The sequence below is a fragment of the Amycolatopsis sp. genome (assembly GCF_025464955.1).
Taxonomy (GTDB): Bacteria; Actinomycetota; Actinomycetes; order Mycobacteriales; family Pseudonocardiaceae; genus Amycolatopsis.
Genome location: NZ_JAODNM010000042.1, coordinates 1 through 43,416, shown reverse-complemented (window position 1 = coordinate 43,416; position 43,416 = coordinate 1). Strand labels below are relative to the sequence as shown.

The 43,416-nt window shown below is 67.6% G+C and carries 39 protein-coding genes; 14 read left to right on the top strand and 25 right to left on the bottom strand.

Translation table 11 applies throughout. The annotated features are described in order from the left end of the window. The first annotated feature begins 914 nt into the window (after positions 1–914). The gene (locus JWQ81_RS09540) at positions 915–1,256 is read left to right on the top strand and encodes a hypothetical protein (RefSeq protein WP_297539726.1); all 342 of its coding nucleotides are present in this window, start codon (positions 915–917) and stop codon (positions 1,254–1,256) included. 7 nt (positions 1,257–1,263) lie between these two features. On the opposite strand, the gene JWQ81_RS09535 is transcribed toward JWQ81_RS09540, so the two are convergent. Continuing rightward, the gene (locus JWQ81_RS09535; protein WP_297539725.1) at positions 1,264–1,911 is read right to left on the bottom strand and encodes a TetR/AcrR family transcriptional regulator; all 648 of its coding nucleotides are present in this window, start codon (positions 1,909–1,911) and stop codon (positions 1,264–1,266) included. Positions 1,912–2,202: 291 nt separating this feature from the next. Between JWQ81_RS09535 and JWQ81_RS09530 the strand changes: the two genes are divergently transcribed. Genes JWQ81_RS09530 through JWQ81_RS09520 form a run of 3 tightly spaced genes read left to right on the top strand, consistent with a single transcriptional unit; the run spans position 2,203 to position 4,831 of the window. Beyond that, positions 2,203–3,411 (top strand): cytochrome P450, encoded by a 1,209-nt coding sequence (locus JWQ81_RS09530; RefSeq protein ID WP_297539723.1) that lies wholly within the window; start codon positions 2,203–2,205, stop codon positions 3,409–3,411. Then, entirely contained in the window at positions 3,408–4,616 is a 1,209-nt protein-coding gene (locus JWQ81_RS09525; protein WP_297539722.1) for a cytochrome P450, read from the top strand. Before JWQ81_RS09530 ends, JWQ81_RS09525 begins: the two co-directional genes overlap by 4 nt. 8 nt (positions 4,617–4,624) lie before the next feature. Then, positions 4,625–4,831, top strand: a complete 207-nt coding sequence (locus JWQ81_RS09520) for a ferredoxin (RefSeq protein WP_297539721.1) — start codon at positions 4,625–4,627, stop codon at positions 4,829–4,831. Between the two features lie 53 nt (positions 4,832–4,884). Here the strand turns inward: JWQ81_RS09520 and JWQ81_RS09515 are convergent, their stop codons facing one another. From JWQ81_RS09515 to JWQ81_RS09500, 4 genes are read right to left on the bottom strand one after another with little or no spacing between them, the layout of a single operon-like run. Continuing rightward, complete coding sequence (locus JWQ81_RS09515) at positions 4,885–5,718, bottom strand: carbohydrate ABC transporter permease (protein WP_297539720.1); 834 nt, start codon at positions 5,716–5,718, stop codon at positions 4,885–4,887. Then, positions 5,715–6,647 carry a carbohydrate ABC transporter permease gene (locus tag JWQ81_RS09510; RefSeq protein WP_297539718.1) on the bottom strand — a complete coding sequence of 311 codons (933 nt, stop codon included), beginning with the start codon at positions 6,645–6,647 and terminating at the stop codon, positions 5,715–5,717. Before JWQ81_RS09510 ends, JWQ81_RS09515 begins: the two co-directional genes overlap by 4 nt. Further along, complete coding sequence (locus tag JWQ81_RS09505; RefSeq protein ID WP_297539716.1) at positions 6,644–8,008, bottom strand: sugar ABC transporter substrate-binding protein; 1,365 nt, start codon at positions 8,006–8,008, stop codon at positions 6,644–6,646. Before JWQ81_RS09505 ends, JWQ81_RS09510 begins: the two co-directional genes overlap by 4 nt. After that, positions 8,001–9,005, bottom strand: coding sequence for a zinc-dependent alcohol dehydrogenase family protein (locus JWQ81_RS09500; RefSeq protein ID WP_297539714.1), 1,005 nt, complete (start codon positions 9,003–9,005; stop codon positions 8,001–8,003). Before JWQ81_RS09500 ends, JWQ81_RS09505 begins: the two co-directional genes overlap by 8 nt. A 151-nt stretch (positions 9,006–9,156) precedes the next feature. Between JWQ81_RS09500 and JWQ81_RS09495 the strand changes: the two genes are divergently transcribed. Next, positions 9,157–10,143, top strand: a complete 987-nt coding sequence (locus JWQ81_RS09495; protein ID WP_297539712.1) for a sugar-binding transcriptional regulator — start codon at positions 9,157–9,159, stop codon at positions 10,141–10,143. A gap of 306 nt (positions 10,144–10,449) precedes the next feature. On the opposite strand, the gene JWQ81_RS09490 is transcribed toward JWQ81_RS09495, so the two are convergent. Both JWQ81_RS09490 and JWQ81_RS09485 read right to left on the bottom strand, forming a co-directional pair. Beyond that, positions 10,450–11,724 (bottom strand): cytochrome P450, encoded by a 1,275-nt coding sequence (locus JWQ81_RS09490; RefSeq protein WP_297539710.1) that lies wholly within the window; start codon positions 11,722–11,724, stop codon positions 10,450–10,452. A gap of 38 nt (positions 11,725–11,762) precedes the next feature. Then, the gene (locus JWQ81_RS09485; protein ID WP_297539708.1) at positions 11,763–14,282 is read right to left on the bottom strand and encodes an RNA helicase; all 2,520 of its coding nucleotides are present in this window, start codon (positions 14,280–14,282) and stop codon (positions 11,763–11,765) included. Positions 14,283–14,455: 173 nt separating this feature from the next. On the opposite strand from JWQ81_RS09485, the gene JWQ81_RS09480 reads away from it, so the two are divergent. Continuing rightward, on the top strand, positions 14,456–15,739 hold the full coding sequence (locus JWQ81_RS09480) for a primosomal protein (protein ID WP_297539707.1): 1,284 nt from the start codon (positions 14,456–14,458) through the stop codon (positions 15,737–15,739). Positions 15,740–15,818: 79 nt separating this feature from the next. On the opposite strand, the gene JWQ81_RS09475 is transcribed toward JWQ81_RS09480, so the two are convergent. Both JWQ81_RS09475 and JWQ81_RS09470 read right to left on the bottom strand, forming a co-directional pair. After that, positions 15,819–17,021 carry an MFS transporter gene (locus JWQ81_RS09475; RefSeq protein ID WP_297539705.1) on the bottom strand — a complete coding sequence of 401 codons (1,203 nt, stop codon included), beginning with the start codon at positions 17,019–17,021 and terminating at the stop codon, positions 15,819–15,821. 139 nt (positions 17,022–17,160) lie between these two features. Continuing rightward, the gene (locus JWQ81_RS09470) at positions 17,161–18,264 is read right to left on the bottom strand and encodes an adenosine deaminase (RefSeq protein WP_297539704.1); all 1,104 of its coding nucleotides are present in this window, start codon (positions 18,262–18,264) and stop codon (positions 17,161–17,163) included. Between the two features lie 211 nt (positions 18,265–18,475). On the opposite strand from JWQ81_RS09470, the gene JWQ81_RS09465 reads away from it, so the two are divergent. Beyond that, positions 18,476–19,603 carry a PA containing protein gene (locus tag JWQ81_RS09465; RefSeq protein WP_297539702.1) on the top strand — a complete coding sequence of 376 codons (1,128 nt, stop codon included), beginning with the start codon at positions 18,476–18,478 and terminating at the stop codon, positions 19,601–19,603. A 432-nt stretch (positions 19,604–20,035) separates the two neighbouring features. On the opposite strand, the gene JWQ81_RS09460 is transcribed toward JWQ81_RS09465, so the two are convergent. The 6 genes from JWQ81_RS09460 to JWQ81_RS09435 form a co-directional block, all read right to left on the bottom strand. Then, positions 20,036–21,328, bottom strand: a complete 1,293-nt coding sequence (locus tag JWQ81_RS09460; protein WP_297539700.1) for a thymidine phosphorylase — start codon at positions 21,326–21,328, stop codon at positions 20,036–20,038. Beyond that, a complete protein-coding gene (locus JWQ81_RS09455; RefSeq protein ID WP_297539698.1) occupies positions 21,328–21,720 on the bottom strand; it encodes a cytidine deaminase in 393 nt (130 codons plus the stop codon). The genes JWQ81_RS09460 and JWQ81_RS09455 overlap by 1 nt, the downstream gene beginning before the upstream one ends. After that, entirely contained in the window at positions 21,717–22,961 is a 1,245-nt protein-coding gene (locus JWQ81_RS09450; RefSeq protein ID WP_297539696.1) for an ABC transporter permease, read from the bottom strand. The genes JWQ81_RS09455 and JWQ81_RS09450 overlap by 4 nt, the downstream gene beginning before the upstream one ends. Beyond that, positions 22,958–24,076 carry an ABC transporter permease gene (locus JWQ81_RS09445; protein ID WP_297539694.1) on the bottom strand — a complete coding sequence of 373 codons (1,119 nt, stop codon included), beginning with the start codon at positions 24,074–24,076 and terminating at the stop codon, positions 22,958–22,960. The genes JWQ81_RS09450 and JWQ81_RS09445 overlap by 4 nt, the downstream gene beginning before the upstream one ends. Continuing rightward, the gene (locus JWQ81_RS09440) at positions 24,076–25,623 is read right to left on the bottom strand and encodes an ABC transporter ATP-binding protein (RefSeq protein ID WP_297539729.1); all 1,548 of its coding nucleotides are present in this window, start codon (positions 25,621–25,623) and stop codon (positions 24,076–24,078) included. Before JWQ81_RS09440 ends, JWQ81_RS09445 begins: the two co-directional genes overlap by 1 nt. A gap of 98 nt (positions 25,624–25,721) precedes the next feature. Continuing rightward, entirely contained in the window at positions 25,722–26,780 is a 1,059-nt protein-coding gene (locus JWQ81_RS09435) for a BMP family ABC transporter substrate-binding protein (protein ID WP_297539692.1), read from the bottom strand. Positions 26,781–27,317: 537 nt separating this feature from the next. Between JWQ81_RS09435 and sdhC the strand changes: the two genes are divergently transcribed. Genes sdhC through JWQ81_RS09415 form a run of 4 tightly spaced genes read left to right on the top strand, consistent with a single transcriptional unit; the run spans position 27,318 to position 30,745 of the window. Further along, positions 27,318–27,761: a succinate dehydrogenase, cytochrome b556 subunit gene (gene sdhC, locus JWQ81_RS09430; RefSeq protein ID WP_297539690.1), complete on the top strand. Its 444-nt coding sequence runs from the start codon at positions 27,318–27,320 to the stop codon at positions 27,759–27,761. A gap of 1 nt (position 27,762) precedes the next feature. Further along, positions 27,763–28,179, top strand: coding sequence for a succinate dehydrogenase hydrophobic membrane anchor subunit (locus JWQ81_RS09425; RefSeq protein ID WP_297539688.1), 417 nt, complete (start codon positions 27,763–27,765; stop codon positions 28,177–28,179). A 32-nt stretch (positions 28,180–28,211) separates the two neighbouring features. Beyond that, the gene (sdhA, locus tag JWQ81_RS09420; protein ID WP_297539686.1) at positions 28,212–29,966 is read left to right on the top strand and encodes a succinate dehydrogenase flavoprotein subunit; all 1,755 of its coding nucleotides are present in this window, start codon (positions 28,212–28,214) and stop codon (positions 29,964–29,966) included. Next, positions 29,966–30,745 (top strand): succinate dehydrogenase iron-sulfur subunit, encoded by a 780-nt coding sequence (locus JWQ81_RS09415; RefSeq protein WP_297539684.1) that lies wholly within the window; start codon positions 29,966–29,968, stop codon positions 30,743–30,745. The genes sdhA and JWQ81_RS09415 overlap by 1 nt, the downstream gene beginning before the upstream one ends. Positions 30,746–30,816: 71 nt before the next feature. On the opposite strand, the gene JWQ81_RS09410 is transcribed toward JWQ81_RS09415, so the two are convergent. Next, a complete protein-coding gene (locus JWQ81_RS09410) occupies positions 30,817–32,211 on the bottom strand; it encodes a S8 family serine peptidase (RefSeq protein ID WP_297539682.1) in 1,395 nt (464 codons plus the stop codon). 100 nt (positions 32,212–32,311) lie between these two features. After that, positions 32,312–32,572, bottom strand: a complete 261-nt coding sequence (locus JWQ81_RS09405; RefSeq protein ID WP_297539680.1) for an SCO4848 family membrane protein — start codon at positions 32,570–32,572, stop codon at positions 32,312–32,314. 144 nt (positions 32,573–32,716) lie between these two features. Here JWQ81_RS09405 and JWQ81_RS09400 point away from each other — a divergent pair, with 144 nt between their 5' ends. Beyond that, complete coding sequence (locus JWQ81_RS09400; protein WP_297539728.1) at positions 32,717–33,934, top strand: D-alanyl-D-alanine carboxypeptidase family protein; 1,218 nt, start codon at positions 32,717–32,719, stop codon at positions 33,932–33,934. Positions 33,935–33,957: 23 nt separating this feature from the next. Here the strand turns inward: JWQ81_RS09400 and JWQ81_RS09395 are convergent, their stop codons facing one another. Genes JWQ81_RS09395 through JWQ81_RS09380 form a run of 4 tightly spaced genes read right to left on the bottom strand, consistent with a single transcriptional unit; the run spans position 33,958 to position 37,366 of the window. Beyond that, complete coding sequence (locus JWQ81_RS09395) at positions 33,958–34,980, bottom strand: YhjD/YihY/BrkB family envelope integrity protein (protein WP_297539678.1); 1,023 nt, start codon at positions 34,978–34,980, stop codon at positions 33,958–33,960. A 47-nt stretch (positions 34,981–35,027) separates the two neighbouring features. Beyond that, positions 35,028–35,408, bottom strand: coding sequence for a hypothetical protein (locus tag JWQ81_RS09390; RefSeq protein ID WP_297539675.1), 381 nt, complete (start codon positions 35,406–35,408; stop codon positions 35,028–35,030). A 1-nt stretch (position 35,409) separates the two neighbouring features. Further along, the gene (gene trpS / locus JWQ81_RS09385) at positions 35,410–36,417 is read right to left on the bottom strand and encodes a tryptophan--tRNA ligase (protein ID WP_297539673.1); all 1,008 of its coding nucleotides are present in this window, start codon (positions 36,415–36,417) and stop codon (positions 35,410–35,412) included. 46 nt (positions 36,418–36,463) lie between these two features. Further along, positions 36,464–37,366: a LysR family transcriptional regulator gene (locus tag JWQ81_RS09380; protein WP_366942276.1), complete on the bottom strand. Its 903-nt coding sequence runs from the start codon at positions 37,364–37,366 to the stop codon at positions 36,464–36,466. Between the two features lie 70 nt (positions 37,367–37,436). Here JWQ81_RS09380 and JWQ81_RS09375 point away from each other — a divergent pair, with 70 nt between their 5' ends. Continuing rightward, a complete protein-coding gene (locus JWQ81_RS09375) occupies positions 37,437–38,486 on the top strand; it encodes a TDT family transporter (RefSeq protein WP_297539671.1) in 1,050 nt (349 codons plus the stop codon). Here the strand turns inward: JWQ81_RS09375 and JWQ81_RS09370 are convergent. The 4 genes from JWQ81_RS09370 to JWQ81_RS09355 form a co-directional block, all read right to left on the bottom strand. Continuing rightward, a complete protein-coding gene (locus JWQ81_RS09370; protein WP_297539669.1) occupies positions 38,449–39,024 on the bottom strand; it encodes a hypothetical protein in 576 nt (191 codons plus the stop codon). The two genes, JWQ81_RS09375 and JWQ81_RS09370, sit on opposite strands and share 38 nt — an antisense overlap. 183 nt (positions 39,025–39,207) lie before the next feature. Next, on the bottom strand, positions 39,208–41,748 hold the full coding sequence (locus tag JWQ81_RS09365) for a bifunctional FO biosynthesis protein CofGH (protein WP_297539667.1): 2,541 nt from the start codon (positions 41,746–41,748) through the stop codon (positions 39,208–39,210). A gap of 135 nt (positions 41,749–41,883) precedes the next feature. Further along, positions 41,884–42,222: a hypothetical protein gene (locus JWQ81_RS09360; protein WP_297539665.1), complete on the bottom strand. Its 339-nt coding sequence runs from the start codon at positions 42,220–42,222 to the stop codon at positions 41,884–41,886. Between the two features lie 251 nt (positions 42,223–42,473). Continuing rightward, positions 42,474–42,767, bottom strand: a complete 294-nt coding sequence (locus JWQ81_RS09355; RefSeq protein ID WP_297539663.1) for a DUF1330 domain-containing protein — start codon at positions 42,765–42,767, stop codon at positions 42,474–42,476. A 50-nt stretch (positions 42,768–42,817) separates the two neighbouring features. Here JWQ81_RS09355 and JWQ81_RS09350 point away from each other — a divergent pair, with 50 nt between their 5' ends. Then, entirely contained in the window at positions 42,818–43,303 is a 486-nt protein-coding gene (locus JWQ81_RS09350; RefSeq protein ID WP_297539661.1) for a MaoC family dehydratase, read from the top strand. Positions 43,304–43,416: the final 113 nt, after the last annotated feature.

The window sequence follows — 43,416 nt, the reverse complement described above, 5'->3', positions numbered from 1 at the left end:
ATCCGCTTCGAAGACCCAGGCGCAACACCGTTCACCTGTAACAGAATACCGACCCACTCCAGGGCTCGTGAGTGCCGCGACCGGATCACCCGGCCGCGACACTGACGAGCCCTGACTGCATTCCCCGACACAACAGCAACTCGCCGTCGACTTGCGAACGCCGACAGCGGTACTGAATCGGGGGACGGCGGGTACGAATCATTCCTACCAGGGGTCGGCGGGACGAACGGGACCGGGCGTAGCGAGCCTCGGCAGCCACCGCGTCACGGATGCGGCGCTCGGATCCGTACCGCGCGCCCGTCGTCGCCCCGGTCCTCGCGTCAGTCGACGGGACCGCACGCACGACGGTGACGGCGCTTCCCGAATCGCAACTCACCGCCGACTTGCGAACGCCCGACTGCCACAGTCCTGCTGCAGCAAGACCAACGAATCCGACCAAGATCACCAATCTCCACCATCGGTGGATCCAGGCCTTACGCCATGAAGGTGGCCTTCACGACACGTCACAACGCCACACCAGCCGCATCCAACTCGCCCCGGTCCTTGCTGCAGTAAAGCCGAACCCACCACCTCAACCGACCAACCACCCGCCACACCCTAAAGTTCCACGCAGTGGCGTTCAACGCACTGCGAGGATCGCCATGTCGTGGCCTTGCGGGGTCCTGGGCGCGCAGCAAAAACTAACTCGCGTGCACAGACACGATTCTCCGTTCATGATGGGCTCTCCGAGAAAGAGCCCAGAAAGGACGGAGAACCGTGCAGGCCGTAGTGACCGTGACGCCGACGCAGCTGCCGGAGGTGCTGCTGAACGTCGCCGTCGTACGGCCGGTGTTCCTTTGGGGTGCGCCCGGGATCGGGAAGTCCTCACTGGTCCGCGATTTCGCGGCTTCGCTCGGCCTGGACTGCGTGTCCTTGTGCTCGGCAGGGCGTTGGGGGCGATCGCGTCCTACGCCGCAGCCCGGGACGTCCCAGCCGCGCGAGTGGTGTTCTGCGACGCCGTCGCGTACGACGCCGGCTACCTGTCCGTCGACGACATCGCCGGTCGCGTGAAGGTCCGCGGCCGCGGCGGAACCGTTCTACAGCCCGGGATCCGGCTACTGGAGGGCGCGGACGACTTCCCCGCCGACGGCCCGATCCTGATCATCACCGACGGCTACTGCGACGTCCTGCACGTCCGCCGCGAACACGCCTACCTCGTCCCGGTCGGCAACCGCCTCCCGTTCACCGCGCGAGGGCCGGTGTTCCGGGTCCGCTGAAAACGCGCTAGTGCTCCGGGTGCCAGTCGAGGTCTCGGCTGGTCAGAGGGCGGCCTGGCAGCGGGGTGCCGGGCTGGGCGCGGAGGCCGTCGAGCATGAGCGCCATGCAGCGGTCCGCCGTGAGCCGAGCGGCGTCCTCGCTGGGACTGATGACCTGGCGCAGGAGCAGGGCGAACAGCATCGCGACGTCACCGGTGTCGATGTCCTTGCGGAGCGCTCCCTCGGCCTGTGCCGCGTGGACGACGACGTCGAGCTCGGCGAGCAGCGCGCCGCGGAACTCGTCGATCGTCCCGTCCCCGGTCAGCACCGACGCGGCCACCTGGGACACCATCGCCAGCTGGACGCTCAGTTTGAGCTCCTGCGTCTGCCGCAGGAACCGGACCAGCGCTTCCCACGCCGTCGGCTCCTCGGCCGTGGACGCCCGCGCTTCGTTCAGGACCCGGGTGTAGTTATCCCTGGCGACGGCACCGATCAGGGCGTCACGATCGGGGAACCGCCGGTAGAGGGTGCCGACCCCGACGCCGGCGGCGCGCGCGATCTCCTCCATCGGGACGTCCGGGCCCTGCCGAGTGAAGATCTCCCGCGCGGCGGCGATGATCTGGTCCCGGTTCCGGCGCGCGTCTGCCCGCAACGGGGTCTCGGGGTCCGCTGTCATGCCACTCGCCTCTCCGGATTCGCCAAGCGGGCCGATTCTCGCACGCCGGGGCAAGTCGCGATACGTGATCACCGCAGCTGGGGCAGCCCGAAAGTGCCCGGTGACCACCCAGGAAGACACAACGTAGCGTGACGATCACCCTGGCGCGACGTCAGCAGGTCACCGGGTCCCGGCATTTATCGGGAATAGTCACCCTTTCGCTAGTGGACGATCTTCTTCCGCTTCGGTACGTTGGGCTCTAGAACCGGAATGTAATCATCCACATACACTTTGTCCGGATTGGGGCCAGCGATGACCGAAGTCCTCGACCAGGAAGCCACCAGCTTCCCGATGCCGCGCACGTGCCCGTTCGACCCGCCGCCCGAATACCGGGAAATCCGGGAAGAGGCACCGATCTCCAAGGTCAGCCTGCCCAGCGGCCGCGAGGCATGGGTCATCGCCCGGCACGAAGACGTCCGCGCGGTCCTCACCAACCCGGCCTTCAGCTCCGACCGCAACCACCCGGGCTTCCCGCTGCTGATCCCGAACGTGAACCGCGACCGGCCGTTCCTCCCGATGCTGATCTCGATGGACGCCCCCGAGCACGGGCCCGCCCGGCGCGCCGTCGTCGGCGAGTTCACGGTCCGCCGGATGGAGGCATTGCGCCCCCGCATCCAGGAGATCGTCGACGAGCGCATCGACGCCGTCCTTGCCGCGTCTCAGCCGGCAAACCTCGTCGAACTGTTCTCCCTGCCCATTCCTTCGCTGGTCATCTGCGAGTTGCTGGGCGTGCCGTACGCCGACCACGATTATTTCCAGGCCCGGTCTTCGAAGCTCCTCAACCGCACCACGACCGTGGAAGAGCGCATCGCGGCGGTCGACGAACTGCGGGACTACCTCGACGAACTGGTGACCGCGAAGGAGGAGGAGCCCACCGACGACCTGCTCGGCCGGCAGGTCCTCAAGCAGCGCGAGACCGGCGAGGTCGAGCACGACGAGCTGGTCGGGATGGCGTTCCTGCTGCTGATCGCCGGGCACGAGACCACCGCGAACATGATCTCCCTGAGCACCGTCGGGCTGCTCGAAAACCCGGAGCAGCTCGAAGCGATCAAGAACGACCCGTCGAAGACGTTGCTTGCCGTCGAGGAGCTCCTGCGGTACTTCACCATCGCGGACACCGCGACCGCGCGGGTCGCGACGGCCGACGTCGAGATCGGCGGCCAGCTGATCCGCGCCGGCGAAGGCGTCCTCGGCCTGGGCTACTCGGCAAACCGCGATCCTGAAGCGTTCGACAACGCCGACGACCTGGACATCGAGCGCGGCGCGCGGCACCACGTCGCCTTCGGGTTCGGCGCCCACCAGTGCCTCGGCCAGAACCTCGCCCGGATGGAGCTGCAGATCGTGTTCGACACTCTGTTCCGCCGGATCCCGACGTTGAAGGTCGCCGCGCCGATCGATGACCTGCCGTTCAAGAACGACGCGTCGATCTTCGGCCTGCACGCCCTGCCGGTGACCTGGTGACAGAAACTGCCGAAGCGCCCGTAGTCACGTTCCCGATCGCCCGTGGCTGCCCGTTCGCGCCGCCCGAGGAGTACCGGGCGATTCGCGAGGAGCCATCGCTGAGCAAGGCGAAGCTGCCCAGCGGCGACGACGTGTGGGTCGTCTCGCGGCTGGACGACGCGCGCGCCGCGCTGCTCGAAACGAAGCTGAGTTCGGGCCGTGGCTTGCCGGGCTTCCCGACCCTGCAGAACGGCGCGCGCATCACTCCGGAAGATCTCCCGCCGTCGCTGATCGAGATGGACCCGCCGCAGCACGGCGCCGCACGTCAAACCGTGATCGGGGAGTTCACGATCCGGCGGATGGAAGCCCTGCGTCCCAAGATCCAGGCGATCGTCGACGAGCGGATCGACGAGATGCTCACCGGGCCGCGGCCGGTCGACCTGATGGCGGCGCTCGCTCTGCCGGTGCCGTCGCTCGTCATCTGCGAGATGCTGGGTGTGCCGTACGAGGACCACGAGTTCTTCCAGAGCCGATCGGCCAACCTGCTCAGCGCGACAAAGACGCCGCAGGAGCGGTACGCGAGCTTCCTCGAGTTCAACTCCTATTTGGACGAACTGGTCACGGGAAAGGAAGCCGACCCTGGCGACGACTTCATCGGACGGCAGATCGTCAAGGGCCGCGAGGCCGGGACGTACCACCACGCCGCGTTGGTCCGGATGGCGTTCCTGCTGCTGATCGCCGGGCACGAGACCACCGCGAACATGATCTCGCTGGGCACCGTCGCGCTGCTCGAAAACCCGGAGCAGCTCGCGATGATCCGAGCAGACTCGGGTAAAACCCTCAGCGCCGTCGAGGAGCTGCTGCGGTTCATCAGCATCACCGATACCATCACGGTGCGCCTTGCCACCGAGGACGTCACCATCGGTGCGCAGACCATCCGGGCGGGGGAAGGGGTTCTGGTGCTGGGCTACGCGGCGAACAGCGACCCTGCCGCGTTCGAACGGCCCGAGGAGCTCGACATCGAGCGCGGCGCCCGGCACCACGTGGCCTTCGGTTTCGGGCCGCACCAGTGCCTCGGCCAGAACCTCGCGCGGCTCGAGCTGCAGATCGTGTTCGACACGCTGTTCCGTCGGATCCCGGAGCTTCGGCTCACCCAGCCGGTGTCGGGTTTGAAAACCAAGGAGGCCATTATCTACGGCCTCCGCGAACTGCCGGTCACCTGGTAGGAGGACTCATGAAAATCATCGCCGACACGTCGCGCTGCGTGGGCGCCGGACAGTGCGTGCTCACCGAGCCGGGCATCTTCGACCAGAGCGAGGACGACGGCACCGTGATCGTGCTGATCTCCGAGCCGCCGGCCGATCTGGAGGCCGCGGTCCGCGAGGCCGTCCACATCTGCCCCAGCCAAGCGCTCTCCCTGCTGGACGACTCCGGCGCGTAGGACTCGCGAGTGTTCCGGGCGCGTTCTACCCGGCCGGAACACTCACGAGCCACCTACTTGACCGCGCCCATGGACAGGCCCCGGACGAGGTGGTTCTGCGCGAACCAGCCGACCAGCATCACTGGGAGCGACGCCAGCAGCGCGGCGGCTGAAAGCTGTGCCCAGTAAAGACCCTCGCTCGTGATGAACCCGACGAGGAACACCGGCACGGTCCCGGCCCTGGCCGCGGTCAGGTTGACCGAGTAGAAGAACTCCGTCCACGAGAAGATCACGCAGATCAACGCCGTCGCGGCGATCCCGGGCGCGACCACCGGCGCGATGATCTTGCGCAGCAGGGTCGGCAGGTTCGCGCCGTCGATGCGGCCGGCTTCGATCATCTCGTGCGGTACTTCGAGGAAGAACGACCGCATCATCCAGATCGCCAGCGGCAGGTTCATCGCGGTGTACAGGATGATCAGCGCCCACACGTTGTCGAGCAGCGCAGTGTCCTGCGAAATGATGTACAGCGGGATGATCGCGGCGACCACCGGCAACATCTTGGTGGACAGGAAGAACCCGAGCGCCCGGCTCGTCCCCTTCACCGGCGCCAACGAAAGCGCGTACGCCGCGGGCACGGCGAGCAGCACCACGACGAGGGTGGAAATCACCGTCACGAACGCCGAATTCGCCAGGTACGGCAGGAAACCACGGTCGATCACACCCCGGAACTGGTCGAGAGTCGGGGTGAAGAACAGCTTCGGCGGGTCGGTATAGGCGTCGGATTCCTGTTTGAACGCCGTGATCACCATCCACAGCAACGGGAACACGAACAGGATCGCGAGGACCCAGGTCGCCGCGGTCAGCGAAATCGGGCCGAACTTCTTGCTGCCGATCGGTTTCGCACTCATTTCACGCCCCCGTTCACACCGAAGGTGCGGAACATCAACCGGAGCGCGAAAGAAGCGACGATCATCGTCAACACCACGACGATCACCCCCATCGCGGACGACTGGCCGACGTCGAAGCCCTGGAAGGCGCGCTGGTAAATGTAGTACGGCAGGTTGGTGCTCGCGGTGCCCGGCCCGCCCTGCGTCATCAGGAACACCGAGTCGAAGCTGTTGACGATGTAGATCGCGCCCAGCAGCGTCGCGAGCTGCAGGAACCGGCTCAGATGCGGCAACGTGATGGAGACGAACGTCCGCCAGCGGCCCGCGCCGTCGACCGACGCCGCCTCCAGGACGTCCTTCGGCTGGCTCTGCAGCCCGGCGAGGATCAGCAGCATCATGAACGGCGTCCACTGCCAGACGACTTGCGCCATCACCGAAGCCAGCGGAAACTTCGAAAGCCAGTCAGTATTCGTCTGGAACACGAAATGCAACAGCCCATACGTCGGGTCGAACATCGTCGTCTTCCACAGCAGCGCCCCGGCGGCGGGCAGGATCAAGAACGGCGTGATGAGCAGCGTGCGCACCACCCCGCGGCCGAGGAACTTGCGGTCGAGCAGGATCGCGAGCCCCAGCCCGGACAGCAGCGAGAACAGCACGCAGACCACGGTCATCACGATGGTGTTCAGCAGCGCGGTCAAGAACGTCTTGTCGGCGAACACGTCGAGGTAGTTCTGCAGGCCGACGAAGTGCCGCGAGCCGGGCCGCACCAGGTTCCATGACTGGAACGAGTAGACCACGGTGAGGATGAACGGCAGCTGGGTCACCGCGATGACGAAGAACAACGCGGGCAGCAGCGGGAGCCGTCGTTTCATCCCGGACGGCTTGGCCTTCTTCACCGGCGCGACGTGGCGGGGCGCGGTGATCGCGGGCGCGGAGACCGCGGTGCTCATGGTGCCTCCTGGTAGGATTTTCCGACCGTCTGCGCGTATTCCTGGGATTGCTGAAGGGCCTCGTCAACGGAGATCTGCCCCGCGATCGCGGCCGAAAGCTGTTGGCTCACCCGGGTTCCGAGGTCCTGGAACTCCGGGATCCCGACGAACTGGATGCCCGGATACGGCACCGGGTTCACCATTTCCTTCTGCTGGTTGGCGTCCGCGATACCGTCCAGTGTCGGCTGCGCGTATGCCTTGGCCGCTGCCAGATAGGCGGGGATCTGGTAGGTCGAGTTCCGCACGCCCGGCGGAACCCGGTTCCAGCCGTAGGCTTTGGCGACTTTCTGCACGTACTCCTTGTTCGTCATCCACTGCAGGAACGCCCACGCGTCATCAGTGTTCTTTCCCCTGCGTCCCTCGGGCCCTTGGGGAATCGCGAGCGACCAGGTATAGAGCCAACCGCTGCTTTGCGTCTTCTCGACGGGAGCAGGCGCATAGCCGGACTTCCCGACGATCTTGCTACTGGTCGGGTCCTCATTGGTCCCCGCCATCACCGTCGCGTCGTACCACATCGCGGCCTGGCCCTGTGTGTACCGCGTGCCGCACTCGGAGAAGCCCGCACTCGACGCGCCGACCTCACCGTGCTGGCGGACGAGGTTGACGTAGAAGTTCGCCGCTGCCTTGAATTCCGGCGAATCCAGCTTGGCGTTCCAGTTTTTGTCGAACCACTGCCCGCCGAAAGTGTTGACGACGGTGGAAAACGGCGCGAGGCTTTCGCCCCAACCCGGATCGCCGCGCAGGCAGATCCCGGCGACGCCGTCCGCCTTGTCGTCGAGCTTCGCGGCGAAGTCAGCTATCTGCGTCCACGTCGGATGTGCGGGCATGGTGAGCCCGGCCTTCGCGAACAGGTCCTTGCGGTAAGCGAGGAAGGACGATTCGCCGTAGAACGGCACGGCGTACATGTTTCCCTGGTAGGACAACGAGTTCTTGATGCTGGGGATGAAGTCCGCCGGGGCGTAACCGGGGCTCTTCGCTGGGCTGTCGATGTACGGCTGCAGGTTTTCCAGCCACCCGTTCGCCGCCCACTGCGGAGCTTCGTAGTTGCTGATCATGACGGCGTCGAACTCGCCGCCGCCGGTCGCCGTCGACGCGGTGATCTTCGCCCTCGCCTCGTTTTCAGGCAGTGAAACGAACTTCAGGTGGACGCCGGGGTGCTCCTCCTCGAACTCGCCCGACAACGACACGGCGTCGTTCATCTGCGGGTTGGACACGATCCCGATGACCAGCGTCCGGCCGCTCGCGCCGAGCTCACCCGCGCCGGCGCATCCCGACGCCACGAGCGCCGTCGTGAGCAGCAGGATCGGCAGCCGCTTACGCATGGCTCGACCCCGGCAGAACCTGCACCTTGAGCCCAGCACCACTGCGCATGAGCGCGAGCGCATCAGGGTACTGGTCCAGCGGCAGGGAACCGGTGAGCAGCGAATCGACGTCGATCGAGCCGGACGCGACCAGGTCGAGCGCGGTGCCGTAGCTGTTCAGCACGGCCATCGAGCCGACCACGGTGATCTCGTCGTTGTAGACCCGGAACGGCGACAGCGCGACACGTGCTTCGGCGGGTGCGACGCCGAAGACAAGCAGGCGGCCTCCTCGGTTGAGCGAATCGAATGCGGCCTCGATCGCCGGGGCCGCGCCTGTGCAGTCCACCGCCGCGTCGAACTTCTCGCCGTCCAACTCGGTGACGTCGACGGCGACGGCGTGCGCGCCGAGTTCAGTGGCGCGCGGAAGCCGGGCCGCGTTGCGGTCGACCACGGTGACGCGGGCTCCGCCGCGCTGCAGCAACTGCTGCATGAGCAGGCCCATCGTGCCGGCGCCGATGACGAGGAACCGCTCCCCCACGTTGACGCCGATCCGCCGAACACCGTGCACTGCGCAGGAAAGCGGCTCAACGACGGCGCCCTGCTCCCAGGTCATCGAGTCCGGCATCCGGTGGCAGTTGGCCGACGGAACCGCGACGTACTCAGCGAAGGCGCCGTCGACGGTGTCGCCGGTGGCACCCCAGTTCGCGCAGAGGTTGCCGTGGCCGGACCGGCACGGGGTGCAGAACCCGCAGAACAGGGACGGGTCGACGGCGACGCGGTCGCCCACCCGCCACTCGGCGGGGACGTCCGCCCCGAGTTCGATGATCCGGCCGGCGAACTCGTGGCCGGGCACGATCGGATACGGCGTCGGCGGGAAGTGTCCGTCGGCGATGTGGAGGTCGGTGCCGCAGATACCGCAGGCGCCGACTTCGACCACCACCTGGCGTTCCCCGGGCTTGGGGTCGGGCACTTCGCCGACCCGGAGCTGGCCCGGCTGGTCAATGATCGCGGCGCGCATTCCTCACCTCTTCTTCCGCTCAAATGAGCGGCCTGGGGACTCTGCTGGGACCTAGGCGGTGCCGGTTACGTTCTGGCATTGAAGGCGTTTCGTCGGAGTTACGTCAACCTTTAACCCGGATTTCCCGATGTTTTCGCGCTATAGTGCTCATATGAGCGCTTCAAGGAAGTCCGCTCGACCAGCTGACACGGTTCTGCTCGCTTCGGTCGCCCGCCGGTTCTACGTACAGGGGCGGTCGAAACTCGAGATCGCCGGCGAGTTCGGCGTCAGCCGGTTCAAGGTGGCCAGAATGCTTGATACGGCTAGGGAAACCGGGTTGGTCAAGGTGGAATTCGACCTGCCGGTGCCGGTGGATCTGACGCTGTCCGACGAGCTGCGGTCGGCGTACGGACTGAAGTGCGCGCTGGTGCTCCAACGAGCGCACGACGGCGATCAGGACACTCGACGCCGGATCGGCGCACTCGCGGCCGACCTGCTCGCCGAGATCGTCACGACCGGCGACGTCCTCGGCCTGTCGTGGGCACGTTCGGTGAACGCGATGACCGAGGCGATCCGCTCGTTGCCGCGGTGCCCGATCGTGCAGCTGTGCGGAGTCCAGGCGGGCATGGACATGCGGGACCGGTCCGTCGAGACGGTCAGCCGGGTCACCGCGGTGTCCGGCGGCGAGGCGTACCCGATCTTCGGCCCGCTCGTCCTGCCCGACAGCCGCACGGCAGAGACACTGCGCCGCCAGCCCGGGATCGCCGAAACCTTCGCCCAGTTCCGCAACCTGACCAAGGCCGTGGTCAGCATCGGCGCGTGGCAGCCCGGCGAGTCCACCGTGCACGACGCGATCAGCCCGACCGACCGGGCGGCGATCGGCAAGCGCGGGGTCAAGGCCGAGGTCGCGGCCCGGTTGTTCGACGCCGACGGGAACGAGCTATCGACTGGCCTCGCGCACCACGTCCTGGCGATCAGCGCGGCGGAACTGCGTCGCGTCCCGGAGGTGATCGCGCTCAGCTACGGGAAGCCCAAGGGCGAAGCCACCGATGCCGTCCTGCGGTCCGGCATCGTGTCGACCCTGATCACCGACGCCGACGCCGCCGAACGCATGCTCGCCCTAGCCGCCACCCGCCCACCGTCCCCCCACCCCGTCTGATCCCGCACCTGATCCCGTGGGCGCGTCCAGGACGATCCCACTTTTGCGCTTTTGTGGGGTCCTTGAGACTTCAACGAGGGCACAAAAGTACAAAAGTGGCTCTTGTGCTGTGCGAGTCCCACGTTCACCGAGGGCGAGTCCCACACTCAGACCGGCGAGTCCCACACCCAGCTCCGGACACCGGCATTCGCCATACACCGACACGACCCGGCCCTTGCTGCGGTAAAACGCAGCCAGTCCACAGCAACCAGCACCCACATAGACGACCGAAGAACCACAAAAGTGCCCTCGTTGCGTGCCCCGGTGTTAGCGGACGAGGACGGGGAGGGCGTCGACGCCGTAGACGATGGAAAGCTTGCGGTACGGGATGTCCGCGACTTCCCCGGCCAGGCGCAGCTCCGGAAAGCGGCGGACGAGCGCCGGATACGCGGCTCGGAGCTCCATCTTCGCCAGCTCGGCGCCGATGCAGCGGTGCATGCCCCAGCCGAACGCCAGGTGCGGGTCGGTCTTGCGCCTCGAGTCGAACGTCTCCATGCCCTCGCCGAGCGCGCTGTCGCGGTTCGCGCCGCTGAGCGAGCACAGCACGATGTCGCCCTTCGAGATCGTCACGCCGGCGACTTCGACGTCGGCCTTGGCAAACCGCGGAAACGCCATCTGCACCACGGACAGGTACCGCAGCAGCTCGTCGACGAACGCGTTGATCGCGGTGTCGTCGTCGTGGACGAGCTTGAACTGGTCCGGGTCGCGCAGGAGCACGATCGCGCCGAGCGCCAGCATGCTCGCCGTCGTCTCGAGGCCACCGGTCAACAGGCCGTCGGCCAACCCGGCGAGCTCGATGTCGTCGATGTCGTCGCCGTGTTCCTTGATCAACATGCCGAGCAGTCCTTCACCCGGGTTCGCGCGCTGCTTCTTGGCGACGTCGAGCAAGTACTCCAAGGACTCCGAAATCGCGCCGAGCGACGCGCCCGCGCCGCCAAACAGGTCGAACCGGGCCGTGCTCAGCCGCTGGAAGTCGGCGCGATCCTCATACGGGACGCCGAGCAGCTCGCAGATCACCAGCGACGGGATCGGCAGCGCGAACGCCGTCATCAGGTCGACCGTGCCTTCGGTCGCGGCCATCGCGTCGAGCTGTTCCTCCACGATCGCGTGAATTCGCGGGGTCAGCCTGCCGAGCCGCCGCATGGTGAATTCCGGCGTCAGCATCTTCCGCAACCGCGTGTGGACCGGCGGATCGGCGAACCCGAGCCCACCGGGATTCTGGTCCTCGGTGACCCCCGCGCTGCCCACCAGATTAGTGAAATCGTTACTGAAATCGTCGGTCGCGCTCAGCACGGCCTTCGATTCCTCGTAACCCGTCACCACCCACGCGTTGAAGCCGAACGGCAGCGCGACCTTGCTGATCGGCTCGACCTCGCGAATGGCCCCGAGATCACGCACCGGATCCAGCTCGTCACGACGTAACGGCATCAGCACGGCCTCGGGAAGAAACGAGAGCTTCGTCAGATCGAAACCTTGCTTTGTTTTCCTGGCAAGGTATTTGCGCCCCAGCCACGAAACCACGCGTGAGCGGACATTCGCCATGGTCACCACGGTACCCGACCGACGAAAAGGACTTTCCGCTACAGCTGGTCGACGGCCGTGATGTGGACCACGGCGAATCCCGCTTCGTCGGACGCCGCGAGGTCGACCTCGGCGCTGATGCCCCAATCGTGATCACCCGCGGGGTCGTCGAAGATCTGCCGGACCCGCCACAGCTCGGGTTCGCGCTCGATCATCATCAACGCCGGGCCGCGCGCGTCGGGGCCGATGCCCAGGCTGTCGTGCTCCTCGAAATACGGCTCGAGCGCGTCCTGCCAGGCGTCGGTGTCCCAACCGGACACTCCGTCGAGCTCGCCCAGCGCCCAGTACGCGCGCCGCGCCGCCAGCTCCACGCGGCGGAAGAGCTCGTTGCGCACCAGTACTCGGAAGGCCCGCTCGTTGAGGGTGACCGGCGGCGGTCCTTCCGGGAGCGCCGGCGGCGCCGTCGGGTCTTCGTCGTCCGGGTGGCGCAGTGCTTCCCATTCGTCGAGCAGGCTGGAGTCGACCTGCCGGACGAGCTCGCCGAGCCACTCGATGAGGTCCTGCAGCGCCTCGGTCTTCGCCTCGTCGGGCACCGTGTGGCGCAACGTGTCGTAGGCGTCGGTGAGGTACCGCAACACCAGGCCCTCCGACCGGGCGAGCGAATAGAACCCCACGTACTCGACGAAGTTCATCGCGCGCTCGTACATGTCGCGGACGACGGACTTCGGCGAAAGCTCGTAGTCGTCGACCCACGGATGCCCCGACCGGTAGCTGGCATACGCCACCTGCAGCAGCTCCTCGAGCGGCTTCGGGTAGGTGACGTTCTCCAGCAGTTCCATGCGCTCGTCGTACTCGATGCCCTCAGCCTTCATCGCCTGGACGGCCTCGCCGCGCGCCTTGAACTGCTGCGCCGACAGGATCTGCCTCGGGTTATCCACAATGGATTCCACAATGGACACGATGTCGAGCGGGTAGCTGGGCGACTCGACGTCGAGCAGGTCGACGGCGGCGAGCGCGAACGGCGACAGCGGCTGGTTGAGCGCGAAGTCGAACTGCAGGTCGATGGTGAGCCGCACAGTCCGACCCTGATCGTCCGGCTCGTCGAGCCGCTCCACGACACCGGCCGCGAGCAGCGCGCGGTAGATCTGGATCGCGCGCAGGATGAGCTTGCGCTGCGACGGCCTGTCCTCGTGGTTGTCCTCGAGCAGGTGCCGCATCGAGTCGAAAGCGTTGCCCGGCCTCGAAATCACGTTCAGCAGCATCGAGTGCGTGACCTTGAAGCTCGACGTCAGTTGCTCCGGCTCCGCCGCGACGAGCCGCTCGAACGTGCTGTCCGTCCAGTTGACGAACCCCTCGGGCGCCTTCTTGCGGGTGATCTTGCGCTTCTTCTTCGGATCGTCCCCGGCCTTTTCCAGCGCCTTCGCGTTCTCGATGACGTGGTCGGGCGCCTCGACGACGACGTACCCGTCGGTGTCGTACCCGGCCCGCCCCGCGCGCCCGGCGATCTGGTGGAACTCGCGCGCCTTGAGGTGGCGCTGCCGCACGCCGTCGTACTTCGTCAGCGCGGAGAACACCACGGTCCGGATCGGCACGTTGATGCCGACGCCGAGGGTGTCCGTCCCGCAGATCACCTTCAGCAGCCCGGCCTGGGCGAGCTGCTCGACCAGCCGCCGGTACTTGGGCAGCATGCCCGCGTGATGCACGCCGATCCCGTGCCGGACCAGCCGCGACAGCGTCTTGCCGAACCCGGCCGCGAACCGGAACTCGCCGATCGTCTCGGCGATCGCGTCCTTTTCGGCCCGGCTGGTGACGTTGATGCTCATCAGCGTCTGCGCGCGCTCGATCGCGGCGGCCTGCGAGAAGTGCACGACGTACACCGGTGCCTGACCACCGTTGAGCAGCTCGGAAATCGTCTCGTGCAGGGGGGTGGTGACGTAGTTGTAGGTCAGCGGCACCGGGCGCTGCGTCGACGTGATCGCCGCTGTCGGCCGCCCGGTGCGCCTGGTCAGGTCATCCTTGAAGAACGACACATCGCCCAGCGTCGCCGACATGAGCACGAACTGCGCCTTCGGCAGTTCGAGGATCGGCACCTGCCAAGCCCAGCCGCGGTCGGGTTCGGAGTAGAAGTGGAACTCGTCGGCGATGACCTGGCCGACCTCGGCGTCGGCACCGAACCGCAACGCGATGTTCGCCAAGATTTCCGCCGTGCAGCAGATGATCGGCGCGTCCCCGTTGACCGCGGAGTCCCCGGTCATCATGCCGACGTTCTCGGCCCCGAAGATCTCGATGAGCTGGAAGAACTTCTCGGAGACCAGTGCCTTGATCGGCGCGGTGTAGTAGCTGCGCTTCCCGTACGCGAGCGCGGTGAAGTGGGCCCCGACCGCGACCAGGCTCTTGCCGGAGCCGGTCGGCGTCGACAAGATCACGTTGGCCCCGGAGACGACCTCGATCAGCGCTTCTTCCTGCGCGGGATACAGCTCGAGCCCCCGCTCCAGCGTCCACGAGGAGAACGCTTCGAAGAGCTTGTCGGGGTCCGGATCTGCGGGAATGCGCTGCGCCAGGTTCTGTGTCGTCTCCATCAGGGTGTCCATCGTGCCATTCGCCCCCGGCGGGTCCCGACCGACTTCCGTACTGAACTTGGCCAGGGGCGATCGCGGCTCACAGGCGAAGCCCGTAGGCTGCGCGTACCGCGCACCGTTTGGGGGAACCTCCAGGCCGGGGCGCACACGGGCGGTAATTCCGGAGGGTTGGAATGGCACAGGACATCATCCCGATCGAACTCGGGCTTCCGCAGGGCGATCTGGTCACCCTGTGGGCCCCGCGCTGGCGGGAAGACGGCGAGGAATGGGAAGCGTTCCTCGGCGACGACGAGGACCTGTACGCCTTCCCCGACGCCGCGCATCTGTCCGCGTTCGTCCGGAAGGCCGAGCAGCACGACCTCATCGACCACCCGGCGTGGCACGTGGTGCCGGCGCTGAACGTCCCGGAGCTGATCCCGGACGACGATCACTCCTACGACCTGGTCGGCGTGCCCGAGCTGGTCGCCGAGGACCGCGACCAGTGGACGATCGCCGAGCTCGCCGAGATCGTCGGCATCGTGCGTTCGCTCGCCGACGTCTGCGAGCTCGACGAGGTGCACGAGGTCCTCGACTCCTGTGAGGGTTTCTCGCTGCTCGAGCAGGGCCGGCAGCCGTTCACCGGGCGTGACGGCGACCTGCTGTGGACCGACCTGTCGACCGCGGTGTCCGAGAAGTGGGACATCGTCCTCGACGCGATCGACAACCTGGTGACCGTGCCCGAGGTCGACCCGGCGCTGCTGGAGCAGACGGCCGAAGAGCTGGCCACGTTCCTCGAGGAGTCCGCCGAAGCCGAGGCCGCCGCGGCCGCCGCGCTGGGCACCGACGCCGACGACCTCGACACCGCGGAAGCCACCGACGAAGACGATTCCGACGAAGACGACGAGGAGGACGACGCCCCTGTCGGCTTCTGGGCCGAGGTCGGCATCGACCCGATCAAGATCATCACCTCCGCCGGCGAGTACGTCACGCTGCGGTGCTACCTCGACGACGAGCCGATCTTCCTCGGCACCGACGGCGAGATCGACGTCTTCACCTCGGCGAAGGCGCTCATCCGCAAGCTCGCCGACGGCAAGTCGCTCGCCGAGACCGACCTGGCCGAGGTGTCCACTTGGGACGAGGTGCTCACCAAGGCGACCGCCGGTGAGCTCGAGATCGAGGTCGACAGCGACAACACCTACGTGCTGACAGGCCTTGACGAGGACATCGCCGCCGGCGTGGAGACGATCGACGCGAGCCAGCTCGAGCTGGCTGTCGAGCTGCTGTCCGACACCGCCGACTGGGCGGGCGACGAGAGCGTCACCGACGCGCTCGCGAAGTCGGAAAGCCTGGGCTGGCTGGTGTCGTTCGTGCTCCGCCCGGACCCGACCCGGCTCGCCCCGAGCCCGCCGTTCGACGCCGAGCAGGGCACCTGGCGCAAGCTCGTCGAGTCCTTCGAGGACCGCCTGAACGTGGGCTGATTCCCCGGTCCGGAACTGTTCGTGAAGGCCACCTTGACCGCGTCGCACGCGGTGAAGGTGGCCTTCACGAAGGCGGCTTTCAACCGCGGGACAGCTGTTCGGCTCGGACCGGGGTGAGCCAGATGGCGAGCACCGGAAACACCGCAGCGACGCAGAACGCCAGCGCGTAACGCGAGTCGCCGATGACCAGGCCGAGCAGCGGTGGCGTCAGCGACGCGGCCACGTTCTGCGCGGTGTTCTGCGCGCCCATCGCCCGGCCTGCCCACGAGATCCCCGCCAGTTCGGCGGACGCCGTGAAGCCCAATCCGTTGTCGCTCACCGTGATCACCGCGGCGAGGACCAGCGCGAGTACGGCCAGCCACGGCCAGGTTGCATCGCCGAGCGCGACCAGTAGCATCACCGCGGCGCTGGCGAAGGCGAGCTGTCGCATCGGCCGCAGCCTGCTGCCGACACGGTCCGACCAGTACCCCGACGCCAGCCTCCCCGCGGCGCCCAGCACCTGGACCACCGCCAGGAACCACCCCGCAGACAGCAGGCTCCAGTGGTACACCGTCACCAGGAACACCGGCGCGAACGCGGAAACGGCGAACTGCGGGACGACCAGCAACGTGCTCGCGGCATGCAGCCGCCACAGCGTCGGCTCGCGGTACGGCGACCGCGGCTTGGGCTCCGAACCGTCGCCCTTCTCGGCCCGCTGCGGGTCGACGACCAGCCACAGGACCAGCGCGGAGACGACCAGCGACAGAACAGCCGGCAGCAGCATCGCCGCCTGGAATCCGAAGTGCTGGGCCAGCGGCGGCAGGCCGAGCGCGGCGACACCGACGCCGAGCGGCTGCGCCGTCTGGCGGATACCCATCGCGACTCCGCGCTGGCTCTTGCTGAACCAGCCCATCACCACTCGCCCGCTCGACGCGTTCACCGACGCCGTGCTCGCCCCCGCCAGCAGGAACACGACGAACAGCAGCGCGATCGAATGCGTCCCGAGCGCCGCGAACACCAGCAGCAGTCCGGAAAACCCGAGCCCGACGGCCATGATCACGCGCTCGCCGTACCGGTCGACCGCGGCGCCCCAGGCGATCAACGTCAGCAGCAACCCGATGCTGGGCGCGGCAACGACCGTGCCTGCCTGCGCCAGCGAAAGCCCTTCGGCGACGCGCATCGTCGGAACGAGGAACGGGATGCCGTAGAGGAATGAGCAGCTGGCGGTCTGGGCGGCGAGACCGAGCGAGAGGATCAGCCATCGGTTGGGGGTCTTGACCGAGTCCTGTGTCGCTGTCCGCATCGCGCCGCCGTTCCGTACTCTCGACGCATCTCACCATATGAGATACAAGTCTTACATGGTGAATATTAGTTGCCAAGGCTAACCAGTGCAACCGCCTTTCGCGGTCGCGCTGGTCACCCTGGGCGAACTCCGGACGCGCTCAGGCCAGTGCGGCGTACCCCGGCTTGATCACCGTGTTGATCAGCTCGAGCCGCTGATCGAAGTCGATGAAGGCCGATTTCATCGCGTTGATCGTGAACCACTGCAGGTCCGCCAGCCCGTAACCAAAGGCCTCGTGCAGCGCCGCGAACTCGCTCGACATGCTGCAGCCGCTCATCAGCCGGTTGTCGGTGTTGACGGTGACCCGGAACTTGAGCCGGGTCAGCAGGCCGATCGGGTGCTCGGCGATCGAGGTCGCCGCGCCGGTCTGCACGTTGGAGGACGGGCAGATCTCCAACGGGATCCGGGTGTCGCGGACGTACCGCGCCAACCGTCCCAAGTGGACTTTCCCGTCGGCGCCGGTTTCGATGTCGTCGATGATGCGCACACCGTGCCCGAGCCGCTCCGCGCCACAGTGCTGAATCGCTTCCCAGATCGACGCCAGCCCGAACGCCTCGCCGGCGTGAATGGTGAAATGCGCATTGTTTGTTCGAAGGTATTCGAAAGCATCAAGATTTCGGGTCGGCGGGAACCCGTCTTCCGGACCGGCGATGTCGAAGCCCACCACACCCTCGTCTCGGTAACGCACAGCGAGCGTGGCGATTTCGAGCGAACGGGCGTGCTGGCGCATCCCGCAGAGCAGGGTCCCGATGCGGATCCGGTGCCCGCCGACAGCTGCCCGACGCTCCCCCTGCGCGAACCCGACCTGCACGGCTTCAATCACCTTTTCGAGTGACAGTCCGCGCTCGACGAACAGCTCCGGCGCGTACCGCACCTCGGCGTAGACGACCCCGTCTTTCGCCAGGTCCTCGGCACATTCGGCGGCTACCCTGACCAGGGCTTCCTCGGTCTGCATCACACCACACGTATGGGCGAATGTTTCGAGGTACGACTCGAGCGAACCGGAGTCCGCGGCGTCCCGAAACCACCTCCCGAGCGCCTCCGGATCGGTGGTCGGCAGGGCCTTATACCCGATCGCCTCGGCGAGGTCGATCACGGTGCCGGGGCGGAGCCCGCCATCGAGGTGGTCGTGCAGCAGGACCTTGGGGGCACGGAGGATCGTCTCCGCGGACAATCGCTGTTCAGCTGGGGTTTCAGGTGACATGACACAACGGTAGTACCCCCGGCCATTCACCTACAGAGACGCAACTCTCAGGCTGAACTTAACCCTCAGCTTTGTTGATCATGAACGGATTCGGCCATCGGTGGACCGCGCGGTATTGTCGCCTTCACGGGGGCCATACGCACAGCAATTCCGCAATAGATAAGCTTCCGAGCACGTCCCTTCCATTTCCCCGCCGACGAAGGACACCGCAGTGACCACTGATAACCAGATTGCAGCACCGTCCTTTGACCGGATGCGCAACATGCTGGTGCGCGCGGCCGAAGTGCGCGAGAGCGAGCAGCAGCAGATCTTCGACGCCCTCGACGACATCTACGCCCGGCTGGCCCCGGTGGACTCGCTCGGCGCGGTGCGCAAGCGGCTTTCCGAACTGCCCGACCGCACCGAGGTCAGCGTGCTGGCCGAGCGGCTCGACGAGACCATGTCGCGGCTCGAGGCGCAGGACAACGCCATCGCCGCGCTGGCGCGCACGGTCGAAAGCATCGTCGACAAGCTGGCGAAGCCGTTCGCCCAGCTGGACGGCAGGCTCGACGGCGTCGGCGCGCGGTTCGAAGGCGTCGCCGGCCGGATGGACGGCCTCGAGGACAAGCTCCAGAACATCCACCGCCGCCTCGACGAGCTGGGCAGCCACCTCGACAAGCAGGACAGCAAGCTCGACTCGCTGCCCCAGGCGGTGCACGGCCCGGTCCGCGAGCGGATCGACCTCGCCGAGAACGGCCTGCGCGAGCGCATCGAGAGCGGCGCCAACGAGCTCCGCGACCGCATCGAGTCCGGTGACGCGGACCTGCGTACCCGCGTCGAGGACCTCGGCAAGGCCACGCAGGACGGCATCGGCGCGAACACCGAAGCACTGAAGGTCGCGCTGACCGAGACCGGCGAGATGATCGACGCATCCGACAGGCTCGACAGCCTCGGCAACCGCCTCGAGCAGGTCACCAGCCGGCTCGACGAGTTGGCCAGCAACCTCGACAAGGTCGAGGACGGCTTCTCCGCGCGCCTTGGCGAGCTCGACGGTTCGTTCAAGACCGGCCTGTCCAAGGTCACCGACTCCCTGGCAAAGCAGCCGGACACCGACTCGGTCACCTCGGTGGTGCGCAAGAGCGCCGAGGAGTCCGAGCGGCGCATCGGCGGCCAGCTCGACGAGGCGATGGCGACCTTCGCCGAGCTCATGCTCGGTGGTGGCCCCGCGGTCCAGCAGATCTCGCCGCCGCCCCCCGCGCCGCGCCAGCCGCGTCGCAACACCCGCAACGGCCGGGCACCCAAGGCCGCCGACGTCAAGGCGAAGACCAACGGCGAAGCCGTGGCCGACACCGACGACTAGCCCCACCCGCACCCCACAGTGCCCCCGTCCCACCCCGGGACGGGGGCACTTTTGTGGCTCTTCGGTCGTCTGTGTGGGTGCTGGTTGCTGTGGACGCGCAGCAAGGGCCGGGTCGTGTCGGTGTACGGCGAATGCCGGTGTCCGGAGCTGGGTGTGGGACTCGCCGGTCTGAGTGTGGGACTCGCCCTCGCTGTCGCGGACCCACACCTACGACACAAGAGCCACTTTTGTACGCCCGCGACCGCAACTCGCCGTCGAGTTGCGGTCCTTGCGGACGCTAACTACCGCAACTCGACGGCGAGTTGCGAGGGTTACCTCCCGACCAGGGAGGGCACTTTTGTACTTTTGCGCCCTCGTTGTGGGCGCGGGTTATCGGCGTGTGCAACGACCCCACAAAAGCGCAAAAGTGGGACGCCCGGGAGGTTCGCCGGGTCAGGGGCGGATGGTTTCCAGGACGACGTCGCCGGCGGTGGGACGGTTGTCGCTGTCGGAGATGACGACGCCGCCGTCAAGGGCGGCCAGTGCCGACGGGACGGCGTCCGGAGTGTCGGTGTGCAACTCGAGCAGCGGCTGCCCGGCCGTGACGCGGTCACCCGGCTTGGCCCGGCAGAGCACGCCAGCCGCGTACTGCACGCCGTCACCCGGACGGGCGCGTCCGGCGCCAAGGCGCCAGGCAGCCACGCCGACGGCGTAGGCGTCCAAAGTCGTCAAGATCCCGTCACGACCGGCTTCAAAAACGTGAATATGACTCGGTTTCGGCAGCGGCGCCTCGGGGTCTCCGCCCTGCGCACGGATCATCCGCACCCAGGTCTCGTACGCCCTGCCGGACGCGAGAACCGCCGCCGGGTCCACTTCGGACAAACCGGCCAGCGCCAGCATCTCGCGAGCCAGCGCGACCGTCAGCGCGATGACGTCGGCCGGTCCGCCGCCGCGCAGCACGTCGACGGACTCCGCCACCTCGACAGCGTTGCCGACGGCGTAACCGAGCGGCGTACTCATGTCGGTCAGCAGCGCCGTAGTAGCCACGCCATGCGCAGTCCCGATCTCGACGAGCGTCCGCGCCAGCGCACGTGCCTGGTCGCGGGTCTTCATGAACGCGCCGGACCCGCATTTGACGTCGAGGACGAGGCCCGCGGAGCCCTCGGCGATCTTCTTGCTCATGATCGAGCTGGCGATCAGCGGGATCGACTCGACCGTCGACGTCACATCGCGCAGCGCGTACAGCTTCCGGTCGGCCGGCGCGAGTCCCTTGGTCGCCGCGCAGACCACCGCGCCGACGTCGTTGAGCTGCGCCGCGATCTCCGCGGTCGACAGCTCCGCGCGCCAGCCCGGGATCGACTCCAGTTTGTCCAGCGTGCCGCCGGTGTGCCCGAGCCCGCGCCCGGACAGCTGCGGCACCGCAGCGCCACACGCCGCGACGAGCGGCGCGAGCGGCAGGGTGATCTTGTCGCCGACGCCACCGGTGGAGTGCTTGTCCACGGTCGGGCGATCGACGTCCAGCGCCAGCCGCTCACCGGAGTCGATCATCGCCCCGGTCCAGCGGGCGATCTCCTGGGCGTCCATGCCGCGGATGAAGATCGCCATGGCCAGCGCGGACATCTGCTCCTCGGCGACAACGCCGTTCGTGTAGGCGTCGACGACCCAGGCGATCTGCGCGTCGCTGAGCCTGCCGCCGTCCCGCTTGGTCCGGATGACGTCGACCGCCGCAAAACTCTCGGTACCCACTACGGCAGGTCGTCCGGGCCGAAGGCGTCCGGAAGCACCTCGGACATCGGCAGGACGCCGCGGGGGGTGTCGACGAGGCAGGTGCCGCCGCCGAGCTCGAACAGGATCTGACGGCAGCGCCCGCACGGCATCAGCAGGTCGCCGACGCCGCTGCGGCACGCGACGGCCACGAGCCGCCCGCCGCCGGACAGCCGCAGCTGCCCGGCCATCGTGCACTCGGCGCACAGGCCGAGCCCGTATGACGCGTTCTCGACGTTGCAGCCCAGTACCACCCGGCCGTCGTCGACGATCCCGGCGACACCGACCAGCAGCCCCGAGTACGGCGCGTACGCGCTCTGCGCCGCTTGGACGGCCTGGGCGCGCAGGGCGTCCCAATCGACCGAAGCGGTCATCCGCCCTGCCCCTTACGCCAGATCAAGCCGTCGAACTTCGGCATCCGAAGTCGTTGCGCGGCAAGGGAAAGCGCCAACAGCGTGACGACGTACGGCGCGGCGCCGACCAGTTCCGGCGGCACCTTCTTCGTCACCGAGAACCAGAGCACGAACGCGATCCCGAGAACCAGCGCCACCGCGCTGACGCCGTAACGCTTCGCCCGGAACTGGACCACCGTGAGCGCCAGCAGCGCGAGCCCGAGCAGCAGGACCAGCGCGTGCACCGAAGCGTCGTTACGCAGCTGCATCGCGTCAGTGAACCCGAACAGCCCGGCACCGATGCCGACCCCGCCGGGCCGCCAGTTGCCGAAGATCATCGACGCGAGGCCGATGTACCCGCGGCCACCGGTCTGCCCGTCGCGGTACTGCCCGGCGGTCACCGCGAGGACCACGCCGCCGAGCCCGGCCAGCGCACCCGAAGTGATGATCGCCGCGAACTTGTACCGGTAGACGTTCACGCCGAGCGACTCGGCCGCATGCGGCGCCTCGCCGCAGGACCGCAGGCGCAGGCCGAACGGCGTCCGCCACAGCACATACGCGGTGAGGACGAACAGGATCACCGCGATGATCGACAGCATCGAAACCTGCGTGGTGAGCCCGCGCAGGATCCCGGCGATGTCGGACACGAAGAACCAGTGCTTGTCCTCGATGGTGCCGAGTCCCGAGGACACTCCTGGCACGGTCACTTCCGTGACATCGGAGATCGGCGGTGACTGCTTCTGCCCGCCGCCCACGGTGTTCGTGAAGTACAGCTTCGAGAGGAACAGCGCCAACCCGGGCGCGACCAGCGTGATCGCCACCCCGGAGATGATGTGGTCGACGCCGAAGGTGACGGTGACGACGGCGTGGATCAGCCCGCCCAGCGCACCGAGCGCGACACCCATCACCGCACCGGCCCACGGACCCCAGTGGTAACCGGCGAAACCGGCGCCCCAGGTGCCGAGCACCATCATACCTTCGAGACCGATGTTGACCACACCGGCGCGTTCGGACCACAGCCCGCCGAGCCCGGCGAGCGCGATCGGCACGGCCGCGGTCAGCGCCGCGGACACCGTGCCGCTCGAGGTGAGGTCGTTCGCCCCGGTCAGCACCCGAACCAGCGACACGACCGCGATCACGGCCACCGCGAGGTACAGGTACATGATCGGCGACAGCTGCCGTTTGGCCGGCGCACGCACGTCTGGTTCCAGCAAGGTGCTCATGCCGACACCTCCGCCGGGGTCTTGGTCGTGCCGAGCGCGCGGCCGACGTCGCGTTGTTCGAGCCGGATCTGGTAGCGCCGCACCAGTTCGTACGCGATCACCACGGACAGCACGATCACCCCCTGCATGATCACCACGATCTCCTTGGGCACGCCGGAGATGTCCAGCACGTTCGAGGTCTGGTCGAGCACGCCCCACAGCAGCGCCGCGAAGCCCATGCCGACCGGGTGGTTGCGGCCGAGCAGCGCGATCGCGATGCCGGTGAAGCCGAGCCCGGTCGGGAAGTCGAGCGAGTACGAGTAGGAGTCACCGAGCAGCTGCGGCATCCCGACGAGGCCGGCGGCCGCGCCGGAGATCAGCATGCTGGCCAGCACCATCTTCTTGACGTTGACCCCGCTGGCGACGGCGGCGGACTCCGACAGCCCGGTCGCCTTGAGGTTGAACCCGAACCGGGTCCGCGAAAGCATGAACCAGTACAGGATGCCGACGACGACGGCGAGCAGGATCAGCCCGAAGATCTTCGAGCTGGAGCCGGCGTAGGTGATCCCCGGCACCTGCCCGCCCGGGGTGATCGGCGCGGTGCCGATGTTGTTGCTGCCGGCCACGGAGACCGCGAGCCGCTTCGGGGTGAGCAGGAACGCCACCACCGCGGTCGCGATCGCGTTGAGCATGATCGTCGAGATGACCTCGCTGACCCCGCGGGTCACCTTGAGGAACCCGGCGATGCCCGCCCAGATCGCGCCGACGACCATCGCGATCACGATCGTCATGATGATGCGCAGGAAACCCGGCAGGCTGTTCATGAAGGACGCACCGGCGAACGCGGCGGCCAGCATGGCGGCGATCCGGTACTGCCCGTCGACGCCGATGTTGAACAGCTTCATCTTGAAGCCGATCGCCACCGCCACCGCGGACAGGTAGTACGTCGTGCCGCTGTTGATCGAGTTGACGAACGTCCTCGGTCGCTGCACGGACTTGACCATCTGCTCGAAGACGTCGACCGGCGCGTGTCCGGTGACGACCAGGATCAGCGCGCACACCAGCAGCGCGAAGATCAGCGCGGCCACCGGCGCGGCGAGGCCCAGCAGGATCGAACGTGGGTTGAGCCGTCCCATTACGCTTCCTCTCCCCCGGCGCCGGTCATCGCGGAGCCCAGCTCTTCGGGTGTGACCGACTGCGGGTCGTACTCGCCGACGAGCTTGCCGCGCAGGATCACCGAGAGCCGGTCCGACATCCCGATGAGCTCGTCGAGGTCCGCCGAGATCATCAGCACGGCGAGCTTGTCCGCACGGGCGCGGCGGATGTGTTCCCAGATCGCGGCCTGCGCGCCGACGTCGACACCGCGGGTGGGGTGCGAAGCCAGCAGCACCACCGGGTTCCCGCTCATCTCACGACCGACGATCAGCTTCTGCTGGTTGCCGCCGGACAGCGAGGACACGGCGACGTCGATGTTCGGCGTGCGGACGTCGTACTCCTTGACGATCCGCTCGGTGTCGGCCTTCGCGCCCTTGCGGTCGAGCAGCGGGCCCTTCACGTTGGGCGCCTGGTTCTGGTGGCCGAGGATCCGGTTCTCCCAGAGACTCGACTCCAGCAGGACACCCTGGCGGTGCCGGTCCTCGGGGATGTACGCCATGCCCGCGTCGCGGCGCTTGCTGGTCGACGTCGTGGTGATGTCGGTGCCGGACAGCTTGATCTTCCCGGCACTGACCGGGCGGATACCCATCAGCGCCTCGACCAGCTCGGCCTGCCCGTTGCCCTCGACGCCGGCGATGCCCAGCACCTCGCCGGCGTGGATGGTGAACGACAGGTTCTGCAGCACCGTGCGGCCGTCGTCGGTGGTGACGTCGATGCCGTCGACCTCGAGCACGGGCGTGGTGGTCACGGTGGACTCGCGCAGCTCCGGCACCGGCAGCGCGCTGCCGACCATCAGCTCGGCGAGCTGGCGCGCGGTCACGGCGCCGGGTTCGACGCTGGCCACGGTGGTGCCGCGGCGGACGACGGTGATGTCGTCGGCGACGGAGAGCACTTCGTCCAGTTTGTGCGAGATGAAGAGGAGCGTCAGGCCCTCGGCCTTGAGCTCGCGGAGGTTGTCGAAGAGCTCTTCGACCTCCTGCGGCACCAGGACGGCCGTGGGCTCGTCGAGGATGAGGATGCGCGCGCCGCGGTAGAGGACCTTGAGGATCTCGACTCGCTGCCGCTCACCGACCCCGAGCTCGTCGACCAGCCTGTCCGGGTCGACACCGAGGCCGTAGCGCGCGGAGATGTCCTTGATCTTCGCGCGCGCGGTCTTGAAGTCGAGGCCCACGCCGGCCTTCGGCTCGTTGCCGAGCACGACGTTCTCGAGCACGGTGAAGTTGTCGGCCAGCATGAAGTGCTGGTGGACCATCCCGATGCCGACCTCGATCGCGTCGGCCGGGGTGGCGAAGTCCACTTCCTTGCCGTCGATCAGGATGGTGCCCTCGTCGGGGCGCTGCATCCCGTAGAGGATCTTCATCAGGGTCGACTTGCCGGCGCCGTTCTCACCCACCAGGGCGTGCACGGTACCGGCGCGGACACCCACGTTGATGTCCGAGTTGGCGACGACTCCGGGGAACCGCTTGGTTATGCCTCGCAGCTCCACCGCGTACTTGGGTAGCCGGGTCCCGGCTGGATCCTCGCTGATCGCGCACGCTCCTTGAGAAACGGTGACGGGCCCGGGGCGGAGGCGCCACGGGCCCGTCAGACGTCGTAGATCAGATCATAGGTTCGGGCGAAATCCGCCTACTTCGTGGCCGGGACCTTGATCTGACCGGAAATGATCTTCTGCTTGTAGTCCTCGAGCTGCGCCTTGATGTCGTCGATCTTGCCGCCGCTGGTCGAGTACTGGATGCCGCCGGCCTTGAGGTCGTAGACCTTGTTGCCGGCGGTGAACTTGTTCGCCTTGATCGAGTCGATGAAGTCGGTGACGGCGAGGTCGACCTGCTTCACCATCGAGGTCAGGATGACGTCCTTGACGTCGGCGAGCGCGGGCTGGTTGTACTGGTCGGAGTCGACCCCGATGCCCAGCTTGCCCTTGGCCTTCGCGGCCTTGAACACACCGCTGCCGGAACCGCCGGCCGCGCCGTAGACGATGTCGGCGCCGGCGTCGAACATGCCGTCGGCGGCCGTCTCACCCTTGGCCGGGTCGTTGAAGCCACCGAAGTCCGGCGGCTCGCTGATGTACTTGACCTGCACGGTGTCGGCGGGCTTCACAGCCTTGACGCCCGCGATGTAGCCGACCTCGAACTTCTGGATCAGGGGCGTGTCGACACCGCCGACGAAGCCGACGTTGCCGGTCTTGCTCTTGAGGGCCGCGGCCACACCGACGAGGAACGAGCCCTCGTTCTCGGCGAACGTCAGGTTCTCGATGTTCGGACCGGTGTCGGTGCCGGGCGTGAAGTCGTCGATGATCGCGAACTTGGTGTCCGGCGTGTCCTTGGCGACCTTGCCGACGGCGCCCGCGTAGGCGAAGCCGATCGCGATGATCGGGTTGTAACCGCCCTCGGCGAGCTGACGCAGCCGGTCTTCCTTCTGCGCGTCGGTCTCCCCCTGGGTGGCCGCGAGCTCCCGCACGGTGATGCCGCCCGTCGACTTCTCCTTGTCGAGGCCACGGGCCGCCGAGTCGTTGAACGACTGGTCACCGCGGCCGCCGACGTCGTAGGCCACGCCGACCTTCAGGGCGCTGCTGTTGCCTCCGGAAGTACCGGAAGCAGCGGGGGTGCTGCCGCCGCTGCCCGAACCGCAGGCCGCCAGCGTCAGCAGCCCGGCCAAGCCCACCGCCACCAGCGCGGTTCCACGCATGCGATGCAAGGTGTTTCTCCCTCCCCGCTGATCCAGCGGATGATTGGAAATCGGGCGGCCCCAGTTGCCGCCTCGACTGGCGAACCGTACCCGTCTGCCAGGAAACCGCCATAGGAATGGCACGCTACGTAACCCAAATGTTTACTGATGGGTCATACCGGCTACAGCATGCACACACTCCGTGAGATCGACGGAGACTCTCCGTGTGTGATCTTTTTCCACCGTGTCGATAGTCGGGTGCCTATGGTGCGCGCCAACCCGACGGCTCGTCCCCCGATGGGCTGACCGCGACCCCGGATACGTGCGCTGCGCCACACCTGGGACCTCGTGAGACGCCGGAGGATGTCTGGTCCATCACAGACGGGAACCCGAGGTTGAGCCCTCATCGACGACCGGGTCTAGCATCCTTTCATCCACGCTCGATGACCTCAGATCTCTCGCACCGCGGCCGGACCAGTCCCCAGTGGACGGACGACGGCGGCCCGCGCGAATCGTGGTAACCGGGTAGACAGCCACGACGTTGGAGGCCGCTCACCGATGTCCACCACGGCTAGCACCGCCCCGGAAGCGGGCGCGAGCGCCTCCGCCGGTGCTTCGCGCAAGCAGGGGACCTTCTACCGGGGCGACCCCGGCATGTGGTCATGGGTGCTGCACCGCATCACCGGCGTGCTCACCTTCTTCTTCCTGTTCGTGCACGTGCTCGACACCGCGCTCGTGCGCGTGTCGCCCAATACGTACAACCAGGTCATCGAGACCTACAAGACCCCGATCGTCAACCTGATGGAGGTCGGTCTCGTCGGCGCGGTGCTCTACCACGCGCTCAACGGGATCCGCGTCATGCTGGTGGACTTCTGGGACAAGGGACCGAAGTTCCAGAAGCCGATGCTGTGGACCATCATCGGCATCTGGGTCGTCGTGATGATCCCTGGCGCGTACTTCATGCTCCAGCGCACCGTCGAGACCCTGTTCGGGGGCAAGTGAGATGACGACCGAACCACTCGCGCTGGCCAAACCGCGCACCCCCCGCCGCGCCACCGCGCGCCGCAGCAACTTCGAGCTCTACAGCTGGCTGTTCATGCGGATCTCCGGCCTCGCGCTGATCATCCTGGTGCTCGGCCACCTGCTCATCATGAACATCCTCGACGGCGGTGTGCACCGGATCAACTGGGGCTTCGTCGCCGGCCGCTGGGCTTCGCCGTTCTGGCAGTTCTGGGATCTCTCGATGCTGTGGCTCGCCGAGATCCACGGCGGCAACGGGCTGCGCACGATCATCGACGACTACGCCCGCAAGGACACCACCCGCTTCTGGCTGAAGATCGTCCTCTACGTCTCGATGGCGCTGATCCTCGCCGTCGGCACCATGGTGATCTTCACGTTCGACCCGAACATCACGAACTAGCCGACCACCACACGTAGCGGAGAGATCTTTCGATGCAGTTCCACAAATACGACGTGGTGATCGTCGGAGCCGGTGGTGCCGGCATGCGCGCGGCCATCGAATCCGGCCAGCGGGCCCGCACGGCGGTCCTCACCAAGCTCTACCCGACCCGGTCCCACACCGGCGCGGCCCAGGGCGGCATGTGCGCCGCGCTGGCGAACGTCGAAGAGGACAACTGGGAATGGCACACCTTCGACACCATCAAGGGCGGCGACTACCTGGTCGACCAGGACGCGGCCGAGGTCATGGCGAAGGAAGCCATCGACGCGGTGCTCGACCTGGAGAAGATGGGCCTGCCGTTCAACCGGACGCCCGAGGGCAAGATCGACCAGCGGCGCTTCGGCGGCCACACGCGTGACCACGGCAAGGCCGCGGTCCGCCGCGCCTGCTACGCCGCCGACCGCACCGGGCACATGATCCTGCAGACGCTGTACCAGAACTGCGTCAAGTACGGCACCGAGTTCTTCAACGAGTTCTACGTGCTCGACCTGCTGCTGACCCCGGACGAGGACGGCAACCCCGTCGCGTCCGGCGTGGTCGCGTACGAGCTGGCCACCGGCGAGCTGCACGTGTTCCAGGCCAAGTCGATCGTGATGGCCACCGGCGGCGCCGGCAAGATCTTCAAGACCACGTCGAACGCGCACACGCTGACCGGTGACGGTCTCGGCATCGTGTTCCGCAAGGGCCTGCCGCTGGAGGACATGGAGTTCTTCCAGTTCCACCCGACCGGCCTCGCCGGCCTCGGCATCCTCATCTCGGAGGCCGTGCGCGGTGAGGGCGGCATCCTGCGGAACTCCGACGGCGAGCGCTTCATGGAGCGCTACGCCCCGACGATCAAGGACCTCGCGCCGCGCGACATCGTCGCCCGCTCGATGGTGCAGGAAGTCTTGCAGGGCCGCGGTTGCGGTCCCAACAAGGACTACGTCGTCCTCGACGTCACGCACATCCCGGAAGAGACGCTGAACGCGAAGCTCCCGGACATCATGGAGTTCTCGCGGACCTACCTCGGCGTCGACCCGGTGACCGAGCCGGTGCCGGTGTTCCCGACCTGTCACTACGTGATGGGCGGTATCCCGACGAACATCCACGGCGAAGCGTTGCGGGACAACGAACACGTCATCCCGGGCCTCTACGCCGCCGGCGAGGTCGCGTGTGTTTCGGTGCACGGCTCGAACCGGCTGGGCACCAACTCGCTGCTGGACATCAACGTGTTCGGCCGCCGCGCGGGCATCGCCGCCGCCGAGTACGCGCTGAACCACGAGCTCGTCGATCTGCCGGAGAACCCGACCACGGTCGTCGAGGCGCAGCTCGCCGGGCTGCTCTCGGAGCACGGTGACGAGCGCGTCGCCGACATCCGCACCGCGATGCAGAAGACGATGGACTCGCACGCTTCGGTGTATCGCACCGAGGAGACGCTGAAGCAGGCGCTGACCGACATCCAGGCGCTCAAGGAGCGTTACGAACGCATTTCGGTGTCGGACAAGGGAAAGCGGTACAACACCGACCTGCTGGAGGCCGCCGAACTGGGCTTCCTGCTGGAGCTCGCCGAGGTGCTGATCGTCGGCGCGCTGGCGCGCAAGGAATCGCGCGGCGGCCACGCCCGCGAGGACTACCCGACCCGCGACGACACGAACTTCATGCGGCACACCATGGCTTACAAGCAGGGTGAAGGCCTGTCCTCGGACATCCGGCTGGACTACAAGCCCGTCGTCTTCACCCGCTACGAACCGATGGAGCGGAAGTACTGATGAGCACCGCAACCTCCACCAAGGCCGACGCCGACGCCGCGGCCTTCGCCGACCACACGCCCATCACGGTGACGCTGAAGATCCTGCGGTTCAACCCGGAGGTCGACAGCGAGGCGCACTGGGAGACCTACGAGGTCCCCGCGCAGCGGACCGACCGGCTGCTCAACCTGCTGTTCTACGTCAAGGACTACCTCGACGGGACGTTCTCGTTCCGCCGCTCGTGCGCCCACGGCGTCTGCGGGTCCGACGCGATGCAGATCAACGGCGTCAACCGGTTGGCGTGCAAGGTGCTGATGAAGGATCTGCTCGAGAAAGACGGCAAGCAGACCACCATCACCATCGCGCCGATCAAGGGTCTCGTCACGCTGAAGGACCTCTACGTCGACATGGACCCGTTCTTCGAGGCGTTCCGTGCCGTCAAGCCGTACCTGATCACCTACGGCAACGAGCCCTCCCGTGAGCGGATCCAGTCGCAGGCCGACCGCGACCGGTTCGACGACACCACCAAGTGCATCCTCTGCGCCTGCTGCACGTCGTCGTGCCCGGTCTACTGGAACGACGGCTCGTACTTCGGCCCGGCCGCGATCGTCAACGCGCACCGGTTCATCTTCGACTCCCGAGACGAAGCCGCCGAGGAACGCCTCGACATCCTCAACGACTCCGAGGGCGTCTGGCGTTGCCGCACGACGTTCAACTGCACCGACGCCTGCCCCCGCGGCATCCAGGTCACGAAGGCCATCCAGGAAGTGAAGCGCGCCCTGCTCTTCAAGCGCGTCTAGGACTGGACGTGAAGGCCACCTTCACAACCGATAGGTAAATGAAGGTGGCCTTCACGTCCAGCTGGAGCGAGCTAACGCACGGCGTCGAGGGCGTTGACGGAGCCGTGGCCGTAGTAGGAGTTGTCGCGGATCGGGCCGGAGCAGGTCGGGGCGGCGATGCCGCACGCGACGGGGTCGGCTTGGGCTTCGAGCAACGCCATCAGGGCAAAGGGTGGCGCGAAGCGGTATTTGCTCGCCAGTAGTGCCGCGACACCGGCGACGTGCGGGGACGCCATCGACGTCCCGCACTTTGTGCCGTAGCCGCCGTTGAACACCGTCGACAGCGGGCAGCCCGCACCCTGGCCGGCCGGCGGGAGCTGCGCGCGATCGCCGCCGGGCGCGGTCACGTCGATCTCGTTGCGGCCCCAATTGCTGTAGCTCGACTTCGTGCCGGCGTACCCGGTCGCGGACACCGTGACGACGCCGTCGAGCCCGCCGGGCAGGATCTCGCAGCTCTTGTCGACGGCGTGCGGCCGGACCGGGTCGGTGGTCTGCGCGGTGAGGTCGAACGCCGCGTTGCCGGCAGCGGCCACGTTGAGCACGCCGCGTCCGGTCGAGTAGGCCACCGCGCGCCGGACAGCTTCGAACGCGGCCGCGTCACCGGGTTGCTTCGAGCAGTAGAACATCCCGGGGTCGATGAAGTAGCTGTTGTTCGTCACCTGGAAGTGGTGCTGCCCGGCCCACACGAACCCGCAGACCGCGGCCTCCGGGAAGATGTACCCGGCGTCGTTGACGACCTTCACCGACGCAAGCCTCACCCCCGGGGCGATTCCGGTGAACCCGGTCGCGGGGTCCTTCCCGGCGATCGTGCCCGCGACATGCGTGCCGTGGTCCGAAGTCGTCGGCGCCCACGCCGCCGGTGCGGTGTCCGGAGCGCCGGTCAGGCACCCTGCCGACGCCTTCGCGTCGACGGCCGCACGCAGCGCGGGGTGCGCCGCGTCGATCCCGGAGTCGAGGACGCCGACGGTCACGGACTTGCTGCCGGGGTTGATCTGGTTCGCTTCCGGCGCGTGGATGGCCCGCATGTCCCACTGCTGCGCGCTGAGGTCCCCAGCCGTCGCGACCGCGGTCGTCTGCTCGCCGTCCAGGGAAACACGCGCCGCCGGTGGCACGGCGACGTCGCGACCGCCGGAGTAGGCGCGGTAGACGCCGATCCGCTGCGCGAAGTCCGCGGTGCTCGAACTCGCGACGGCGACCCCGATTTCCGGGTAGTACGCGACCTTCGACCCGCACTTCGCACGCAGCTCCTCGTCGACGAGCCCCTGCGGGGTATGCGGCGCGTAGAGCACGACGTAGTTGTAAGCGGTGCTCGCCGTGTCACATGGCGCTGCGGGAGCCGCACTGGCGCTCGGCGCGGCCACCACACTCCCGGCGGTCACTGTGAGTGCCGCGACCGCGGGCAGCAGCCATCGTCGAATGCGGAACATTCCACCTCCAGAGAACGGGCCAGGGGTAGCGGCCCTGAAAGGAGAACGTTAGGCACTCGACCCCGCCTGCGCTGTCCACCATTTGGGGTAATCGTCCGGTTCAGCCGGCGTGGGTGTCGACGGGCTCCTGTTTCGTCTTGGTCGCCTGGAGGGCGCGCCAGCCGATGACGCCGATGATCGTGCCAAGCACGAACGACACCACGGTCAGCACCGCGTGCACGAAGAAGTACGCCGTCGGCGAGCCGTCCGCCGCCCACGACTGGTCGCTGGCCCACAGGTTCTTGGCGAAGGTGATCCAGATGATCCAGGACCAGACCCCGAACGCGAGGAAGAACAGTGAGGTACGCCGAGTAATCCGCATACCCCGAGTAAACAGCTGTGACCTGGGCAGCAGCGCACCGGGGGCGAAGCCGGGACGCGGCGCGGTTACCCTCCTCGAGTGCACAGCGTTCATACTCGGTCGCTCAAGGTTCTGATTCTTGCCGTGTTGTCCGGTTTCCTCGTGATGACCGGCACGACGGGGTTCTCGGCTGCCGCGGCCGAAAACGACCCCGCGACGACCCCCGCCGCGCCGCCGCCTGCCTCGTGCGTGAACCGCGACGCCCCGCCGCCGCCGGTGGACACCTCGGAGAAGCCGGTACCCGGACAGGTCGCCCCCGCGGCGATGCCGGTCCCGGCCGTCCCAGTCGGCGGGGTCCGCATGGCCGAGTGCGGCGACGTGCTCCCGGCCGGCGCTCCCCCGCTGCCCGCCGGGATCACGGCGGCGTCGTGGATGCTCCAGGACCTGGACACCGGAGCCGTGCTCGCCGCGAAGAACCCGCACGCCCGTGAGCGGCCCGCGTCGCTGATCAAGACGTTGCTCGCGCTCGTCGTGGTCACCGACCTCAAGCCGGACCAGGTCATCGTCCCGACCCAGGAGGACGCCGGCCAGGAGTGCACCTGTGTCGGCATCGCCGCGGGCGCGCACTACACCGTCGACCAGCTGATCCACGGGCTGCTGATGCACTCGGGCAACGACGTGGCGCACGCGTTCGCGACCACGTTGGGCGGCGTCGACGTCGCGGTCGGGAAGATGAACGCGATGGCCACGCGGATCGGCGCGACGGACACGCGGGCGGCCACCCCGTCCGGGCTCGACGGGCCGGGCATGTCGACGTCGGCGTACGACCTCAGCCTGATCTTCCACTACGCGATGAAGCAGCCGGAGTTCGCGAACGCGGTCGGCACCAAGCACTACGAAATCCCGGCGACGGACGGCAAACCGGCGATCCCGGTGCTCAACGACAACAAGCTGCTCGGCGTCTACCCCGGCTTCCTCGGCGGCAAGACCGGTTTCACCAACGACGCCCGCCACACCTACGTCGGCTCGGCCGCGCGCAACGGCAAGCGGCTCGCCCTCGTGACGATGCGCGGGGAGCAACGTCCGACGCTGATGGTCGACCAGGCGTCGAAACTGCTCGACTACGGCTTCGCGCTTGAAGCCGCGAACGCACCCGCAGTCGGTCTGATCAGCTACACGCCGTTGACGACACCCACGCCGACTCAGGCCCCCGAGGTCAACGCCGAGGTGTCCCACAGCGCGCAGGCGGCCGCGGCGAATATCTCCGATGAAGGCGCGTTCGGCACCACCGGCTGGATCATCACCCTCGCCGTCGCGCTGCTGATCCTCGGCGGCTTCCTCTACACCCGCCGCCGCAAGCAGGCCGACTCACCCGCCGAGTGACGTTGCCAAAAGTCCGGCAACAGCTACGGACGACGACGGCCCAGCAACGCCAGCAGGGCACCGGCACCGAAGGCACCCGCGGTGAGGCCCAGCCCCGGGCCGCGGTTCACGGTGATCCGTGGCTGGATCACCACCGGCGCCGGGGGTTCCACGACGGCCACCATGTTCTCTTTCGCGGTCGCCGTCCACGCGGTGACGAACAGCAGGAACCGCGAGACCAGGTTCGAGAAGAACAGCAGCCCAAGGATCGGCCCGAACAAGACCGTGCTCTGCGATCCGGCCGTGAATCCCAGGTAGATCGTGGTGATCTGCTTGAGGATCTCGAACCCGATCGCCGCCATGATCGCGCCCTTGACGGCACTGCGGGCGTTGACGCGCTCGCGGGGCAGCCTCGCGATCACCCACAGGAACACCAGAGTGTTCGCCAGCAAGCCGAGCACGATGGTCGCCAGCCGGAGCAGGAAAACCGCCCAGCCCTGATTGTCCAGCCCCACAAGATGCAGCAGCGTCTTGCCGACACCGCTGCCCGCGGCGGTCAGGCCGAAGGACACCACGAGCGCGAGCCCCAGCCCGACGAGCCGCAGCAAGTCCTTGAGCGTCCCCGAAACCAGCGGCTGCGGCTTCTTCTCCTGACCCCATTGCGCGGTGAGCGCGTCGCGGAGGTTGGTCATCCAGCCGATCCCCGAGTACAGCCCGATCACCAGGCCGACGATCCCGGTGCCCGCGCCCGCACTCAGCGCCGCCTTGACGATCTGGTTCAGGAAGTCGCCGAGCCCCGCCGGCGCGGACTTGGTGATGCCGTGCTGGATCTGATCCAGCACGGCCTGATTACCGTGCAGGATGATTCCGGCGATCGAAAAGCCCACCATCAGCAGCGGGAACAGCGAAAGAACGCTGAAGTAGGTGATCGCGGCAGCGTAGTGGTTGCCGTAGCGCTCGGTGAAGGCTTCGTTCGCCCGGATCACATGATCGACCCAGGCATACTTCCGTCGCAGCCGCGGCAGCAGTTTCTCTTGCTCAGGGGCCTTCTTTTCGTCCTTCGCCACCTGGAAACGTTAACCAGCTTCGGCCGACTCCGCAGCGCGAGCCTCGCTCACAGCGAGTCGAAGAAGGTGTCCCGAACCGTCGTCAGCAAGCCCTTCTCGGCGCCCGCGAGCCACACTTCACTCTCGTGGAAGTCGATCAACGCCTTCAGCAGGCTCTGCGCTTGCGGCAGGAGTTCGGCGTAGACGTCGTTGAACCCGCTGATCGCGTCGTATCCGGAGTTGCAGATCGCGTTCAGCACCTCGCCGGCGTAGGTCTTCGGGATCGCGACGAGCTCCTCCCACGCCAACGCGACGCCACGACCGAGGACGCCTTCGGGGAACACCGAAAGCGACTCGATCGCTTCGGCGTGGACGCCCTCGTCCTCCTCCGACTCCTCCGACCGCAGCGATGCGATCAGCGCAGCCACATCCTCGACGGTTTCGCTCATGTCAGCGCGCCGGAGGCAGGAAGCCGACGCGGTCATAGACCGTCGCCAGCGTCCGAGACGCGACCTCGCGGGCCTGCTCCGCGCCTTGCGCGAGCACCTTGTCCAGCTCCGTCACATCGTCCATGTAGGACGTGACACGCTCCTGGAACGGGGTGACGAACTCGACGAGCACCTCGGCGAGGTCCACCTTCAGATCGCCGTATCCCTTGCCCTCGTAAGCCTTTTCGAGGTCCGGGATTCTCCGCTCGGCCAACGCCGAGTAGATCGTCAGCAGGTTCGCGACGCCTGCCTTGTTCTCCGCGTCGAACACGACCTCGCGGCCGGTGTCGGTGACCGCGGACCGGATCTTCTTCGCCGACTTCTTGGGCTCGTCGAGCAGCTCGATGAGCCCGTTCGCGACCGAAGCCGACTTGCTCATCTTCGACGTCGGGTCCTGCAGGTCGAAGATCTTCGCGGTGTCCTTGACGATGTGCGGCTCCGGCACGACGAACGTCTTGCCGAACCGGTTGTTGAACCGCTGCGCCAGGTTGCGCGTGAGCTCCAGGTGCTGGCGCTGGTCCTCGCCGACCGGCACCGCGTTCGCCTGGTACAGCAGGATGTCCGCCGCCTGCAGGACCGGGTAGGTGAACAGCCCGACGCTCGCGCGATCGGTGCCCTGCTTGCTGGACTTGTCCTTGAACTGCGTCATCCGGCTGGCCTCGCCGAAGCCGGTCTGACATTCCAGCACCCAGCTAAGCTGCGCGTGCTCGGGGACGTGGCTCTGCACGAACAGCGCGCTGCGCGCCGGGTCGACGCCGAGCGCCAGCAGCTGCGCGGCCGAGCGGCGCGTGCGGTCCCGGAGGACCTTCGGGTCCTGCTCGACGGTGATCGCGTGCAGGTCGACCACGCAGTAGAACGTCTCGTGCGTGTCCTGGAGCTTCACCCACTGACGCAGCGCGCCGAGGTAGTTGCCCAGGTGGAACGAATCGGCCGTCGGCTGGATACCGGACAGCACCCTGAGGCGGGTCATCTGCTCTGCTGACACAGCTGCTTGTTCGGACACGCCCCCGATTCTTTCAGGCGCCCCGCGCGGCGATCGCGGCGAGGTCGGCCGCCGCACCGCGCAGGGTCCGTCCGGCGCGCCAGACCACCCGAAGACGTCGCCCGAGGTCAACACCCGCGACCTCCACCCCGACCAGCGTCCCGGCGGCGAGTTCGAGCGCGACCGTCCGCGCGCTGAGCACGGCCGGCCCGATCCCTTCCGACACCGCGGCCTTGATCGCCGTGGTCGAAGACAGCTCGACCAGCGGATCCGCGAGGGTAAGCGGCAGCAGGGCCAGCTCCAGCGCCCGCCTGGTGCCGGACCCCGGCTCCCGGCTGATCAGCGGCGCGGCGGCCAGCTCGGCCGGAGTCGTCTTGCGCCGGCGACGTGCCCACGGGTGATCCGGCGCGACGACCAGCAGCAGCTCGTCGCGGCCGACGGTGTGCGCGTGTAGGCCCTCGGGCAGGTCCGGGCCTTCGATAAACCCCAGCTCAGCGGTGCCGGCGAGGACCTCCTCGACGACGTCGGCCGAGTTGCCGGAACTCAGCGAGACCGCCGTCTCGGGGTCAGCGATCCGGAGCGCGGCGAGCCATTTGGGCAGCAGGTACTCGGCGACGGTGAGGCTGGCCGCGACACGAAGGTGGGTGTCCCGTTCCTCGCGCAGGGCGGCGATCCCGGCTTCGAGGTCACCGGCGGCGTCGATGACCGGCCTGGCCCACCCGGCGACCAGTTCACCCGCATGGGTGAGCTTCGAGCCACGCGGCGACCGATCCACGAGCGCGACGCCGACCAGCGCCTCGAGCTGCCGGATCCGGGCGCTGGCGGCGGGTTGCGAGATCGCGTGCTCACGCGCGGCGAGCCCGATGCTGCCGAGGCGCGCGATGTCGAGCAGCAGGTCGAACCCGGCAAGCTCGGCCACTCTCATCGGCAACGGCATAACCGCAGTTTATGAGTCGATCGGTGTCCGGCGCCTACTGGGCGACGCCGAAAGCATCAAGAGTGAAGACATGCTCAAATCCGCCCCGCGCTCCGCACGCCTCGAACTCACCACGGCGCCCAACTGGTTCAGCTCGGTCATGGGTACCGGCATCGTGGCGAACGCGGCGGCGTCCCTGCCGCTGCAGTTCCCCGGGCTGAGGACCGCCGCGACCGTGGTCTGGCTGCTGGCGACGGTCTGGCTGATGACGTTGTGCGTGCGGCTGGCCCGCGGCTGGTGGACCGACCGCGCGACCGTCCGTGGCTACTCGATCGACCCGGTGACCGCGCAGTTCTGGGGTGCGCTGCCGATGGCGGTGCTGACCGTCGGCGCCGGCACGCTCGGCCTCGGCCGGGACTGGATCGGACTCGCTCCCGCTGTCGCCGCCGACTGGACACTGTGGACGATCGGGACCGCGCTCGGGCTCCTCACCACCGCGGCCGTGCCATACCTGATGATGACGGGCCGGATCAAGGCCGCCGGCGCTTCGCCGACCTGGCTGATGCCCGTGGTCCCGCCGATGGTCTCGGCGTCGACAGGTGCCGCACTCATCGCCCATCTACCCGCGGGACAAGCGAAACTGACGATGTTGATGGTCTGTTATGGACTGTTCGGCATCAGCCTGTTCGCGACTCTGGTGCTGCTGCCGCAGATCTGGTCGCAGTTGGTGCGGCACGGCGTCGGCCCTGCTGCCGGCGTGCCGACGCTGTGGATCGTGCTCGGCGCGCTCGGGCAGTCGACGACCGCGACGAACCTGCTCGGCGACGCCGCGAAGGGCGTTCTGCCCGCACCCTACGACACCGCGGCCAAGGCTTTCGGACTGCTCTACGGCGTGCCGACGTGGAGCTTCGCGATGCTCTGGCTGGTACTGGCCGCGCTGGTCACCCTGCGCACCCGGCCGCCGTTCTCCTTGGCCTGGTGGGCTTTCACGTTCCCGCTGGGAACATGTGTCACCGGTGCGTGCGCACTTGCCGCTCGCACCGGCGCCACGGTGTTCACGATCGCTGCCGTCACCTTGTTCGTCCTGCTGGTGACTTTGTGGGTCAGCGTCGCACGAAGTACGGGTTCGCGTCTGCTTTGAACTGGAAGAAAATTGCGCCGCCGACCGTGGCCAGGCTCGCCAGGGAGAAGAGGACTTCGATCACTCCGAGCCCGCCAATGGAGAACAGCACTCCCAACGCGAACAGCGCGATGACGCCGAGGAGCACGGTGATTCCACCGATGACCGTCAGCACGATCCGAGCCCAGTTCTGACCTTCGCGCATTTTGAAGACGAAGAAAAGCCAGACCCCGATCAGAATGATCTGGAAGATCACCGAGCCGACCCCGCTCACGTTGGCGGAAGCCGCGCTCGTGTCGACACCGAGTCGGGCTGCGTACTCGTCCACCAGCGCGTTGGTGTTCACGATCGTCAGGATGCTGTGGATGAGCGAAACCGCGGCGGCCGCGATCCAGAGCTTCACCGACATGTCCAAGGACTTCGGCAAAGCGATCGGGCCCGCGGGAGCCTGGTTGTACGGCGGCGGTGGGTACGCGCCGCCCTGCGGACCCGGCGGCGGGAACCCGCCGCCCTGCGGGGGCTGCTGCGCCCACTCTTCGGAGCCGGGATTTGTCGTCATAGCGGTGCAAAGTACTCCAAAGAGAACACTTCACAGCACGGCAAAAGGTAAACCGTTATTTGTTGTTTCACCCAGGAATTCGCGGCTGATTCGTGCTTTTCCCACCGCATTCGTACCTGGTCGCCGAAAAACGGCGCGAACCGGAGGACCCCGACGATCCCCCGGTTCGCACCGCTACGAACTTCAGGCCGGCGAAAGGCTCCGGCCGTAGGTGGTCGTCCGCTGGCTCGCGGGACGCCCGGCGAGCGACGCGAGGTGATGCAGTTCGGCGGTCGTCCGCGACGAGCCGTGCTCGGAACCGGCCATCCGCGAGATGGTCTCCTCCATCAACGTGCCACCGATGTCGTTCGCCCCGCCGCGGAGCACCTGGGCCGTGCCCTCGTCACCGAGCTTGACCCACGAGCACTGGACGTTGTCGATGCGGCCGTGCAGCGAAAGCCGCGCGAACGCGTGCACCGCGCGGTTGTCCCGCACGCTCGGCCCGGGACGCGCGACCCCGGCGAGGTAGATCGGCGCGTTGTGGTGGATGAACGGCAGCCCGACGAACTCGGTGAACCCGCCGGTGTCCACCGCGATCCGCCCCAGCACCCGGAAGTGCCCGAGCCAGTGGCCGGGATGGTCGACGTGGCCGTACATCATCGTGCTGGACGACTGGATGCCGAGGCGGTGCGCGGTCGACACGACGTCGATCCAGGTCTGCGCCGGCAGTTTGCCCTTGGTGAGGACCCAGCGAACCTCGTCGTCGAGGATTTCCGCCGCCGTACCGGGAATCGACCCGAGCCCGGCGTCGCGCAGCTCGGTGAGCCACTCCTCGACACTCACGCCGGCCTTCGACGCGGCCGACACGATCTCCATCGGGGAGAACGCGTGGACGTGCATCTCGGGCACCGCGGCCTTGATCGCGCGGACGATGTCGGCGTAGTAGCTGACAGGCAGCTTCGGGTCGATACCGCCCTGCATGCAGACCTCGGTCGCGCCGGCTTCCCAGGCCTCGACGGCCCGGGCCGCGACTTCCTGCACCGAAAGCCGGAACGCGTCGGCGTCCCGCTCCCGCTGCGCGAACGCGCAGAACCGGCAGCCGACGTAACAGACGTTGGAGAAGTTGATGTTCCGGTTGACGACATAGGTGATGTCGTCGCCGACGACGTCGGCCCGCAGGTCGTCGGCGAGGCGCGTCATCGTTTCCAGCGCGACGCCGTCGGCGGTCAGCAGCGCCATCGCGGCCGCGGCGTGCTCCGGCTCGAGCAACGCGCCGGGGTAGCCATGCGCCAGCCGCAAGCCTTCGCGGACATCGCTGTCGAGCCGCTCCGGCGCGCCGCCCGCGCTCGGCACCTGGGTCTTGAGGATGTCCCAGTCGCCGTAGACGCTGTCGAAGTCACCACGGCGGTCGGACGTGCGGCCCTCGGTGTCGATGGTCTCGTTGAGGTCCGCGCGGCCAGTGGTCTCCAGCCCGCCGTCCGGCTCCTGCCAGCGGTGCCCGACCACGGCCGCGTCTTCGTTGGCGAGGCCGGTGTCGCCGTCGACGAGCGCGGTGATGTGCGAGTTCAGCCGGATATCGATCCACTTCTCGGACGCCTTGATGTACTTCGGGTACACGCTCAGGCGCTCGCGCAGGGTGAACCCGGCGTCGGCGGTCCACTGGCGCAGCGAGTCGACCGTCGGCCACGGGCGCTCGGGGTTGACGTGGTCCGGGGTGACCGACGAAACGCCGCCCCAGTCGTCGATCCCGGCGCGCAGCAGCAGGGCGTGCTCGTCGCCGACGAGGTTCGGCGGCGCCTGGACGCTGACGCCCGGCGGCATCAGCAGCCGGCCGACGGCGACCGTGGCGGCGAGGTCGTGCAGGTCGGCGTCCGGGGATTCGCGCATCGCCGTGTCGGGCTTGGCGCGGAAGTTCTGGACGATGATCTCCTGGATGGTCCGGAACTGCCGGGCCCGCGCGCGGATCGCGTGCAGCGACTCGGCGCGCTCGGTCAGCGTCTCGCCGATGCCGACCAGGATGCCGGTGGTGAACGGGACGCCGACGCGGCCGGCGTCGTCGAGCACCCGCAGGCGGACGGCGGGGTCCTTGTCGGGGCTGCCGTAGTGCGGGCCGCCCTTCTCCGACCACAGGCGCGTCGCGGTGGTCTCGAGCATCATGCCCATGCTCGGCGCGACGGGCTTCAACCGCTGGAGCTCTTCCCAGCTCATCACGCCGGGGTTGAGGTGCGGCAACAGGCCGGTCTCCTCGAGCACCGCGATCGCGCAAGCGCGCAGGTAGTCCAAAGTGGAGTCGTAGCCGCGCGCGTCGAGCCATTCGCGGGCCTGCGGCCACCGGTCCTCGGGACGGTCCCCGAGGGTGAACAGGGCCTCCTTGCAGCCGGCCGCGGCGCCCGCGCGGGCGATCTCGAGGACCTCGTCACGTTCGAGGTACATCGAGTGCAGCTTGCCCGGCACGGTTACGAAGGTGCAGTAGTGGCATCGGTCCCGGCACAGCTTGGTCAGCGGGATGAACACGCTGCTGCTGTAGGTGACGATGCCGCCGCGGCCCTGGTCGGCGAGGTGCGCGTCGCGAACTTTCCTCGCCGCGGCGAAGAGCTGTTCGAGGTCGTCACCACGGGCATGCAGGAGCACGGCCGCTTCGGTGACATCGAGAGCCACGCCGTCCTCGGCACGCCGCAGAGCCCGCCGCAAGGCGGACGCTGAGGGCTTCGGCTCGGGTGGGGTAATCAGCACACTGTCAGCCATGAAGCTGAGCCTACGGCCGGTCGGGAGGGCCAGGTAAGAGGTTCCGCTGTGAGGGATTACTCCTGCTCAACGCGCACTCTCGGGAATAAATCGGCTCGGGTGCGTTTAGCGGGCTAAACGCACCCGGCTCGGCGGCTAGGCGCGCGGGACAGGCGAGAGCTGGGGACGTGTGGGCGGCTCGGGGAGCACTGTCTCGGTCATCGCGGTGACGTCGCCAGTGGGCTGGTCGGTGTCGGCGGTGGAGGCGGCACGGACGTTGCGGCGCTGGCGGACGACGCCGGCGGCCATTCCGATGACGCCGAGCACGACGGCGGCCAGTCCGACAGGCCCCCAGAGGCCGAAGGTGACGCTGTCGGACTCGGCGGTCCGCACCACCGCGCTGGTGGTCTGCGCCGACGCCACGCCGGCACCCAGGGCCAGCAGGCCCACCGGGACCAGCGCGAGCACGATCGCGCGCATGGTGGATCGCGTCAAGAGACGAACTGGGTTGCGCACCGGAGTGCCTCCCGCGACGAGAATGCCCTGCACGAACACTTCACCCGTAAGAGTGAGGAATATTCGTGTTGATGGTCAAAAAGCTACCGAGCGTGTCAAGTCCCCCGGGATCCGACGAACTTGAGTGCCCAGACTAGCGACCGTCAGAGTGGCCCCCGACACGGATACCACCAACCCCCGTAACCGCCGGTCACAGCCCTTCTAGCGTCGCTAGGGTTGCTAGCAACCCTTCACTCGACGCCGTCGACGAACAGCAGCCGTCGCCGGAGGGCGGATCGGCTGAGTTCGCGGGCTTCGGCGTACTCGGGCGAGTCGTACCACTCGCGGACCCGTTCGGTGCTCGGGAACTCCAGCACGACCAGCCGCTTCCCCGCGTCCCAGACGCCGTCGACGACCTCGGGCAGCGCACCGCGAACCAGATACCGGCCGCCGTGGAACTCGATCGCGACCTGCGCGAGGGTCCGGTAGCGGGCGGTCAGTTCCTCGTCGAGGAATTGGACCTCGGAGAGCACGTAAGCAGTCATACCGTCGATCCTGCCGGACGTCGACGTGCGGGCGTGCCAAAATCGCGGACATGAGCGAGACGCTGAGCGCGGAAGACTTCGCGGCACCCATCGACGACCGCTACTTCGAGGACTACGTACCCGGCGCGGTCTACGAGTACGGGTACAGCACCGTCACCGAGGCCGAGATCCTCGAGTTCGCGAACAAGTTCGACCCGCAACCGATCCACATCGACCTCGCCTACGCCGCGAACGGCCCGTTCGGCGGGCTGATCGCCAGCGGCTGGCACACCTGCGGGCTGCTCATGCGCCTGCTCGCCGACCACTATCTGTCCAAAGTGGCCAGTCTGGCCTCGCCGGGAATCGACGAAATCCGCTGGCCCGCCCCTGTCCGGCCCGGCGACTCGCTGCGCCTGCGCGTCACCACCGTGCAGACCCGCGTGTCGAAGTCCAAACCGGACAGAGGACTCCTGCACACCGATTGCCTGCTGCTCAACCAGGACGACGCCACCGTCCTGTCCCTCAAAGCGATGAACCTCCTGCGGCTCCGCCCCTGACCCGCCAAAAGCTCGTGAGCGTTGCGGCCGGTTAGTACCGGCCGCAACGCTCAAGAGTCAGTCCACCACGGCGACGGCTTGGGCGAACTGCGCGGCGGACAACCGCGCATACG

Coding starts and splice junctions, on each gene's coding strand:
- JWQ81_RS09535 (WP_297539725.1), bottom strand. CDS start 1,911: ATGACAGCGGACCCCGAGACCCCGTTGCGGGCAGACGCGCGCCGGAAC.
- JWQ81_RS09480 (WP_297539707.1), top strand. CDS start 14,456: ATGGCACAGGACATCATCCCGATCGAACTCGGGCTTCCGCAGGGCGAT.
- JWQ81_RS09445 (WP_297539694.1), bottom strand. CDS start 24,076: ATGGGACGGCTCAACCCACGTTCGATCCTGCTGGGCCTCGCCGCGCCG.
- sdhC (WP_297539690.1), top strand. CDS start 27,318: ATGTCCACCACGGCTAGCACCGCCCCGGAAGCGGGCGCGAGCGCCTCC.
- JWQ81_RS09450 (WP_297539696.1), bottom strand. CDS start 22,961: ATGAGCACCTTGCTGGAACCAGACGTGCGTGCGCCGGCCAAACGGCAG.
- JWQ81_RS09475 (WP_297539705.1), bottom strand. CDS start 17,021: ATGCGGACAGCGACACAGGACTCGGTCAAGACCCCCAACCGATGGCTG.
- JWQ81_RS09470 (WP_297539704.1), bottom strand. CDS start 18,264: ATGTCACCTGAAACCCCAGCTGAACAGCGATTGTCCGCGGAGACGATC.
- JWQ81_RS09405 (WP_297539680.1), bottom strand. CDS start 32,572: ATGCGGATTACTCGGCGTACCTCACTGTTCTTCCTCGCGTTCGGGGTC.
- JWQ81_RS09400 (WP_297539728.1), top strand. CDS start 32,717: ATGACCGGCACGACGGGGTTCTCGGCTGCCGCGGCCGAAAACGACCCC.
- JWQ81_RS09425 (WP_297539688.1), top strand. CDS start 27,763: ATGACGACCGAACCACTCGCGCTGGCCAAACCGCGCACCCCCCGCCGC.
- JWQ81_RS09530 (WP_297539723.1), top strand. CDS start 2,203: ATGACCGAAGTCCTCGACCAGGAAGCCACCAGCTTCCCGATGCCGCGC.
- JWQ81_RS09380 (WP_366942276.1), bottom strand. CDS start 37,366: ATGCCGTTGCCGATGAGAGTGGCCGAGCTTGCCGGGTTCGACCTGCTG.
- sdhA (WP_297539686.1), top strand. CDS start 28,212: ATGCAGTTCCACAAATACGACGTGGTGATCGTCGGAGCCGGTGGTGCC.
- JWQ81_RS09350 (WP_297539661.1), top strand. CDS start 42,818: ATGAGCGAGACGCTGAGCGCGGAAGACTTCGCGGCACCCATCGACGAC.
- JWQ81_RS09500 (WP_297539714.1), bottom strand. CDS start 9,005: ATGCGCGCCGCGATCATTGACCAGCCGGGCCAGCTCCGGGTCGGCGAA.
- JWQ81_RS09435 (WP_297539692.1), bottom strand. CDS start 26,780: ATGCGTGGAACCGCGCTGGTGGCGGTGGGCTTGGCCGGGCTGCTGACG.
- JWQ81_RS09370 (WP_297539669.1), bottom strand. CDS start 39,024: ATGACGACAAATCCCGGCTCCGAAGAGTGGGCGCAGCAGCCCCCGCAG.
- JWQ81_RS09415 (WP_297539684.1), top strand. CDS start 29,966: ATGAGCACCGCAACCTCCACCAAGGCCGACGCCGACGCCGCGGCCTTC.
- JWQ81_RS09495 (WP_297539712.1), top strand. CDS start 9,157: ATGAGCGCTTCAAGGAAGTCCGCTCGACCAGCTGACACGGTTCTGCTC.
- JWQ81_RS09365 (WP_297539667.1), bottom strand. CDS start 41,748: ATGGCTGACAGTGTGCTGATTACCCCACCCGAGCCGAAGCCCTCAGCG.
- JWQ81_RS09455 (WP_297539698.1), bottom strand. CDS start 21,720: ATGACCGCTTCGGTCGATTGGGACGCCCTGCGCGCCCAGGCCGTCCAA.
- JWQ81_RS09410 (WP_297539682.1), bottom strand. CDS start 32,211: ATGTTCCGCATTCGACGATGGCTGCTGCCCGCGGTCGCGGCACTCACA.
- JWQ81_RS09505 (WP_297539716.1), bottom strand. CDS start 8,008: ATGCGTAAGCGGCTGCCGATCCTGCTGCTCACGACGGCGCTCGTGGCG.
- trpS (WP_297539673.1), bottom strand. CDS start 36,417: ATGACCCGCCTCAGGGTGCTGTCCGGTATCCAGCCGACGGCCGATTCG.
- JWQ81_RS09485 (WP_297539708.1), bottom strand. CDS start 14,282: ATGGAGACGACACAGAACCTGGCGCAGCGCATTCCCGCAGATCCGGAC.
- JWQ81_RS09520 (WP_297539721.1), top strand. CDS start 4,625: ATGAAAATCATCGCCGACACGTCGCGCTGCGTGGGCGCCGGACAGTGC.
- JWQ81_RS09490 (WP_297539710.1), bottom strand. CDS start 11,724: ATGGCGAATGTCCGCTCACGCGTGGTTTCGTGGCTGGGGCGCAAATAC.
- JWQ81_RS09515 (WP_297539720.1), bottom strand. CDS start 5,718: ATGAGTGCGAAACCGATCGGCAGCAAGAAGTTCGGCCCGATTTCGCTG.
- JWQ81_RS09375 (WP_297539671.1), top strand. CDS start 37,437: ATGCTCAAATCCGCCCCGCGCTCCGCACGCCTCGAACTCACCACGGCG.
- JWQ81_RS09390 (WP_297539675.1), bottom strand. CDS start 35,408: ATGAGCGAAACCGTCGAGGATGTGGCTGCGCTGATCGCATCGCTGCGG.
- JWQ81_RS09355 (WP_297539663.1), bottom strand. CDS start 42,767: ATGACTGCTTACGTGCTCTCCGAGGTCCAATTCCTCGACGAGGAACTG.
- JWQ81_RS09510 (WP_297539718.1), bottom strand. CDS start 6,647: ATGAGCACCGCGGTCTCCGCGCCCGCGATCACCGCGCCCCGCCACGTC.